51 protein-coding genes and 1 pseudogene (2 of these 52 only partly in view) are annotated in these 56,397 nt (G+C 72.6%); 28 read left to right on the top strand and 24 right to left on the bottom strand.

The window, feature by feature from the left end; genetic code table 11:
* Positions 1-1,110, bottom strand: the start of a protein-coding gene (locus tag ACFYPG_RS28025) for an adenylate/guanylate cyclase domain-containing protein (RefSeq protein ID WP_387354418.1). It extends 2,382 nt beyond the left edge of the window; 1,110 of the gene's 3,492 nt are visible here — the first part of the coding sequence; the start codon lies at positions 1,108-1,110; its stop codon lies beyond the left edge, outside the window.
* Here ACFYPG_RS28025 and ACFYPG_RS28020 point away from each other — a divergent pair.
* Positions 1,109-1,504: a hypothetical protein gene (locus ACFYPG_RS28020; RefSeq protein WP_355007714.1), complete on the top strand. Its 396-nt coding sequence runs from the start codon at positions 1,109-1,111 to the stop codon at positions 1,502-1,504. The genes ACFYPG_RS28025 and ACFYPG_RS28020 overlap by 2 nt on opposite strands.
* Positions 1,505-1,560: 56 nt before the next feature.
* Here ACFYPG_RS28020 and ACFYPG_RS28015 read toward each other — a convergent pair whose 3' ends face one another.
* Positions 1,561-2,781 (bottom strand): MFS transporter, encoded by a 1,221-nt coding sequence (locus tag ACFYPG_RS28015; protein WP_387354368.1) that lies wholly within the window; start codon positions 2,779-2,781, stop codon positions 1,561-1,563.
* Positions 2,782-2,992: 211 nt separating this feature from the next.
* Here ACFYPG_RS28015 and ACFYPG_RS28010 point away from each other — a divergent pair, with 211 nt between their 5' ends.
* Complete coding sequence (locus ACFYPG_RS28010; RefSeq protein ID WP_387354367.1) at positions 2,993-3,160, top strand: hypothetical protein; 168 nt, start codon at positions 2,993-2,995, stop codon at positions 3,158-3,160.
* 136 nt (positions 3,161-3,296) lie between these two features.
* On the opposite strand, the gene ACFYPG_RS28005 is transcribed toward ACFYPG_RS28010, so the two are convergent.
* Positions 3,297-3,989: a Crp/Fnr family transcriptional regulator gene (locus tag ACFYPG_RS28005; RefSeq protein WP_091407574.1), complete on the bottom strand. Its 693-nt coding sequence runs from the start codon at positions 3,987-3,989 to the stop codon at positions 3,297-3,299.
* 268 nt (positions 3,990-4,257) lie between these two features.
* Between ACFYPG_RS28005 and ACFYPG_RS28000 the strand changes: the two genes are divergently transcribed.
* The 5 genes from ACFYPG_RS28000 to ACFYPG_RS27980 all read left to right on the top strand — a co-directional run bounded on the left by ACFYPG_RS28000 (position 4,258) and on the right by ACFYPG_RS27980 (position 7,816).
* Positions 4,258-4,755: a polyadenylate-specific 3'-exoribonuclease AS gene (locus ACFYPG_RS28000; RefSeq protein WP_091407578.1), complete on the top strand. Its 498-nt coding sequence runs from the start codon at positions 4,258-4,260 to the stop codon at positions 4,753-4,755.
* Between the two features lie 78 nt (positions 4,756-4,833).
* Complete coding sequence (locus ACFYPG_RS27995; protein ID WP_387354366.1) at positions 4,834-5,337, top strand: pyridoxamine 5'-phosphate oxidase family protein; 504 nt, start codon at positions 4,834-4,836, stop codon at positions 5,335-5,337.
* 162 nt (positions 5,338-5,499) lie between these two features.
* Positions 5,500-6,528 (top strand): 6-phosphofructokinase, encoded by a 1,029-nt coding sequence (locus ACFYPG_RS27990; RefSeq protein ID WP_091408060.1) that lies wholly within the window; start codon positions 5,500-5,502, stop codon positions 6,526-6,528.
* A gap of 72 nt (positions 6,529-6,600) precedes the next feature.
* On the top strand, positions 6,601-7,419 hold the full coding sequence (gene proC, locus ACFYPG_RS27985) for a pyrroline-5-carboxylate reductase (RefSeq protein ID WP_387354365.1): 819 nt from the start codon (positions 6,601-6,603) through the stop codon (positions 7,417-7,419).
* A gap of 46 nt (positions 7,420-7,465) precedes the next feature.
* Positions 7,466-7,816 carry a DUF2203 domain-containing protein gene (locus ACFYPG_RS27980; RefSeq protein WP_238680104.1) on the top strand — a complete coding sequence of 117 codons (351 nt, stop codon included), beginning with the start codon at positions 7,466-7,468 and terminating at the stop codon, positions 7,814-7,816.
* 1 nt (position 7,817) lies between these two features.
* On the opposite strand, the gene ACFYPG_RS27975 is transcribed toward ACFYPG_RS27980, so the two are convergent.
* The 3 genes from ACFYPG_RS27975 to ACFYPG_RS27965 form a co-directional block, all read right to left on the bottom strand.
* Positions 7,818-8,495: a class F sortase gene (locus ACFYPG_RS27975; RefSeq protein ID WP_387354364.1), complete on the bottom strand. Its 678-nt coding sequence runs from the start codon at positions 8,493-8,495 to the stop codon at positions 7,818-7,820.
* The gene (locus tag ACFYPG_RS27970; protein ID WP_387354363.1) at positions 8,492-9,361 is read right to left on the bottom strand and encodes a DUF4397 domain-containing protein; all 870 of its coding nucleotides are present in this window, start codon (positions 9,359-9,361) and stop codon (positions 8,492-8,494) included. Before ACFYPG_RS27970 ends, ACFYPG_RS27975 begins: the two co-directional genes overlap by 4 nt.
* A 268-nt stretch (positions 9,362-9,629) precedes the next feature.
* On the bottom strand, positions 9,630-10,301 hold the full coding sequence (locus ACFYPG_RS27965) for a class I SAM-dependent methyltransferase (protein ID WP_387354362.1): 672 nt from the start codon (positions 10,299-10,301) through the stop codon (positions 9,630-9,632).
* Positions 10,302-10,454: 153 nt separating this feature from the next.
* Between ACFYPG_RS27965 and ACFYPG_RS27960 the strand changes: the two genes are divergently transcribed.
* Entirely contained in the window at positions 10,455-12,056 is a 1,602-nt protein-coding gene (locus ACFYPG_RS27960; RefSeq protein ID WP_387354361.1) for a glycosyltransferase 87 family protein, read from the top strand.
* Positions 12,057-12,088: 32 nt separating this feature from the next.
* Here the strand turns inward: ACFYPG_RS27960 and ACFYPG_RS27955 are convergent, their stop codons facing one another.
* Complete coding sequence (locus tag ACFYPG_RS27955) at positions 12,089-12,763, bottom strand: NADPH-dependent F420 reductase (RefSeq protein WP_357199724.1); 675 nt, start codon at positions 12,761-12,763, stop codon at positions 12,089-12,091.
* Between the two features lie 228 nt (positions 12,764-12,991).
* Positions 12,992-13,483, bottom strand: coding sequence for a glutathione peroxidase (locus tag ACFYPG_RS27950; RefSeq protein ID WP_387354360.1), 492 nt, complete (start codon positions 13,481-13,483; stop codon positions 12,992-12,994).
* 167 nt (positions 13,484-13,650) lie between these two features.
* On the opposite strand from ACFYPG_RS27950, the gene ACFYPG_RS27945 reads away from it, so the two are divergent.
* The 4 genes from ACFYPG_RS27945 to ACFYPG_RS27930 all read left to right on the top strand — a co-directional run bounded on the left by ACFYPG_RS27945 (position 13,651) and on the right by ACFYPG_RS27930 (position 18,595).
* Positions 13,651-15,276: a glycosyl hydrolase family 18 protein gene (locus tag ACFYPG_RS27945; RefSeq protein ID WP_355007700.1), complete on the top strand. Its 1,626-nt coding sequence runs from the start codon at positions 13,651-13,653 to the stop codon at positions 15,274-15,276.
* Positions 15,277-15,459: 183 nt separating this feature from the next.
* Entirely contained in the window at positions 15,460-15,972 is a 513-nt protein-coding gene (locus ACFYPG_RS27940; RefSeq protein WP_387354359.1) for a nuclear transport factor 2 family protein, read from the top strand.
* A gap of 87 nt (positions 15,973-16,059) precedes the next feature.
* Positions 16,060-17,466 (top strand): class II 3-deoxy-7-phosphoheptulonate synthase, encoded by a 1,407-nt coding sequence (locus ACFYPG_RS27935; RefSeq protein WP_091407607.1) that lies wholly within the window; start codon positions 16,060-16,062, stop codon positions 17,464-17,466.
* A gap of 88 nt (positions 17,467-17,554) precedes the next feature.
* Positions 17,555-18,595, top strand: a complete 1,041-nt coding sequence (locus ACFYPG_RS27930; protein WP_387354358.1) for a threonine aldolase family protein — start codon at positions 17,555-17,557, stop codon at positions 18,593-18,595.
* Positions 18,596-18,769: 174 nt separating this feature from the next.
* Here ACFYPG_RS27930 and ACFYPG_RS27925 read toward each other — a convergent pair whose 3' ends face one another.
* Positions 18,770-19,639, bottom strand: coding sequence for a deoxyribonuclease IV (locus ACFYPG_RS27925; protein WP_387354357.1), 870 nt, complete (start codon positions 19,637-19,639; stop codon positions 18,770-18,772).
* Positions 19,639-21,627: a Stk1 family PASTA domain-containing Ser/Thr kinase gene (gene pknB / locus ACFYPG_RS27920; RefSeq protein WP_387354356.1), complete on the bottom strand. Its 1,989-nt coding sequence runs from the start codon at positions 21,625-21,627 to the stop codon at positions 19,639-19,641. The genes ACFYPG_RS27925 and pknB overlap by 1 nt, the downstream gene beginning before the upstream one ends.
* Positions 21,628-21,815: 188 nt before the next feature.
* On the opposite strand from pknB, the gene ACFYPG_RS27915 reads away from it, so the two are divergent.
* Positions 21,816-22,205, top strand: a complete 390-nt coding sequence (locus ACFYPG_RS27915) for an Rv2175c family DNA-binding protein (RefSeq protein WP_387354355.1) — start codon at positions 21,816-21,818, stop codon at positions 22,203-22,205.
* A gap of 171 nt (positions 22,206-22,376) precedes the next feature.
* Here ACFYPG_RS27915 and ACFYPG_RS27910 read toward each other — a convergent pair whose 3' ends face one another.
* Both ACFYPG_RS27910 and ACFYPG_RS27905 read right to left on the bottom strand, forming a co-directional pair.
* Positions 22,377-23,459, bottom strand: coding sequence for a polyprenyl synthetase family protein (locus ACFYPG_RS27910; RefSeq protein WP_387354354.1), 1,083 nt, complete (start codon positions 23,457-23,459; stop codon positions 22,377-22,379).
* A gap of 9 nt (positions 23,460-23,468) precedes the next feature.
* On the bottom strand, positions 23,469-23,858 hold the full coding sequence (locus ACFYPG_RS27905) for a helix-turn-helix domain-containing protein (RefSeq protein WP_387354353.1): 390 nt from the start codon (positions 23,856-23,858) through the stop codon (positions 23,469-23,471).
* A 350-nt stretch (positions 23,859-24,208) separates the two neighbouring features.
* Here ACFYPG_RS27905 and metF point away from each other — a divergent pair, with 350 nt between their 5' ends.
* Positions 24,209-25,126 (top strand): methylenetetrahydrofolate reductase [NAD(P)H], encoded by a 918-nt coding sequence (metF, locus tag ACFYPG_RS27900; RefSeq protein ID WP_091407621.1) that lies wholly within the window; start codon positions 24,209-24,211, stop codon positions 25,124-25,126.
* Between the two features lie 44 nt (positions 25,127-25,170).
* Positions 25,171-25,860 (top strand): CDP-alcohol phosphatidyltransferase family protein, encoded by a 690-nt coding sequence (locus ACFYPG_RS27895; RefSeq protein WP_112582773.1) that lies wholly within the window; start codon positions 25,171-25,173, stop codon positions 25,858-25,860.
* A 63-nt stretch (positions 25,861-25,923) separates the two neighbouring features.
* Here the strand turns inward: ACFYPG_RS27895 and ACFYPG_RS27890 are convergent, their stop codons facing one another.
* The 6 genes from ACFYPG_RS27890 to ACFYPG_RS27865 all read right to left on the bottom strand — a co-directional run bounded on the left by ACFYPG_RS27890 (position 25,924) and on the right by ACFYPG_RS27865 (position 31,304).
* Positions 25,924-27,411: a phytoene desaturase family protein gene (locus ACFYPG_RS27890; RefSeq protein WP_387354352.1), complete on the bottom strand. Its 1,488-nt coding sequence runs from the start codon at positions 27,409-27,411 to the stop codon at positions 25,924-25,926.
* A gap of 12 nt (positions 27,412-27,423) precedes the next feature.
* Positions 27,424-28,551: a glycosyltransferase gene (locus ACFYPG_RS27885; RefSeq protein WP_387354351.1), complete on the bottom strand. Its 1,128-nt coding sequence runs from the start codon at positions 28,549-28,551 to the stop codon at positions 27,424-27,426.
* Positions 28,548-29,426, bottom strand: coding sequence for a carotenoid biosynthesis protein (locus ACFYPG_RS27880; protein ID WP_387354350.1), 879 nt, complete (start codon positions 29,424-29,426; stop codon positions 28,548-28,550). Before ACFYPG_RS27880 ends, ACFYPG_RS27885 begins: the two co-directional genes overlap by 4 nt.
* On the bottom strand, positions 29,423-29,974 hold the full coding sequence (locus ACFYPG_RS27875) for a GNAT family N-acetyltransferase (protein WP_355007690.1): 552 nt from the start codon (positions 29,972-29,974) through the stop codon (positions 29,423-29,425). Before ACFYPG_RS27875 ends, ACFYPG_RS27880 begins: the two co-directional genes overlap by 4 nt.
* Positions 29,971-30,690: a monooxygenase gene (locus tag ACFYPG_RS27870; RefSeq protein WP_355007803.1), complete on the bottom strand. Its 720-nt coding sequence runs from the start codon at positions 30,688-30,690 to the stop codon at positions 29,971-29,973. Before ACFYPG_RS27870 ends, ACFYPG_RS27875 begins: the two co-directional genes overlap by 4 nt.
* A gap of 125 nt (positions 30,691-30,815) precedes the next feature.
* Positions 30,816-31,304, bottom strand: a complete 489-nt coding sequence (locus ACFYPG_RS27865) for a YbaK/EbsC family protein (RefSeq protein WP_355007689.1) — start codon at positions 31,302-31,304, stop codon at positions 30,816-30,818.
* Between the two features lie 446 nt (positions 31,305-31,750).
* On the opposite strand from ACFYPG_RS27865, the gene ACFYPG_RS27860 reads away from it, so the two are divergent.
* The 9 genes from ACFYPG_RS27860 (at position 31,751) to ACFYPG_RS27820 (ending at position 42,302) form a co-directional block, all read left to right on the top strand.
* Positions 31,751-32,200: an SAV_6107 family HEPN domain-containing protein gene (locus ACFYPG_RS27860; RefSeq protein ID WP_007463070.1), complete on the top strand. Its 450-nt coding sequence runs from the start codon at positions 31,751-31,753 to the stop codon at positions 32,198-32,200.
* A 102-nt stretch (positions 32,201-32,302) separates the two neighbouring features.
* Positions 32,303-33,028 carry a hypothetical protein gene (locus ACFYPG_RS27855; RefSeq protein ID WP_355007688.1) on the top strand — a complete coding sequence of 242 codons (726 nt, stop codon included), beginning with the start codon at positions 32,303-32,305 and terminating at the stop codon, positions 33,026-33,028.
* Positions 33,025-34,587 carry a DNA polymerase Y family protein gene (locus tag ACFYPG_RS27850; RefSeq protein WP_387354349.1) on the top strand — a complete coding sequence of 521 codons (1,563 nt, stop codon included), beginning with the start codon at positions 33,025-33,027 and terminating at the stop codon, positions 34,585-34,587. The genes ACFYPG_RS27855 and ACFYPG_RS27850 overlap by 4 nt, the downstream gene beginning before the upstream one ends.
* A 225-nt stretch (positions 34,588-34,812) precedes the next feature.
* Positions 34,813-38,181, top strand: coding sequence for an error-prone DNA polymerase (locus tag ACFYPG_RS27845; RefSeq protein WP_387354417.1), 3,369 nt, complete (start codon positions 34,813-34,815; stop codon positions 38,179-38,181).
* A gap of 93 nt (positions 38,182-38,274) precedes the next feature.
* Positions 38,275-38,451 (top strand): hypothetical protein, encoded by a 177-nt coding sequence (locus ACFYPG_RS27840; protein WP_167492956.1) that lies wholly within the window; start codon positions 38,275-38,277, stop codon positions 38,449-38,451.
* A gap of 75 nt (positions 38,452-38,526) precedes the next feature.
* Entirely contained in the window at positions 38,527-39,294 is a 768-nt protein-coding gene (locus tag ACFYPG_RS27835) for a methyltransferase domain-containing protein (RefSeq protein ID WP_124853937.1), read from the top strand.
* Positions 39,291-40,463: a nucleotide pyrophosphatase/phosphodiesterase family protein gene (locus ACFYPG_RS27830; RefSeq protein ID WP_355007686.1), complete on the top strand. Its 1,173-nt coding sequence runs from the start codon at positions 39,291-39,293 to the stop codon at positions 40,461-40,463. The genes ACFYPG_RS27835 and ACFYPG_RS27830 overlap by 4 nt, the downstream gene beginning before the upstream one ends.
* 64 nt (positions 40,464-40,527) lie before the next feature.
* Positions 40,528-41,787, top strand: a complete 1,260-nt coding sequence (locus ACFYPG_RS27825) for a DNA polymerase IV (RefSeq protein ID WP_355007685.1) — start codon at positions 40,528-40,530, stop codon at positions 41,785-41,787.
* Between the two features lie 116 nt (positions 41,788-41,903).
* Positions 41,904-42,302 (top strand): DUF3040 domain-containing protein, encoded by a 399-nt coding sequence (locus ACFYPG_RS27820; protein WP_387354348.1) that lies wholly within the window; start codon positions 41,904-41,906, stop codon positions 42,300-42,302.
* A gap of 706 nt (positions 42,303-43,008) precedes the next feature.
* Here ACFYPG_RS27820 and ACFYPG_RS27815 read toward each other — a convergent pair.
* The 3 genes from ACFYPG_RS27815 to ACFYPG_RS27805 are packed head-to-tail and all read right to left on the bottom strand — an operon-like array spanning position 43,009 to position 47,852.
* Positions 43,009-45,480 (bottom strand): DUF3488 and DUF4129 domain-containing transglutaminase family protein, encoded by a 2,472-nt coding sequence (locus tag ACFYPG_RS27815; RefSeq protein WP_387354347.1) that lies wholly within the window; start codon positions 45,478-45,480, stop codon positions 43,009-43,011.
* Positions 45,481-45,496: 16 nt separating this feature from the next.
* Positions 45,497-46,795 carry a DUF58 domain-containing protein gene (locus tag ACFYPG_RS27810; RefSeq protein ID WP_387354346.1) on the bottom strand — a complete coding sequence of 433 codons (1,299 nt, stop codon included), beginning with the start codon at positions 46,793-46,795 and terminating at the stop codon, positions 45,497-45,499.
* 1 nt (position 46,796) lies between these two features.
* Entirely contained in the window at positions 46,797-47,852 is a 1,056-nt protein-coding gene (locus tag ACFYPG_RS27805; RefSeq protein WP_355007681.1) for a MoxR family ATPase, read from the bottom strand.
* 402 nt (positions 47,853-48,254) lie between these two features.
* On the opposite strand from ACFYPG_RS27805, the gene leuS reads away from it, so the two are divergent.
* Positions 48,255-51,095 carry a leucine--tRNA ligase gene (gene leuS / locus ACFYPG_RS27800; protein WP_387354345.1) on the top strand — a complete coding sequence of 947 codons (2,841 nt, stop codon included), beginning with the start codon at positions 48,255-48,257 and terminating at the stop codon, positions 51,093-51,095.
* 124 nt (positions 51,096-51,219) lie between these two features.
* Here the strand turns inward: leuS and ACFYPG_RS27795 are convergent, their stop codons facing one another.
* From ACFYPG_RS27795 to ACFYPG_RS27785, 3 genes are read right to left on the bottom strand one after another with little or no spacing between them, the layout of a single operon-like run.
* On the bottom strand, positions 51,220-51,906 hold the full coding sequence (locus ACFYPG_RS27795) for a TVP38/TMEM64 family protein (RefSeq protein ID WP_387354344.1): 687 nt from the start codon (positions 51,904-51,906) through the stop codon (positions 51,220-51,222).
* Positions 51,903-52,622, bottom strand: coding sequence for a glutamine amidotransferase (locus ACFYPG_RS27790; protein ID WP_355007678.1), 720 nt, complete (start codon positions 52,620-52,622; stop codon positions 51,903-51,905). The genes ACFYPG_RS27795 and ACFYPG_RS27790 overlap by 4 nt, the downstream gene beginning before the upstream one ends.
* On the bottom strand, positions 52,612-53,859 hold the full coding sequence (locus tag ACFYPG_RS27785) for a MurT ligase domain-containing protein (protein WP_355007801.1): 1,248 nt from the start codon (positions 53,857-53,859) through the stop codon (positions 52,612-52,614). The genes ACFYPG_RS27790 and ACFYPG_RS27785 overlap by 11 nt, the downstream gene beginning before the upstream one ends.
* 355 nt (positions 53,860-54,214) lie before the next feature.
* Here ACFYPG_RS27785 and mraZ point away from each other — a divergent pair, with 355 nt between their 5' ends.
* From mraZ to ACFYPG_RS27770, 3 genes and pseudogenes are all read left to right on the top strand, one after another.
* A complete protein-coding gene (gene mraZ, locus ACFYPG_RS27780; RefSeq protein ID WP_030488958.1) occupies positions 54,215-54,646 on the top strand; it encodes a division/cell wall cluster transcriptional repressor MraZ in 432 nt (143 codons plus the stop codon).
* A gap of 206 nt (positions 54,647-54,852) precedes the next feature.
* Positions 54,853-55,963: pseudogene (rsmH, locus tag ACFYPG_RS27775) on the top strand (16S rRNA (cytosine(1402)-N(4))-methyltransferase RsmH).
* Positions 55,953-56,397, top strand: the 5' portion of a protein-coding gene (locus ACFYPG_RS27770) for a hypothetical protein (protein ID WP_355007677.1). Its footprint extends 161 nt past the window's final position; the window shows 445 of its 606 coding nt (coding positions 1-445); it begins with the start codon at positions 55,953-55,955; its stop codon lies beyond the right edge, outside the window. Before rsmH ends, ACFYPG_RS27770 begins: the two are co-directional and overlap by 11 nt.

Below are 56,397 nucleotides of genomic sequence, written 5' to 3'. Positions count from 1 at the left end.
CGCCTCTGCCAGCCGGGTCGCGTGCGGGTCGGCGAGCTGTCCCAGCCGGGACCGTAGCCGTTCGCGCAGCGCGGTCGGGCCGTCGACCTCCGGCACGCCCACCCAGGTCTTCACGATGTCGGACAGGGCGGCCCAGGTGACGTTCTCGCCGAACGGCGGGCACTGCCCGACGAGCCAGGTGATCGGCGGGCCGGGCAGGCTGCCGGCGTGTCGGGCCAGCTCGCGCAACAGCCGACTCTTGCCCACCCCGGCCGGGCCGAACACGGTCACCAACTGGGACGTCCGTTCGGTCACCATCCGGTGCAGCGCGTTGACCAGCAGGCCTCGCTCGTGCTCCCGGTCCACCATCGGGGTCAGCTCGGCGCCGCGCGGGTCCCGGTGTGGTCGCACCTGGACGGCCAGCCAGATCCGGCTCACCGCGGACCGGCCGCGCAGGGTGACCGGTGGTTGGTCCGCGTACTCCATCTCGTGTCGGGTGGCCGACCAGGTGCTCTCGTCGACCACGACACCGCCCGGCGGGGCGAACCCCTGCAGGCGGGAGGCCGTGTTGACCACGTCTCCGGTCACGAAGGCCTGCCCGCCGTCGCGGGTGGCGGAGAGGTCGACCAGGGCCTCGCCGGTCGCGATGCCGACCCGGAAGCTCAGCGGGGGCTGCGGACCGGCGGGCTGGCGGGCCAGGTTCCGTTGCAGCTCCAGGCCGGCGCGGACGCACCGCAACGCGTCGTTGTCGGTGGCCACCGGCGCGCCGAACAGCGCCATCGCCGCGTCGCCGATGTACTTCTCGACCACCCCGCCGTACTGGTGCACGATCCGGCGCACCGTGGCGAAGTAGGTCTGCTGCAGACTGCGGGCCTGCTCCGGGTCGGCCCGCTCCGCGTAGCTGGTGAAGTCCACGATGTCGACGAAGAGCACGCTGACCTGACGCCGGTCCTCCTGCACCGCTACGGCGTGGTCGCGCAGCGGTTGACCACAGCTGGTGCAGAAGTTGACCTCGGTGCTGTTGGCGTGCCCGCAGTGCGCACAGTTGACCCCCAGCGGTTGGCCGCACCCGCCGCAGAAGCGGTCGTCCGGCCCGGCCGCGCGTGCGCAGTGTCCACACTTGAGGTCGATGTTCAGCTCCGTGGGCGAAAGAGGTCAGTATCGCGGCCGGTCGGCCAGTCGGGTACCCGACGTGCGGGCGGGCAACGGCATCGATCGGTCGGGGTTAGTGTTCCGTACCAGGAAGTTTCATGTCAGGGAGAGTCCCGTGCAGGTACGACTGTCCGCCTCGTGGACCGATCCGGGTGGCACGCTTTGGGCGCCGGGCGACACGGTCGACGTCGATGCGGTCACTCTCGCCGAACTGGAGGAGCAGGGCATGGTGGAAGAGCCTGAGGGTCAGTCGGGCGGGTCGGGGGAGACCACGACCACCTCGTCGAGCACGTCCACGGCTGGTAAGCCGACCGATCCGAAGAAGATCGGGCCGGGGCCGGGTGCGCCGCCGGCCGACAGCACGGAGAACTGATCGCCCGGGTGCGGTCGGCGGGCCTTGAGTCCACCGGCCGCACCCGTCGGGCGGTCTCACCCGTTGGCCGCTGCGAACCTGCCCGGCGTCGGCAGGCGTAGCCCGAGGGCCCGGGTGAGCAGGGGAGCGATCAGCGCCAGGGTGGCCAGCACACCCAACCCCGAGATGACCAGCACCCATCGTGGCCCGACCATCGCCAACAGCGGTGCGCCGACGGCGTAGGCCAGTGCCTCCGCCGCGTACGGGAACATGTAGACGGTGCCGAACACCACGCCGAGCCGCTCGGCCGGCACGTTCTGCTGGATGAGGGTGTCGGCGGCGACGTTGTGCCAGCCCGCGCCGACGCCGGCCACCGCCTGACCGGCAATGGCGAGCGCGATCACCGGGCTGATGCCGGTGACAAGCGTTCCGGCGCCGAGCGCGAGCAGCGCACCGTAGAGGACCAGGTCCATCCGGATGCGTACGCCGGTTCCCGCCAGGCACATCGGACCGAGCACCATGCCGACGCCGTAGGCGGTGCCCAGCAGACCGATCGTGACCTCGGTGGCGCCCAGTTCGGCGCGTCCGAGAGGGACGATGGCGAGGTTGTCCAATGCGGCGAACATCACCATCACCAGGAACCCGACCGAGACCGCACGGACGACGCTGTGCCCTCGGACCACCCGCAGCCCTTCGCGCAGCACCGTCTGCAGTGGCTCGGGCCGGCGGGTCGCGGCGGTCGTCGAGAGCGCCCTGACTCCGCCGATCAGCAACGCGGAGAGAACGAATGTCGCCGCGTCCACGAGCAGCGTCGCGGTCAGCCCGAGGGTCGCCAGCAGGAGGCCGCCGACGGCTGGCCCGGCAGCGAGCCCGATGTTGACGCCCGTCGCGAGTTGCGCGTTCGCCGCCGGTAGCTGCTCGCGTTCGACCAGACGGGGGAGCAGGCTGCGTCCGGCGGGAGTGAACGCGGTAGCGGCCGTGGTAGCCGCGGTGATCAGCGCCAACAGGACGGGCAGGGGTGGCGCGAGCAGCGCGACGGCGACGTACGTCAACGCCTGGGCGGTGTCGCAACCGATCATCAGCCGGCGTTGGTCGAAGCGGTCGGCCAGGGCGCCGAGCAACGGTCCGAGCAGCCGGGGCACCGTCGAGGCCAGCAGCAGCAGGGCGACCGCGCCGCCGCCGTGCCGGTCGTAGACGGCGATCAGCAGCGCCGTCCGGGCGAGTTGGTCACCGGTGTACGACACCAGGCGTGCCGACCAGTACCGACGAAATGCGACATTGCCGCGGAGTAATGACATGACCGGTGGCTCCTCACTGCTGCGGGTATGTCGGCACGGGCCCTGGAACAGGGGCGGGCGCGGCAACCTTGTCAGCGCGGTGTGGGGGCCAACAACCGCTCTTCAGCCAGTGATTGATGTCGATTTGTCCTATTTTGTCCCACCGCTCCACGCCGTAGCGTCCTCGGCAAGACAAGCGCAACAAGCACCACACACCGACCAGGAGGACGAGATGGCGACCACGACGACGACGACCACCACCGCGAGCGGCTGGGCCGGACCGGGCTTCTGGGCCGGACCGGGCTTCTGGGCGGGCCCCGGCTACCAGCCGGTCGCGACCCGCTGGGTCGGGCCGACCCGCTGGGTCGGCCCGACCCGCTGGGTCGGCCCGACCCGCTGAACCCCACCCGCTGAACCGCGAGCACGGTGACGCCGGCTGCCACTGGCAGCCGGCGCAGCCGTGCGTACGGGTAGGAGAGTGGGTGGCGACGGATAGGGCCTGTCCAGATCGGATGCCCGAGCGACGTGCCGGTCGGTCAGCGGTCGGCCATGCCGGCGCGGCGGCGCAGCGCGGCCACGTCGGTCACCACGATCCGGCGGCCCTCGGTGCGCAGCCAGCCACGGCTGGCGAACGAGCCGATCGCCTGGTTGACGCTCTGCCGGGAACCACCGGCCATCTCGGCCAGTTGGCTCTGGTTGAGCTCGATCGTGATCATCGGTGCCTGGCTCTCGCCCGCCAGCCGCACCAGCGTCTTCGCCACCCGACCGGGCAGGTCGAGGAAGACATGGTCGGCGTTCTGCTCGGTGAGCCGGCGGATCAGCCCGCCCAGTGAGCGCATCACCGCGTCCAGGATGCGGGGGTTGGAGTGCACCAACTCCATGAACGCGCCCCGCGAGAGCGCGAGCGCCGCGCAGTCCTCGATGGCCTCCGCCGAGGCAGACCGGGTGGACGCGTCGAGCAGGGAGACCTCACCGAGCACGTCCGGTGGACGGATAACCGACAGCACGGCCCGCTCGCCGGTGGGTGCGGTGCGAAAGACCGCCACCGCGCCGCGGCGCAGCACGATCAGGGACTCGCCGGGATCGTTTTCCACGAAGAGCAGTTGGCCCTTGCGGTAGGTGCGCGGGACGGCGGCCGCGATGACGCGCTGCCGCACCTCGGGCTCCAGCCCAGCGAACATCTCGACACCCGTGAGCGCGTCACCCGGCTCCGGCAGGCGAACCTCCACGGCCCAACCCCTCCCCCGGTCATGGACCACAATTCGCTCACCGGGCGAACCTGATGGGCCCCGACAAGGTGAACTGACACCGATTCGGCGTCCGGTAGCGGTACACATCAGATCATGACGGTCTGGTCGCTTGCTGTACACCCCTCGAAGCACTTCCGTGACCGTCACGGCCTGCGACGTGCCGTACGCGAGGTGTCGCGGCGGTGGGCTCACCGTCGGACGGGCCCCGCCGGACGCGGCCGGGCGGCGGTGGGCGAGGATGCCCGGAATGGTCTACCGCTACTTCTACGACTGCGAGTTCATCGAGGACGGCACGACCGTCGACCTCGTCTCGATCGGTGTCGTCGACGAGTACGGCCGCGAGTTCTACGCGGTCTCCACCGAGTTCGACGACTCCCGCGCCGTGCCCTGGGTTCGACGCAACGTGCTCGACAAGCTGCCCTCCCCGGCGGACCGGGCCTGGCGCTCGCGTGAGCGCATCCGCGACGACCTGTACGACTTCCTGATGGAGCCGATCCGGGACCGGCCGGGGGAGCAGTTGGAGCTGTGGGCCTGGTTCGCCGCGTACGACCACGTGGTGCTCGCCCAGCTCTGGGGCGCGATGCCGGCGCTGCCCCGGGAGATCCCCCGCTACACCAAGGAGCTGCGGCAGCTCTGGGACGACCGGGGTCGGCCACCCCTGCCGGACGCGGACGCGGCCCGGCACGACGCTCTGGTCGATGCCCGGCACAATCTGGCCCGCTGGCGGGCGATGACCGCCCGTTGAGTGGTGGCCGCGCCGCCGGAGGTTTGACCGGTTCTGTCCCGGGCAACGGTTCGACCAGCCGAGCCGAGGGAGATTGCCATGAGCCACCAGCCGAGCAGCGCCGCGGAGGCACGCGCCCGTGTCACCGGCCTGGCCCGGGCCGCGCGGATCTGCATGCTCACCACGACTGCTCTGGACGGGCGGCAGGTGAGTCGTCCGATGGGGCTCCAGGAGGTCGAGTTCGACGGCGAGCTGTGGTTCTTCGCCTACGCCGACTCGGCCAAGGTCCGCCAGCTCCGGGTGAACCCGGAGGTCAACGTGGCCTTTTCCGACCAGAAGCACAACGCGTGGGTGTCGATCTCCGGCACCGCCACCGAGGGGTTCGACCGGGCCCGGGCCGAGCGGCTGTGGAACCCGCTGCTCAAGGCGTGGTTCCCCGACGGGCTGGACACCCCCGGTCTGACGCTGATCAAGGTGCACGCCAGCTCCGCCGAGTACTGGGACTCGCCGAACAGCACCGTGGTGAACCTGCTCGACTACGCCAGGGCCGCGGTCACCGGCCGGCCGCCGCAGGCCGGCGAGAACCATGAGGTGACCTACTGACCGGGGGCGGGTGCCCGGGGCGCGCTGTCGTCGTACCGGCGGGCCGACTACAGTTCGCAGTGACGGCCCGCCCCGGGCCGGCAACGGCGCCGATGGTCTGACCTGACACATATCCTGGGGCATATCGGGCTTTACCTGATGCTCCAGGAGGATGAGCGGATCATGCGTATCGGCGTGCTCACCGGCGGCGGCGACTGCCCCGGTCTCAACGCGGTCATCCGGGCGGTGGTCCGCAAGGGCGTCGCCACTTACGGTCACGAGTTCGTGGGCTTCCGGGACGGCTGGAAGGGCCCGCTCGAGGGTCTGTCCCGCCCCTTGGACATCGCCGACGTTCGCGGCATTCTGCCTCGCGGCGGCACCATCCTCGGCTCGTCCCGAACCAACCCGTTCAAGATCGAGAACGGCGTCGAGCGGATCAAGGACAACCTTGCCGCCCAGGGCGTGGACGCGCTGATCGCGATCGGCGGCGAGGACACCCTCGGCGTGGCCACCAAGCTCTACGAGCTGGGCGTGCACGTCGTCGGCGTGCCGAAGACGATCGACAACGACCTCGGCGCCACCGACTACACCTTCGGCTTCGACACCGCGGTCAACATCGCGATGGAGGCCATCGACCGGCTGCACACCACTGCGGAGAGCCACCACCGCACCCTGGTCGTCGAGGTGATGGGCCGGCACGCCGGCTGGATCGCCCTGCACGCCGGCCTGGCCGGTGGCGCCAACGTGATCCTGCTGCCCGAGCGTCAGTTCGACGTCGACCAGGTGGCCGGCTACGTCGAGAAGCGCTTCCAGCACCAGTACGCCCCCATCGTCGTGGTCGCCGAGGGCGCCCAGCCGCTCGACGGCCAGATGGTGCTCGCCAACCAGGAGCTCGACTCGTTCGGCCACGTCCGCCTCGGCGGCATCGGCCAGTGGCTCGCCGAGCAGCTGGAGGCCAAGACCGGCAAGGAGGCCCGCACCGTGGTGCTGGGCCACATCCAGCGCGGTGGCACCCCGACGGCCTTCGACCGGGTGCTCGCCACCCGCCTGGGCCTGCAGGCCATCGACGCCGTCAACGACGGCGACTGGGGCAAGATGGTCGCGATGCAGAGCACCGACATCGTCCGGGTGCCCCTCGCCGAGGCCACCCGCGAGCTGAAGACCGTGCCGCTGGAGCGGTACGCCGAGGCCGAGGTCTTCTTCGGCAGCTGATCGATCGTCGGCGGCGCGGCGGGCCTGCGGGTCCGCCGCGCCGCGACCCAATGCGAGGGGGTACGGGCCGACATGTCAGCCGGAGTGCACACGGTCGCGGTGATCGGCGCGGGCAAGATCGGTGAGCTGATGCTCTCCGGGCTGCTGCGCTCGGGATGGCCTGTGGACCGGCTGCTGGCCACCGCCCGCCGACCCGCTCGCGCGGAGGAGTTGACCGCCCGGTACGGCGTACGGGTGGTCGACAACCTGACCGCGGTGGACGAGGCCGCTGTGCTCGCGGTCTCGGTCAAGCCGCAGGACGCCGCCGCGCTCCTCGACGAGATCGGCCCCAAGGTGCCGGCCGACAAGCTCGTCATCTCGCTCTGCGCCGGTCTGCCCACCAGCTTCTTCAGCCGCCGGTTGCCCGAGGGCACCCCGGTGGTGCGGGTGATGACCAACACCCCGGCGCTGGTGGACGAGGCGATGACCGCGATCTCGGCCGGCGAGCACGCCACCGGGTCGCACCTCACGCTGGCCGAGGAGATGTTCAAGCCGCTCGGCCAGACGATCCGGGTGCCCGAATCGCAGCAGGACGCTGTCACCGCGCTCTCCGGTTCCGGCCCGGCCTACTTCTACCTGCTGGTCGAAGCCATGATCGACGCGGGGATCCTGCTCGGGCTGCCCCGTCAGGTGGCGCACGAGTTGATCGTGCAGACCGCGATCGGGTCGGCGGTGATGCTGCGCGACTCCGGTGAGCACCCGGTCAAGCTGCGCGAGGCGGTCACCTCGCCGGCCGGCACCACCATCTCCGCGATTCGCGAGCTGGAGAAGCACGGCGTACGCGCGGCGCTGCTCGCCGCGCTGGAGGCCGCCCGGGACCGCGCCCGCGAGTTGGCCGCACAGGCCGACTGAGCGATCGGGACGCCTCGCGAGGCCGTGCGTGCCGCATACTGGCCCGGTGTTCACACTTGCCCAGGCCCGGCACCTGGTGGCCACCCTGCAACCGCGCGTCGACGAGTTGATCCGGGTCCGGGCCGACCTGGCCGAGTTGCGCGCCGACCTGGCCGACCACGGCATGAGCGCGCTCGGCGGGCTGGCCGAGGTCAAGGCACTGGAAGCTCGGTTGCACGCCGTCGTCGACGAGCTGCACCAGCACGACATCCAGGTCAAGGGCATCGCCCCGGTGCTGCTCGACTTCCCCGGCGAGCGGGCCGGCCGCGCCGTGCTCTGGTGCTGGCTGGAGGGCGACTCCGACGTGCGCTGGTACCACCGGGCAGAGTGCGGCTTCGCCGGCCGCCGCCCCCTCTGACTCAGCCAGCGGCGGACGTCGGCAGGACCGGGTCGGGGGCATCGGTCACCGCGAACACCACAACGTTGTCGACGTAGTGGCCCCGCCGCCGGTCGAAGTCGCCCCCGCAGGTGACCAGGCGTAGCTCCGCCCCGGGCGTCGGGCCGTAGATCACCGCTGTCGGAAACTGGTCCTTGCGGGTACGCAGCGACCCGGTCACCCGGAACGGCAACCGCTGCCCGCCGCGCCACACCTCCACCAGGTCGCCGGGTCGTAGCTCGCCGAGCCGGGCGAAGACCGCCGGGCCGCGTCGGGAGTCCAGGTGCCCGGCGAGGACGGCCGGACCGGTGTCGCCCGGGGCCGGGCCGCCGCCGTACCAGCCAGCGGTGTGGAAGTCGGTCGGCGGAATCAGCACGCCGGCGCGGTCCAGACCGAGCACTGTGAGCGGTGAGTCGACGTCGATGCGCGGTACGCGTACCCGCGTGGGTGGACCGTGTGGCGTGGGCGCGGCGGCCACCGACGGGCAGTCGTCGCCGCAGCCGGGGTGCCAGCTCGCCGCCGGTGGTGGCGGGCCGGTGGTGGCCAGCCCGACCCCGGTGCCGGCGGCCAGGCAGACCGCCGCGCCGGCCGCGACCAGCGCGGCCAGCGGTGTTCGGCGCTCACGGTGCCGCCGGATCGACGGGTCCGGCTCGGCGCTCACCAGGTGGTGCGCCGCCGCCGACGCCAGAGCAGCAGGGCCACCGCGCCGGCCGCCGCGGCCAGACCGCCGGCCACCAGGGGGTACGCGTCGAGCCCGGCGCCGGCGGTGCCACCGGCGCCGGTGTCCACCCCGCCGGCCGGGACGACGGTGCCGCCCTCGGCGTCGCGGCGCAGCTCGGCGGTGAGCCCGCCCTGTTTCGCGTCGAGCACCAGCAGCGAGTAGACAGCGCCACCGGTGAGCCGCACCTCGGCGTCGGTGCTCGGCCCGCCGGCGCCCGTCAGCTTCAGCCGCCAACTGCCCGGCTCGACCTGCTGGTAGTCGGTCGTGGTGGCGAACTGCACCCCGTCGGCGATCATCGGACCGTTGGCGGCGGCCACGTCGAGCACCGGGGTCCGCACCGAGGCCTGTACGACCCGCACCTTCGCGCGGCCGTCGGTGGGGGCGCTGAGATCGTCGTTGAGCACCCGCAGGCCGAGGTCGGCGTGCCGCCCGACACCGGCCACGGTGAAGGCGTCCCCGCTGGTCACCGCGACCTCGGTGGTGAGCACCGGGGGGTCGCTGGCCGGCGCGCCGGCCTCGCGCATGGCCACCGCGTACCGGCCCGGCGCGAGTTCGAGGTAGTCGGAGACCACGCCGTAACCGACCCCGGGGAAGACCTGCGGCTTCGCCGCGCCCGGCGCGGCAAGGTAGACGTCCACCGCCGGGGTGTCCGGGGACAGGTGCGCGAGCCGGACGTATCCGACGGTGTCCGCGCCGGTCGCGGCGTGCGCCGGAACCGGAATGGCGGCAGTGGCGAGGGCGGTGCCGAGCAGGAGCGCGCCGGAGCCGGCCAGCAGCCGGCGGGGCACGGTACGGAGCGTGTGCATGTCGCCTCCGGGGGCACGTTCGGTGAGCGGGCGGCAACCCAGAGAACAGGGTCCCGTGAACAGGACTGTGACGCAAGTTGCCACAGCGATGTTTTTGTCGCTCGCCCCTGCCGTAACCCCTGCCCTCGCTTCCGCGCCGCCGCCTTCGCGCTTTGCGCCCTCAAGATCCGCGCAACTTCGGGGATGTTGCTGTGTCTGGTCGTCTTGAGGCAGCAACATCCCCGAAGTTGCGCAGGTTCAGGCTCTCGTTGCTGCGGCGGGTGCTCGTCTACCGCTCTCGAACGGCGAGGAGGCCGAACAGGTCGGGGACTCCGCCCGGTCCCGCTTCGACGACCCGGACCAGCCGAAGGCCGGCGTCCACTGTCGCGTTCACCAGGTCGGCGAGGGGGACGTGCCAGGCTCCCACCCGTACCCGCACGCCCGTGACGTTCCAACTGTCGAAGCTGTGCGACCGGTCGGCGTACCGGGCGTCGACGACGACACGCGGATGTTGACTCCAGTCGGCGAACGCGCCCACGAAACACGGGTGCACACCCACGTGGACGAACCGTCCGCCAGGGCGCAGCACCCGGGCGACCTCGCGCAGCACGGCCGGGTAGTCGGGCAGGTCGGTGCTGGCCAGCACGCACATCGCGGCCGGCAGCGACGCGTCGGCGACCGGCAGGGCGCCCGCGTCACCGATGACCACCGGCAGCCGCCCTCGCGCGTACCGCAACTGCCCGCCGGAAAGGTCCACCCCCACTGGCGTCCAACCCAGACCCGCCGGCACCGGAGCGTGCGCGCCGGTGCCGCAGCAGATGTCGAGGCAGGGACCTTCGCCCGCGCCGAGCAGGTCCGCCACCGTCGCGTGCACCCGGCGCAGATAGTCGCCGCCGCCGGAGATGAAGCCCTCGTACCAGTCCGCGTGGGCGTCGTACGCCGGTGTGCTCGTCGTCCCCATTCGCCGAGGCTACGAGTCGGCGCCCACCCGGGAAACCCGTTCTTCCGGAGGCAGAAGTGGGGCGTTTGCGGCTGCTCACGTGTGGCTGTCCGAAGCCCCGCGCCGGCCGTTTCCGGGCCCACCGGGACCACGGCGGTCGCCTATTCTCGGGCGATGCGGGATCGCCGGGTGGTGCTGGCGTGGGCGGCCTTCGTCGTCGTCGCGCTGGTGTCCTGTGTGTTCGTTCTGCGCCGTCCGGACCGCCTCTCCGACCTGCACATCTACTACGGTGCGCTGTCCGACCTGCAGGCTGGTGAGCCGCTGTACGGGTATGTGGCGGAGAACGGCGGTCCGTTCACCTATCCGCCGTTCGCCGCTCTCGTGCTGTGGCCGATCACCGCCCTCAGTGAGGGCGTACTCCAGGGGATCTGGCTGGTGGCGACGTGCGCGGCGGTCGTCGCCATCGCCGGGTCGGTGGGTGTCGCGCTGACCACCCGACGTTCCCGGCGCCCGCTCGTCGTGGCGCTGGCGGCCACGGTGCTGATGCTCTCCGCGCCGGTGCAGAGCAACCTACGCTTCGGGCAGGTCAGCATCTTCATCGTGTTGATGGCCCTGCTCGACGGGCTGCGCGTCGTCCCACCCCGACTGCGCGGAACGCTGGTCGGGGTGGCGGCGGCTGTCAAGCTCACCCCGCTGCTGTTCGTGGTCTACTTCCTGGCCGTCGGGCGCTACCGTGACGCCGGCCGGTCGGTGGCCGCGTTCGGGGCCTGCGCGGGGGTCGCCGCGATCGTGCTGCCCCGGGAGAGCTGGTCCTACTGGACCGAGACCGTGCGACAGACCTCCCGCATCGGCAATCTGTCCTCGTTGGGCAATCAGTCCCTGCACGGAATGTTGCTGCGCGTCGGCGTCGACGAGACGGCGCTGCCTCTGCTCTGGGCCGCCATGGTGGCACTGATCTGCGTGGTGGCGCTGCTGCGGGCCCGGCAGTTGACGCGGCAGGGCTGCCCCGGGCACGCCGCGGTGCTCGTCGGCTGCGCCACAGTGGCCGCGTCCCCGGTGTCCTGGACCCACCACCAGGTGTGGCCGGTGCTCGCCGCGATGCTGCTGATCGGCGCGTCCGGCGTCACCCAGCGGGTCGCCGGCGCGGCGCTGCTCGTCGCCGTGGTCGTCTCGTTGGGCGCGGTGCTCAGCCCGATCTCGACGCGGCCGGGGGTGCAGTTCCTCTTCGAGAACGCCCGTGCCCTCGGGGTGTGCGTCCTGTGCCTCGTCGGCTTCGGCGGTGTCGCCGTCGCCGCCCAGCGCACGAGCAGACGACCGGCCGCCGGCAGGGCCTGGCTGCGGGTGGGCGTCACGGCAACCGTGGCGGTCGCGTTCTTCGCCGTGCAGCCGCTGCCGGCCGGGGCCGACCCCACCTTCAAGGCGTACAACCTCGACGACGTCGTCAACCCGCGATACTTCTTCGTCTGCCGTGGTCCGGCCGAATGCGCCGCCTACGCCACCGACGTGCCGGTCACCTTCGGCACCCGCGCCGAGAAGACCAAGGTGCGGGTCAACGGCGTGGTCTCCCCGCAGGTGACCCGCCTGGAGTACTACTCAGCACCGGGTGGAGCGCCCCGGGCCATTCCGCTGCTCGCCGCGTACCCGGGGCCGCGTACCTTCTCGTTCCGTTCGGCGACGATGGCTCACGGTCGCCTCGTCGCGTACGCCGCGGATGGGCGGCCGATCGCCAGCTACGACGACGAGCTCGCCGCCGCCCTCCGCGCGACGCCCAGGTAGGCGGTCGTGGGCGGGGCGGCGGCTGGCAGTGCTCAGCGGGTGGCGGCGGCCACGGCGGCGCGTACCTTCGCGGCGTCGCCCGGGGCCGGGTGATCCCAGTCGGTCGGGCTCGCGGAGTAGAGCGTGCCGTACGCCGGGGTGTCCGGCTGGTAGCGCCACCCCTCGGCCAGCGGGCCGACGTCCACCGCGTCGTAGCCGATCTGGTCCAGGAAGGCGGTCACTTCGGCCTTCGCGGCGGCGTCGTCACCGGCGATCGCGAGGGCGCTGCGGTCGGCCGCGCCGGTCGGCCGGGAGAGCGCGGCCAGGCCCTTGAAGTAGATGTTGTTGAAGACCTTGACCACTCGGGAGTCTGGCAGGTGCCGCTGGAGCAACTCGCTGCTGGTGGTCTCGCCGGAGTCCAGCTCCGGGAAGGTGCCATCGCGCTGCGGGTAGTAGTTGTTGGTGTCGATGACGACCTTGCCGGCCAGCGGTTCGACGGGCACCGCCCGGTACGCCTTCAGCGGGACGCTGACGACCACCAGGTCGCCCACCTGCGCGGCGTCCTGCGCGGTGCCGGCGCTGGCGTGCTCGCCCAGGGTCTCCACCAGGTCGGTGAGGGTCTCCGGGCCCCGCGAGTTGCTCAGCACCACGTCGTAGCCGGCGTCGACGGCCAGCCGTGCCACGGTGCCGCCGATGTTGCCACTGCCGATCAGTCCCACAGTTGTCATGCTTGTTCCCAACTCCGTCCACCCACGACGCATTCCCGACCAGACTGGTGGGTTATTCTGGCCACCCGCTGTCGGTAGCTGCGCAGACTGCTCGCGATCGTCGCAGGCCCGGCGGATGCCTGGTCGCGCTGCGGGCCTGCCCGCCCAACGTACCGCTCACGCCGACCGCGAACCGGCTCTCCGAGGACCTGCCACTCTCCGGTGCGGCCCGGAGTCTGGAGGCCCGGCTCAGGGGGTGGGGAGGGCCTTCTCGATGGCTGCGCGCAGGTCGTCGGAGTCGGGCGCGACAGTGGGGGCGAAGCGGGCGGCGACCGAGCCGTCCGGGGCCACCAGGAACTTCTCGAAGTTCCAGCGCACGTCGCCGGTGTGCCCGTCGGCGTCCGGGGTGTTCACGAGCGCGGCGTAGAGCGGGTGCCGGTCCGGGCCGTTGACGTCGACCTTCTCGGTCAGCGGGAAGGTGACCCCGTAGTTGACCTGGCAGAAGTCGCTGATCTCGGCGGCGCTGCCCGGCTCCTGCCCGGCGAACTGGTTGCACGGCACGCCGAGTACCACGAGGCCCCGGTCGGCGTAGGAGTCGGCGAGCGTCTGGAGGCCGGCGTACTGCGGGGTGAGGCCGCAGCGGGAGGCCACGTTGACGACCAGCATCGCCTTGCCGCGGTGGCGGGCCAGGTCGGCGGGGCCGCCGTTGAGGGCGTCGATCGGGATGTCGAAGACGGTCATGGGCCGAGGTTACGCGTCGGCCGCGCGTCGACCCGGGGTGGGCGCAGCGTACGCACTCCGTGCACCAGGAGAAATCGAAACATGCGCATCTTGACGAACTGATGACGGCGTGAGTACCGTCTCACCATCTCTTTTGGAAAGTTTCCTAACAGTTCGGGAGACGCCGCATGAAAAGATCGCTCCGCCGGGCCCTCTGGGCCGGTGCCGTGGTCGCCGTGACCGTCGCAGCGGTGCCGGTGACCACCGCGTTCGGCGCCGGCACGGTCACCACCTCCTTCACCAAGGCGCAGGACTGGGGGACCGGTCACGAGACGAGGGTGACAGTCACCAACGGCTCCAGCGCCACTGTCACCACCTGGCGCATCGAGTTCGACCTGCCGTCGGGCACCACCATCAGCAGCGCGTGGGACGCCGACGTCACCAGCAGCGGCAACCACTACGTCGCGGTCAAGAAGAGCTGGGCCGGCGGCATCGCGCCCGGCGCCTCGTTCAGCTGGGGTTACAACGGCACCGGCGCCTTCAAGGCACCGCTGAACTGCACCATCAACGGTGCCGCGTGCGGCGGCGGAACGCCCCCGCCGACCACCACGCCCCCGACCACCACCCCACCGACGACGACGCCGCCCACCACCCCTCCGCCCACCACGCCACCGCCGACCACTCCGCCGCCGAACACCGGCGGCAAGAAGGTCGTCGGCTACTTCGCCGAGTGGGGCGTCTACGGGCGCAACTACCACGTCAAGAACATCCAGACCAGCGGCTCCGCCGCCAAGCTGACCCACATCCTGTACGCCTTCGGCAACACCACCGGTGGTCGCTGCTCCATCGGCGACAGCTACGCCGACTACGAGAAGGCGTACACCGCGGCGGACAGCGTGGACGGCGTCGCCGACACGTGGGACCAGCCGCTGCGCGGCAGCTTCAACCAGCTGCGCAAGCTCAAGCAGCTCAACCCGCACCTCAAGGTGATCTGGTCGTTCGGTGGCTGGACCTGGTCCGGCGGCTTCACCCAGGCCGCGCAGAACCCGGCCGCGTTCGCCGAGAGCTGCTACAACCTGGTCGAGGACCCGCGCTGGGCGGACGTCTTCGACGGCATCGACGTCGACTGGGAGTACCCCAACGCCTGCGGTCTGACCTGTGACACCAGCGGCCCGAACGCGTTCAAGAACGTGATCGGCGCGCTGCGGTCGAAGTTCGGGTCCAGCGCCCTTGTCACCGCCGCCATCACCGCGGACGGTAGCAACGGCGGCAAGATCGACGCCACCGACTACGCCGGCGCCATCGGCAACCTCAACTGGCTGATGCCGATGACCTACGACTACTTCGGCGCCTTCGCGGCCCAGGGTCCGACAGCACCGCACTCGCCGCTCACCTCGTACACCGGCATCCCGCAGCAGGGCTTCAACTCCGACGCGGCGATCCAGAAGCTCAAGAGCAAGGGCGTCCCGGCCAACAAGCTGCTGCTCGGCATCGGCTTCTACGGTCGGGGCTGGACCGGTGTCACCCAGGCCGCTCCGGGTGGCAGCGCCACCGGCGCGGCACCGGGCACCTACGAGGCCGGCATCGAGGACTACAAGGTCCTGAAGAACACCTGCCCGGCCACCGGCACGATCGCCGGCACCGCGTACGCCAAGTGCGGCAGCAACTGGTGGAGCTACGACACCCCGTCGACCATCAACGGCAAGATGACGTACGCGAACAACCAGGGCCTCGGTGGCGCGTTCTTCTGGGAGCTCTCCGGTGACACGAGCAACGGCGAACTCATCGGCGCCATCAAGGGCGGTCTCGGCTGAGCCGAGGGCCGACGCACCACCCACACGGCGGGAAGGGACCCGCACCGTCCCTTCCCGCCCGTGACACAGCGGCCCGGCCGACGCCCAGCGCGTCGACCGGGCCGCCGCCCTTGGGCTCGTACAGCCGGATGTGGCAGACTCGCGGCTCGGCACGTCTCGATCTCACCGCCGACGGAGGTGATCATGCGACCGACACACAGCGGGCTGGCGGCGACCGCCGCCGGGCTGATGCTGCTGCCGGTTGCCCTGGTCGGCTGCGGGATCGGCGACAAGGACGAGGAGAAGTCGGCCCCCAAGCCGGCCCGGGCCCCCGCCGAGGAGGCCGCCACCCGCTCCCGTGAGCGCGTGCAGGCGTACCTCGACGCGATGACGGCCAAGGACGTCGCCGCCGGCCGCAGCCAGCTCTGCGCTCTGCTGCACGACGGCTTCGACCGTGGCGCCACCGGCCCCAACGGTGACTTCGCCGACCACTTCCAGGTGCCGGAGGCGGCCATCACGGACATCCGGTCCGGTCCGCTCGGGCAGGAGGTCCGCGTCTCGGTCTCGGTCGCGGTCGGCAAGCGCACAGTCGTCCGGCCGTTGGTCTTCACCGTCACCCGCGACGGCAGCGACTGGTGCATCGCCGGGGAGGCGCCGGACGCAACTAAGGTCGCCAGCCCGACGCCGACCGGTGTGGTCCCCTCGCCCGCGTCCTGACCAGCGCCCGGCAGATTGATCTCCCATCTGCCGGAACCGTCCCCCTCGCCGCCCGGCCACCCCGACCGTCGCCGTACGCTTTCTGTCATGCGCCATGAGTGGCATCAGCTGAGCCATCCCGCGGTGGGCAGCCCGGGCCTGCAGACCAGCCGACCGACGATCGATTCCGCCGAGGACGCCGCGCTCGGTCTGGACCGATGGCGGGAACTGCCCCGCGAGCAGGTCCCGCCGTGGTCCGACCCGGCCGCCGTGGCCGCGGTCTGCAAGGTCCTCGACACAGTGCCGTCGGTCGTCGCGCCCTACGAGGTGGACCAGCTCCGGCAGAAGCTCGCCCTGGTCTGCGAGGGCAAGGCGTTCCTGCTGCAGGGTGGTGACTGCGCCGAGACGTTCGTGGACAACACCGAGAGCCACCTGCTGGCCAACGCCCGCACCCTGCTCCAGATGGCGATCGTGCTCACCTACGGCGCGTCGCTGCCGGTGGTCAAGGTCGCCCGGGTCGCCGGGCAGTACACGAAGCCCCGCTCGCTGCCGACCGACGCCCGCGGCCTGCCCGCGTACCGCGGCGACATGATCAACTCGCTGGAGGCCGACCCGGCCGCCCGGGTCGCCGACCCGCAGCGCATGATCCGCGCGTACGCGAACTCGGCGGCGGCGATGAACATGCTCCGGGCGTACCTCGCCGGCGGGCTCGCCGACCTGCACGCCGTGCACGACTGGAACAAGGGCTTCGTGAAGAACTCCCCGGCGGGGGAGCGTTACGAGGCGATCGCCCGGGAGATCGACCGGGCGCTGGCCTTCATCCGGGCCTGCGGCATGACCGACGACGAGGCGCTGCGCACCGTCACGCTCTACTGCTCCCACGAGGCCCTGGCCCTGGAGTACGACCGGGCGCTCACCCGGGTCTCCGACCGTCGGGCGTACGGGCTCTCCGGGCACTTCCTGTGGATCGGCGAGCGCACCCGGCAGATCAGCGGGGCGCACATCGACTTCATCTCCCGGATCGCCAACCCGATCGGGGTCAAGCTCGGCCCGACCACCTCCCCGGACGAGGCGATCGAGTTGTGCGAGAAGCTCAACCCGGACAACATCCCCGGTCGGCTCACCCTGATCAGTCGGATGGGCAACCACCGGGTACGCGACGCGCTGCCGCCGATCGTCGCCAAGGTCACCGCCGCCGGGGCCAAGGTGGTCTGGCAGTGCGACCCGATGCACGGCAACACGCACGAGTCGTCCAACGGCTACAAGACCCGGCACTTCGACCGCATCGTCGACGAGGTGCTCGGCTACTTCGAGGTGCACCGTGGGCTGGACACCCACCCCGGCGGCCTGCACGTCGAGTTGACCGGCGAGGACGTCACCGAGTGCCTCGGCGGCGCCCAGGGGATCGAGGATCTCGACCTGCCCGACCGGTACGAGACCGCCTGCGACCCGCGACTGAACACCCAGCAGTCGTTGGAGTTGGCCTTCCTCGTAGCGGAAATGCTGCGTGGCTGAGCTTGCGAGCCCGCAGTCGGCAGTCGGAGGATGACCATGGCTGACGCGAGAAGTGAGCTTGCGAGCCGGCAGTCGGCAGTTGAAAGGGATGACAGTGCCTGATCTGTTCGTGGACCTGCGGTCCGACACGGTGACCCGACCCACCGCCGGGATGCGGGAGGCGATGGCCGCCGCTGAGGTCGGTGACGACGTCTACGGCGAGGACCCGAGCGTCAACGCGCTGGAGGCCGAGGTCGCCGCGTTGTTCGGTCACGAGGCGGCGCTGTTCGCCCCGAGTGGCTCGATGGCGAACCAGATCGCCCTGCAACTGCTGGTCTCGCCCGGCGACGAGTTGCTCTGTGACGCCGACGCGCACGTGGTCACGTACGAGATCGGCGCCGCGGCCGCGTACGGCGGGATCTCCTCGCGGACCTGGCCCTCGGTGGGCGCGGACATCGACCCGGAGGTGGTGGCCGGGATGATCCGGCCGGACGGTTACTTCGCCGTCCCCACCCGCGCGATCGCCGTCGAGCAGACCCACAATCGCGGCGGCGGCGGGGTGATTCCGCTGGCGACCCTGCGGGATCTGCGCGGGGTGGCTGACGAGGCGGGCGTCGCGCTGCACTGTGACGGCGCCCGGATCTGGCACGCGCACGTCGCCGACCGGGTGCCACTGATCGAGTACGGCCGGCTCTTCGACACGCTGTCGGTGTGCCTGTCCAAGGGCCTCGGCGCGCCGGTCGGTTCGCTGCTGGTGGGCAGCGCGGACAAGATCGAACGTGGCCGGCTGATCCGTAAGCGGATGGGCGGTGGCATGCGCCAGGCCGGCATCCTCGCCGCCGCCGGTCGCTACGCGCTCGCGCAGCACATCGACCGGTTGGCCGACGACCACGCGAAGGCGGCCCGGCTCGCCGAGGCTGTCGCGCCGTTCGGTGTGCTGGCCACCACTGTCCGTACCAACCTGGTCGCGCTGGACCTCACCAAGCACACCCTGGACGCCCGGGCCCTGGCCGCCGCGGCGCGGGCCGAGGGCGTACTGATCTCCGTGCTCGGCCCTCGTACCGCCCGCCTGGTCACCCACCTGGGCCTCAGCGACGCGGACATCGACCGCGCCCTGGCAGCCCTACCCCGCATCCTCGCCGCAGCCTAAAACCCCACCCCACCCACCCCGGCCCTGCGGGCCTCTCACCCGGCCCCTCCCACCCCGGTGATCATGAAGTTGTTGCCACTCGGGTCGGCGTGTCATGGCAATAACCTCATGATCACCGGGCGGGTGGGGCGCCGGGGGAGGGGGAGGGAGGCGCTGGGGGCGGAGCGGGGTGGGTCAGGGGTGGGACAGGCGGGTGAGGGTGGCGATGTCGGCGGCGTGGCCCACGTGCTTCTCGCTCGGGGTTTCCACGACGATCGGGACGCCAGCGGTCGCCGGGTGCGCCATCAGCTCGGCGAAGGCGGGCTCGCCGATGCTGCCCTTGCCGATGTTCTCGTGCCGATCCCGGGTGGAGCCGCACAGATCCTTCGAGTCGTTGGCGTGAATCAGCCGCAGCCGGTCCGCGCCGACAGTGGCCACCAGGGTGTCCAGGGTCGCCGTCATGCCGCCCTCGGCCGCCAGGTCGTGGCCGGCCGCCCAGGCGTGGCAGGTGTCGAAGCAGACCCCGAGCATGGGGTGCCCGTCCACCGCGTCCAGGTAGGGCCCGAGCTGCTCCACCCGGGAGGCCAGTGAGCGGCCACCGCCGGCGCTCGGCTCGACCAGCAACATCGGCCCGCCGGCGTCGGCAGCCCAGTCGAGCAGCGGCAGCAGCACCTCGCGGACCTGTCCCATCGCCGCCTCGGCGTGCCCCTCGTCCACCGAACTGCCCGCGTGGAACACCACCCCGCGCGCGCCGATCGCCACGCCCCGACGAAGCGCGTGCGCCAGCGTCTGGCCCGACTTCTCGACAGTGGCCGGGGTGGGCGAGCCGAGGTTGACCAGCAGAGCGGCGTGGATGAACGCGGGAATGCCCCGCTCGGCGCAACCGTCGCGGAACAGCGCGTCCTGCACCGGGTCGCCGCCCGGCAGTGCCCAGCCTCGCGAGTTGGAGACGTAGACCTGCACCACCTGCGCGCCGGTCGCGTCGGCGTACGGCAGGGCAGCCTTCGCCAGCCCACCCGAGGTCGGAGTGTGCGTGCCTACCGGCCGCGCGGAGATCGTCGGCATCAGAAGCACGTCAGGGTGACCGGGGTGCCGGGCGCCACCTGCGAATTCTCGCCCGGGATCTGGATCCGGACCACGGCGTTCGGGTTGATCGCCATCGTCACCGGGAAGCCCTGGCCCTCCAACGCCTGCTTGGCCTGCTGGCACGGCAGGTCGATCACCCGCGGCATGGCGACCAGCGGTGGCCCCTTGCTGACGTCCAGCTTGACCTCGGTGCCCTTCTCCACACCGGCGCCATCGGCCGGGCTCTGGCCGAGGATCTCGTCCCTCGGCTTGTCGGATTCCTTGTAGGTCTCCTTCAGCACCAGGTTGAGCTGGGCCAGGGTCGTCCGGGCGTCGGTCAGGCTCTTGCCGACCAGGTTCGGCACCGTCACCGGCGCCCTGCCCCGGCTCAGAATGAGGGTGACCTTCGCACCGGGTTTGACCTCGGTGCCGACCTTGGGGGAGCTGTCCACCACGACCCCGGCCGGCAGGCTGTCGTCGTAGCGGGGGGTGCCCTTGGCCACCACCAGCTTCACGTTGACCAGGTCCGCCTCGGCGAGCTCGAACTCCTTGCCGATCACGTCCGGTACGGGGAAACGCTCCGGACCGAGGGAGAGGGTCAGGGTGATCGTGCCACCCTTGAGGATCTCGGCGGCGGAGGCCGGGTTCTGCTCCAGCACGCTGTCCTTCGGGGCCTTCTCGTCGAAGCGCGGCTCAGCGTACGTGACGAGAAGCCCGGCGCGGTCGGCCCGCGCCTGCGCGTCGGCCTTGCTCAGGCTCACCAGCTGCGGAGCGTCCGTGTAGCGGCCGACGCCGAACCACCAACCCCCGAGCGCGGCCACCAGGCCCAGCGTCACGACCACGGCCGCGACGGCCAGCCGGCCACGGGGGCTGCTCAGCAGCGTGCTGCGCAGCGCGGCGAGCCGGGCGCCCAGGCCCTCCGTCGGCTCCGGGGCGGCCCGACGCCGCCCCGGCCCCTGGCTGCTGGCGCCCTCGGGCAGACGTGCCCACGACGGGCGGTTGGGCGGCTGGAGCGTCGCGACCATCATGGTTGGCTGGGAGAGCGACGGTGCGTCACTGACCGGGCTGAGTACCGCGGTGTGGCTGTTGGCGTCGCCCAGACGATCCCGGGCCACCTGCACCTCGGTCAACAGCGCGCCGGCGTCAGCGGGCCGTGCTCCCGGGTCGCGGCGGGTGGCCCGCTGCACCAGGTCGTCGAGGACCGACGGCAGGCCCGGCACCAACGTCGAGGGCGCCGGCACGTCCCGGTCGACGTGCTGCCAGGCGACGTCCACCGGTCGGTCCCCGTCGTACGGCACCCGACCGGTGAGCATCTCGAAGAGCACGATGCCGGCCGAGTAGACGTCGGTGCGCGGATCGGCGCGGCCCTCGGTGACCAGCTCCGGGGCGACGTACGCCACGGTGGCCATCAGCTGGTTGCCCTGCTCCTCGTCGGCGCTCGCCTCGACCGCCCGGGCCAGCCCGAAGTCGGCCACCTTCACGACGCTGTCGACCAGGTTGGCGACGCCACCGGTAGGCGCCTCCGCGACCAGCACGTTCTCCGGCTTGACGTCGCGGTGCACGAGACCGGCCCGGTGCGCGGCGGCGATCGCGGCGAGCATCTGCTCGGCGATGGCCAGCGCCTCGTCCGGGTTGAGCCGGCGTCGTTCGGCCAGCACGTCACGCAGCGTGCGGCCACGGACGTACTCCATCACCAGGTAGGGGAGGCCGGCGTGCGTGCCCTGGTCGTAGACCGCCACCACGTTCGGGTGGGTCAGCCGGGCGATGGTCTTCGCCTCGTCGGTGAACCGGGCCACGAAGTTGGCGATCCGAGCCCGTGCCTCGCTCGCCTGGGTCGGGTGAATGATCTTGACAGCGACGGTGCGCTCTAGGCGTTCGTCGGTGGCGGTGTACACGGTCGCCATGCCACCACGGGCCACGCGACCGCGAATGCGGTAGCGCCCGTCGATCAGCGAGCCCAGCAACGTGTCGGCGACCTGAGTGTCCATCGGCAGGCAGTCTATGTGTCCAGAGGGTGAAGGATGAACAGGATGCTACAGCCGTACGCCGAACCGGTCCGTCCCGCCGCGTTCTCGGCCCCTTGTTCGCTGTTCAGCGGCGATCAGGAAAGAGGACGCGGAGGGGCCGCCCGGGGTGCCGGTGGCTCGTCGCGGCGGCGGCGTGGCAGGGTGGTCGGGTGACCGAACCCGTACCCGACCAGGCCGTGCCCGGCCTGGAGCTCGCCGGCCCCACCGACCCGGCCGACTGGTTGACCCTGCCCGACGTCGCCGAACGCCTCGACGTGTCGATCAGCAAGGTGCACCAGATGATCCGTGACCGGGAGCTGTTGGCGGTCCGCCGCGACGGCGTCCGCCGGATCCCAGCGGACCTGGTTGCCAACCAGACCGTGCTCAAGCACCTGCCCGGCGTGCTCAACCTGCTCGCCGACAACGGCTACGACGACGAGGCCGTCCTGCGCTGGCTCTACGAGCCGGACGACACCCTCCCCGGCGCCACCCCGGCCGCCGCCCTCTCCGGCGACCAGGCCCGCGAGGTGAAACGCCGAGCCCAAGCCCAAGGCTTCTAACCCCCACCCCCACCCCCACCGCGCTTCCGCGCCTCGCGCCTTCCGGCGTTGATCATGGGGTTGGCGGCGCGACACGCCGAGGCGAAGGTCGCCAACCTCATGATCAACCCGGCTGGGCGGGGGGCGGGGCAGCCCGGCGGGGCAGCCCGGCGGGGCGGGGGGCTGGTGGGGTTAGTCGGCTCGGCGGGTTGCGGCTATGGCCAGGTCGACCAGGGCTTGGCGGGCCTCGGTGTCGAGGTCGACGGCGCTCAGGGCGGCCAGGGCGGCGTCGGTGAGTGTGGCGATCCGCTGTTCGGTACGGGCCAGCGCTCCGCTCCCCGAGATCACCTCGCGGAGCCGGGCCACCCCGTGCTCGTCCAGCTCCGGGTCGCCGAGGTGGCCGAGCAGCAGCTCGCGGCCCGCGTCGTCGGTGGCCTCCACCGCCGCCGCCACCAGGTAGGTGCGCTTGCCCTCGCGCAGATCGTCCCCGGCCGGCTTGCCGGTCAACGCCGGGTCGCCGAAGACCCCCAGCACGTCGTCGCGGAGCTGGAACGCCTCGCCCAGCGGCAGCCCGTACGCCGAGTAGGCCGTCCGCACGTCCTCCGGCGCGTCGGCCAGCGCGGCGCCGAGCAGCATCGGACGCTCGACCGTGTACTTCGCGGACTTGTACCGGGCGACCTTGCTGGCCCGCTCCACCGAGGTGTCCCCGGTGACCTGCGTCAGCACGTCGAGGTACTGCCCGACGGTGACCTCGGTGCGCATCTCGTCGAAGACGGGCCGGGCCCGGGCCAACGACCACAGGTCCAGGCCGGCGGAGTGCAGCAGTTCGTCGGACCAGACCAGACACAGGTCACCGAGCAGGATGGCCGCGGCGTCGCCGAAACCGTCCGGGTTACCGCCCCAGCCGGCCTCCCGGTGCCGGGTGGCGAACCGTCGGTGTACCGCGGGCTCGCCGCGTCGGGTGTCGGAACGGTCCATCAGGTCGTCGTGGATCAGGGCGCTGGCCTGGACGAACTCCAGCGCGGCCAGGGCGGTCAGCACCTGGTCGCCGTCCAGCCCGCCGGCCCCCCGGAACCCCCAGTAGGCGAATGCGGGACGCAGTCGCTTGCCGCCGCCGAGCACGAACGCTTCGATCGCCTCGGCCACCGGACTCAGCGCGTCGTCCACGGCGGCGAGCCGGACCCGTTGGCCGGCCAGGAACTCGGCGAGAGCCTTGTCGACCCGCTGCCGCAGGCCGGCGCGGTCGACGGGGGACACGGGAGCAGCGTGGGTCACGCCCCGACGCTAGCCGGTCGTCCGTGCTCGTGCTCCACCGCCACGCGTAGTCCCGCCGGTGCGGCCGGGACCCGTCCGCCCGGCCGGACGCGCGCCGACCGCTGCGGTGCGGCCCGGTCCGGTGGCCCGCGTCGAGCCGGCCCGACGGGTGGCCGCGGCGGCCTCCGCGAGCACCACCAGCGGCACGTCCAGGACGGCGGCGAGCCAGCCGAGCCAGAACCCGCCCGGCACGCGCCGCTGTCGTTCCCACCGGGAAACCTCGTGCCGACTCAACGTCGGCACCCCGGCGGCGGCACACAACTCGGCGGCGGCTCGCTGCTGGCTCCAGCCACGGGCCAGTCGGCACCGGGCCAGCAGCGGCCCGAGCTGCGCGGGACGCGGCGATGCGAGCGGGATCATGGGTCCTCCTGGCGGGCGTCGGTGCGGTGACGACCCACCCGTCTGACCGGACGGACCGGCGTCACCGCTCGGTTGCTGACCCCCGCGCGAGACCTGGCCACCCCCGCCGCCCCTCCCGCACCGTCCCTTTCTACCTCGGAGGTACGACGCCTTTCCGCCGCCAGGTCGGGGCGCGCGGTGCGACACCATCCGCCGGCTCACGGCGGACTCGGCGACACCGCTCACCGGCTCCCGGCAGACCAGACGACGCCGCTCCCCGGGCCGGACGACGCCGCCCGCCGGGCCGGGTGGCACCGCCGCTGGGTGGGAAGGGCCTGGGTCCTGGTGCCATCGACCGCTAGAGTCGGGTCGTGGCGCTCGGTCTTCCCTCGACACTCCCCAATCCGCAGCCGGCGATCGGGGAGCTCATCCGTGAGCGCCAACCGACCTTCTCGTTCGAGTTCTTCCCGCCCAAGACCGAGGCGGGGGAGCAGCTGCTCTGGCAGGCCATCCGCGAGCTGGAGTCCCTGCGCCCGTCGTTCGTGTCGATCACGTACGGCGCCGGCGGCTCGACCCGGGACACCACAGTGGCGGTGACCGAGCGGATCGCCACCGAAACGACACTGCTGCCGATGGCCCACCTGACCGCGGTCAACCACTCCGTCGCCGAGCTGCGGCACGTGGTCGGCCGGCTCGCCGGGGTGGGGGTGCGCAACGTGCTGGCCGTTCGTGGTGACCCCCCGGGCAACCCGGGCGGTGAGTGGATCCGCCACCCCGAGGGCGTGGACTACGCCGAGGACCTGGTCCGGCTGGTGCGCGACGCCGGCGACTTCAGCGTCGGCGTGGCGGCCTTCCCGTACAAGCACCCCCGCTCGCCCGACGTGGCCAGCGACACCGCCCAGTTCGTCCGCAAGTGTCGGGCCGGCGCGGAGTTCGCGGTCACCCAGATGTTCTTCGACGCCGACGACTACCTGCGGCTACGTGACCGGGTGGCCGCTGCTGGCTGTGACACCCCGATCCTGGCCGGTGTGATGCCGGTGACCCAGTTCAGCACCATCGAGCGGTCCGTGCAGCTGTCCGGTGCGCCGTTCCCGCCGGCGTTGGCGGCCCGCTTCGAACGCGTCGCCGACGACCCGGACGCCGTCCGTCGGCTCGGCATCGAGCAGGCCAGCGAGATGTGCCGCCGACTGCTGGACGAGGGCGTGCCGGGAATCCACTTCATCACCCTCAACCGGTCCACCGCGACCCGCGAGGTCTGGCAGAACCTGAAGGCCGGCGCCCGCGTGTGAACGCTGCGCTTGCGACACCTGTTGCCCGGCACGACGGTTGATCCGTGGTGGGCACACAGCTGAACTGGGATCAGTACGCCACGGCGTGGGCGCGGTTGCACGGCGGGTTCGACCCTCGGGTCGCCGCGCCGGTGGTGCGCGCCTGGCTGCGATTCGCGTACCACGTCGGATACGTGCTGGGTCGACTGCGGGTCAGCCCCACCGCGGTCACCGTGGCCGGGGTGCTGCTCTGCTTCTGCGTACCGTTGCTGGTGGGCCGGCCGGGGGACGGGCCGTTCCTCGGCGCGCTGTTCGTGCTGCTCGCCGCCGTGGCGGACAGCGTGGACGGTGCGGTGGCGGTCGCCACCGGCCGCACCACCCGGCTCGGCTACGTCTACGACTCGGTCGCCGACCGGCTCGGTGAGGTGGCGTGGCTGCTGGCCTTCTGGCTGGTGGGCGCGCCAGGTGGGCTGGTGGTCGCGGGCGGCGCGCTGTCCTGGTTGCACGAGTACGTCCGGGCGCGGGCGGTCGCCGCCGGCATGCGGGAGATCGGCGCGGTGACGGTGGGCGAACGCCCCACCCGGGTCTCGGTGGCGCTGGCCGGCTTACTGGTCGCCGGGCTGGCCGGGCTGATCGAGCCGGACCTGGCCGCTGGCACCATCACCATGGCGACCGCGGTCTGGGTGCTGCTGGCCGGTTTCGGCCTGGGGCAACTGCTCTCCAGCATCCGTCGCGCCCTGCTCGACGCCGACTGAGCGGCCGGGCCAGCCCGGCTCGACGCCGACTGAGCAGCCGGCCAGCCCGGCTTGACGCCGGGCCTACCAGGCGGGGCCGATCTCGTCGGCGACGATCTGCGCGGAGAGGGTCACCATCGGCAACCCACCGCCCGGGTGGGTGGAGCCACCCACCAGCCACAGCCCGTCAACCGGGCCCCGGTTCGCCGGGCGCAGCAGCCCACCGGCGGTGCCGTAGATCGAGCCACCCGGTGCGCCGGTCGCCACGTCCAGGTCGGCCGGGGTGCGGATCTCGCGGAACAGCAGCCGGTCGCGGACGTCCACGCCGCGCCGCGCCAGCACGTCCAGGATCCGGTCGGCGTACGCGTCGGCCAGCCCCGGGCGTCGCCAGTCGACAGCGCCCGCCGCGGTGCCCTGTCGGGCGGCGTTGACCAGCACGAACCACGCCTCGTGTCCGGCTGGGCGGACCATCGGGTCGTCGGCCACTGTGACGAACACCGCCGGGTCGGCCGCCGGTCGGGCCCGTACACCGCGCCCGGGGTCACCGAAGACCGCGTCGAACTCGGCGTCGTAGTCGTCCGGGAAGAAGACGTTGTGGTGGGCCAGCCCGGTGCTGCCGGAGACGCCGAGCAGCAGTACGAAGCCGGCGAGGCTGCGGTCGGTCAGCGTGGCCAGCCGACGCGGGTGCGGCAGCAGGTCACGGTAGACGGTGAGCGCGTCCACGTTGGCCACCACCACGTCGGCGGGTACCGGGGTGGTGACGCCGGCGAGGCGTACCCCGTGCACCCGGCCGCCGGTGGCGTCGATCCGGGTGACGGTGGCGTCGGTCTGCACGACCACGCCGAGGTCCAGGCAGCGGGTCAGCAGCGCGTCGGCGAGCGTGCCCAGACCACCGCGCAGGTACCAGCCGCCGAAGGCCAGCTCGGCGTAGGGGACCGCGACCAGCGCCGCCGGTGCCCGACGTGGGTCGGCGCCGGTGTAGGTGGCGTACCGGTCCAGCATCATCCGCAGCCGCGGATCGGACAGGTGCTGGCGGCCGAGGCCGCGCAGACTGCGGCCCGGGGCGATGGCGGCCAGGTCGCCGACGCGCCAGGCCAGCGACGCGAGGTCGCGGGGAGAGTCGACGGTACGGCGCAGGATGTCCCGTGAGGAGGCGTTCCACACCCGCTCCGCCCGGCGCCACAGCCGCTGCCAGTCGGCCGCCGCCCGGTCACCGAACGCGGCCCCGATCCGGGCGGTGAACTCCTCCGGGTCGGCGCACGAGTCCAGGGTCGGACCACCATCGGGAAAGACGTGCCGGACGATCGGGTCCAGCGGAACCAGGTCCAGGTATTCGTCGAGCTTCGCCCCGGTCGCCTCGAACAGGTCGTGGAAGACCTCGGGCAGGGTGAGCAGGCTCGGCCCGGTGTCGAAGTGGAACGACCCGGCCGGGGTGTCGTGCGTGTACCGGCCGAGCTTGCCGCCGACCGTGTCGGCCCGCTCGAAGACGGTCACCTGGTGCCCGGTGGCGGCCAGCCGGGCAGCGGTGGCGAGGCCACCCACCCCGGCGCCCACGACCACGATCCGCGCCATGCCGCGTCCTCCCTAGCTGACCGGGCGGCCCCGCCAGGTCAGGCGGCGTCGCTTCCGCAGATGGTACGACCGCAGGGTCAGCCAACCGAGGACCACGACCGACACGGGGTGTGCGAGCGCGTCGGGCCACCACCGGCCACCTGTCGCGCGGGCGGTGAGCACCCGTCCGGCCACCCCGAGCACGTACGCGGCCAGGCCCACGGCTGCCACCATCGGTGCGCCGGCCGCCGCACCCGTCAGCGCGATCAGCGGTGGGGCGGTGTAGAGCAGCAGCAGCGCCGCCACCACGGCTGCCGCCGCGCCCGGGTGCCCGAACGACGCCCAGAGCGACTTCGAGTACCCGTCGCGCAGTTGCGGCCAGTCGTCGTACATCCGGCAGGTGGCCAGCCGGGAGCCGTCGGCCAGGGCGATCCGCCCACCGGCCCGCTTGACCGCCCGGGCCAGCTCGACGTCCTCCAGGATCTTGTCGGCGACCGCGGCGTGCCCGCCGGCGGCGTTGTAACCGCGCCGGTCCACCACCAGGAACTGCCCGCCCGCCGCGGCCAGCGACGGCCGCGACGAGCGCTCCATCGCGCGCAGCGGCAGGAAGGTCAGCCAGAGCCACTGCAGCAGCGGCTGCACCAACCGGTCGCCGGCCGTCGCCACCACGATCCGGGGGTACGGCGACAGCAGCGTCGCCCGGGCGGCGCGCAACTCGGTGACGGCAGCGGCCACGGCGTGCGGGGCGAGCACCACGTCGGCGTCGACGAAGACCAGCGCGGTGGCGTCCGGGTCGGCCCGGGTGGCCAGCTGCCAGCAGGCGTGCGGCTTGCCCAGCCAGCCTGGTGGTGGGGCGACCCCGGTGAGCAGCGTGACCCGGGGGTCGTCGCCGACCACCGCGCGGACCACGTCGGCGGTGCCGTCGGTGGACCCGTCGTCGAGGACCACGACGCGCAGTCCGGGTACGCCGCGCTGGGCCAGCAGGGCACGCAGGCAGGGCGTGACCCGGGTGGCCTCGTCGCGCAGCGGCAGTAGCACGGTGACCGGCTCGTCGACGTCGTCGGGCCGGTCGGTGGGTCGGCGCAGCCACCGGGCGGCGTTGAGCCAGGTGTGCCCGGTCAACGCGGCGACGGCGATGAGCAGGGCGAGCAGGACGGTCATCGGGTCGCGTCGACGCCGGGGCGGTGCGGCTGGTGGGCCTCCCGACCGGGGTCACCGCCCCGGCGGGCACTCAGGAGGGTCACCGCCAGGGGTACGGCGGTCACCGCCATGCCGGCGGCGCCCCAGAGCGCCGAGGCGGGCAGGTCGAGGAAGACGGCGTGGGCCAGGATGCTGGAGAAGTACGTCCACAGGTAGAGCGCGAGCATCGGGTGGTCCCGCCGATCGGTGTGTTCGGCGGCCGGCCCGGCCAGCGGGCGCAGCGCGCTCATCATCAGCACCGCGAAGAGGAGCCAGCCCAGGTAGTTGCTGACCGGGATGCCGGCCAGGCCGGGCAGGGCCGGGGTGGCGTCGCGCCAGACCCAGTAGCCCTCGGCCACCATCTGCGGGTCGAGGAAGAGGTCCCAGGCGGCCAGCCCCACGGTGGCCAGCGCGATCCGCCCCACCCATCGACCCACCGTCGGCCCGCTGCCGCCGGCTGTCGGCCCGCTGCCGCCGGCCGTCACGGTCCTGCCGCCGGTCAGTCGGACCGCTGCCAGCCAGGCCGGCCAGGCCATCCAGGTCCAGGCCAGCGGAATGATCAGCGGCACGCCGGCCAGCTTGGGACCCAGCTCTCCGGAGTAGTCGTAGCTGCCGAACGGCACGCCGGTGGCCACCCCGATCGCCTCGATCGCGAACCCGCCGCCGGTGGCCACCGCGACCAGCGCCGCCGCCACCCGTGGGCCCCGGCTGAGCAGCGCGTGGCCGACCGAGAGCAGCCAACCGAGGACGACGGTAGCCACTGTGAGCCCGGCCCGGGTGGCGCCGGTGGTGAGCGGGTAGCAGATCTGGGCGAGGACCAGAACGGCGAGCAGCGTCCAGGAGATCCGTCGGGTCATGACGCCGGTGGCTCGAGCGGCAGATCCCGACCGAGTACGCCGAACGGTCGCTCGTCGCCGGGGAAGTGGAAGTCGCGCAGCACGTCGACGAAGCCGAACCGTCGGTACAACCGCCAGGCCCGCGAGGTCTGCTCGTCGGCCTCCGGGGTGGACAGCAGCACGGTGTCGCCCTCCGCCATGCCGAGCAGCGCGCGCAGCTGACCGGTGCCCAGACCGTGCCCCTGCGCCGGTGGCCGGACGTGCAGCTCGACCACCTCGAAGCAGTGGGTGAGCCAGCGCGTGCGGGTCGGGGCGTTCAGCGCGCGGTGCACCTGGTCGTGCCACCACTGACCGGAGGCGCCCAGGTAGCCGTAGCCGAAGCCGGCGAGGTGACCCTCACTGGTCAGGCTGGCGACCGCCCGGAAACCCGGTCGGCGGACGTGGGTGGCGATGTAACCGCGCCGGGCCTCCAGCAGGTCGGTGCGGTATCCCATCGCCTCGCCGTAGACGGCCACCACGTCGTCCAGCCGCCGGACGAGATCGTCCGGCGTCCAGCGCACCAACCTCATGCCCGTCCACCCTTCACCGTTTCCGGGCCGCCGTCGACGACCCATCCGAGCACCGACCGGTCGCCGACCACGTCGCGCACCTCGAACCGGGCGAACAGTTCCTCGGCGTACCAGCCCGCGGTGGGGGTTCGCATGATCGCCGCCCGGTGCTCCGGGTGACGGTACGCGAACGCCACCAGGTCCGTCGGGTCGCGCCACACGCTCACCGTGCCCTGCCAACCCAACGGGGCCTCTCCGACCCCGAACCGGGCCAGCAGCCCGGGCGCGTCTCGCAGAGCGGCGGCCACCGGCGGGATCGCCCGCCAGAAGGTGGCCGCCCGCCGGGCCCGCAGCCGGGCCCGGGTCAGTGCCAGCACCGGGCCGGTGACCCGCCCGCCCGACGGGTCGCCGAACGGCCGCTGGCCGGACCACTCGCCCCGGCTGGTCAACGGGCGTAGGTCGATTCGTGCCTGGGCGTGGGCGATGCGCGCCCAGGCCCGCCCGACCGGAGAGTCGTCGAAGCCGGCCGCCGCGGCGGGGGAGTCCCAGACGGTCAGCGCCGCCCACCGGGTCAGATCGGCGTCCCGGGGCCCGAAGTCGGTGCCGGTTCCGGTGCCCAGCAGCTTGCCGAAACGAACGCCGGGGAGGGCCCGCAACCGGCGGGGGTCCACCGCCATCCGGGTCAGCGCCCGGGGCAGCGCGCCAGGGGAGGTCCGCCACACGTGCAGCGTGACCAGCTCCGGAACCGCGCTGACGTCGCCGCTGTGCCTGCTGGTTCGCTCGCTCCGCTCGTTTGCGCCACCGCTTCGCGGCGGTGCGAACGTGTCGCTGCTGTGCCTGCTGGTTCGCTCGCTCCGCTCGCTCACGCCACCTCGGCGGGGGTGCCGGCGGTGACCCGCAACAGTTCGGGGTAGGTGGTCGGGAAGACCGCCTGGGGTACGCCACCCGCGGCCCAGATCTCCGGGTACGCCGCCAGCGCCGTGTCCACCAGGGTGCGCAGCGGGTGCGGGTGCCCGAGTGGGGCGACCCCGCCGATCGGCTGCCCGGTGTGGGCCCGGACGAACTCCGGGGTGGCCCGACGCAGTCGGGTGACGCCGATCGATGCCGCCAGGCCGGCGGTGTCGACCCGGTGTGCGCCGGAGGTGAGGACGAGCAACGGCGTGTCGTCCGCGTCGAAGATCAGTGAGTTGGCGATCTGGCCGACCTCGACGTCGAGCGCCTCGGCGGCCGCCGCGGCGGTGTGCACCGCGTCGGGCAGCAGACGGACCACGCTGGGCTCACCGGCGCCGTCGAGGGTGCCGGCGGCGGTGAGCGCGTCCTGCACCGCCCGTACGTTCGGGTGTGGCTGCATCCCGCCATTCTTCCCGGTGCATTGGTGGCCGGTTCAGTCGGCCGGCACGCTCGGCGCGTCACACGTTGCATTTTCGTCGGAGGGGAGGTGTACTGTCAGCAGCAGTTAGAACGAGTGTTCGATTGCCTCGAACGCCCGTTCCAACCAGCCGGAGCGCGGCGTTTCGCGGCGCCACCTCCGGGCGGTGCGGCTCCGCGGGCCGCACCTGGGTTTCCGGGCAGTCGCGAGCCTGGTCCCAATTAGGCAGGAGCGTCGCTCGCCGCCCACGACCCCCGGGCGGCGGGCGACGCACCCGCCGGTCCGCCGGCCGGGTGTGGTGTGGGGAAGCATCCACACCCGGCCGGCCACATCCGGTGCGTCTTCCTCCGCACCACCCCGACCTCGGCGTCTCGTCGGTGGCATCAGCCGCCGCAGTGACGTCTCGGCCACGTGGAGGAGAGACATCCATGCCGACCAACCCGGCTCAGGCACCGACGGTGCCGGCGCACGTGCTGCCGCACCGCACCCCCGCCCAACTCCTCACGTTGGCCCGCCGTGGGCTGGTCGAGGCCGGCCAGACCCGACCTGACGGTCTGCGCTACGCGGCTGCCCACCTGGCCGCCCTGCGCGCGGCGGCAGCTCTGCTCGCCGCCCGGGCCCGCCCCGCGCCGAGTCGACGCAACCGGATCACCAGTGTCTGGGTCCTCCTCTGCGCCGTCGCTCCGGAGCTCGACGAGTGGTCCCGGTTCTTCGCCGCGGGGGCCAGCAAGCGCGCCGCCGCCGAGGCCGGCATCCCCCGGGTGGTCAGCGCCCGGGAGGCCGACGATCTGCTCCGCGCTGCCGAACAGTTCGTCACGGTGGTGGAAACCGCGCTCGGCGTGGCCCACCAACCGGCCCTGGACGGCCTCGCCGCCTGATCCCGCCGTGCCACCGGCCGCCCCGCGAGGGGAGCCGGGCGGCCGGTGGCACGGCGTGCCGGTCCTGATCTGATCCACAGCAACGACGGGGGAGTTGGTCCAATGGCGGGCCGCATGGTGGCTGGTTCCGCCGCGCTGGCCGATCTGGTGCGCCCGGCGAGCGCGCCCGACCCGGTCGGTGGCCACCGGGTGCTGCCGGTGGTGCCCGAGCTGACCGGTCTGTTGCCCAACCGGGGCCTGCGCCGGGGCAGCACCATCGCGGTCGCCGCCGGCCAGCCCCGCCGCAGCGGTGGCACCTCGCTGATGCTGGCCCTGCTCGCCGAGGCGTCCCGGGCCGGCTCGTGGTGCGCCGTGGTCGGGGTGCCGACGTTCGGCGCGGGCGCGGCGGCTGAGCTGGGCATCGCCCTGGACCGGCTGGCCCTGGTGCCGAACCCCGGCCCCGAGTGGGCCACCGTGGTCGCCGCGCTGATCGACGGGGTGGACGTCGTGGTCACCACCGTGCCGGCCTCGGTCTCCGCCTCGGTCGCCACCCGGTTGGCCGCCCGGGCCCGGCAGCGCGGCAGCGTGCTCGTCCCGTACGGCCGGTGGGACGGCGCGGACGTGACGCTGCAGGTGGTCCGGGGAGTCTGGGAGGGTCTCGGGCTGGGCCGGGGGCGGTTGCGCCGCCGGGAGATCACCGTCTCGGCGCGCGGGCGCGGGGCGGCTGCCCGGCCCAAGGAGATCAAGGTCTGGCTCCCGGGTGACGAGTTGACCCGGGTGATCCCTCGTACGCTGCCGTCGCCCGTGGGCCGATCGGCCGCGCCACTCGCGCTGGTCGGTCAGGGGTGACCGGCGCGCCGGCGCGCACGCTGCTGCTGTGGTGCCCGGACTGGCCGGTGCTCGCCGCCGAGATCGTCGACGGGGTGCCGGCGACCGGCCCGGTCGCCGTGCTGCACGCCAACCGGGTGGTCGCCTGCTCCGAGCGGGCCCGTGCCGAAGGGGTGCGTCGAGGGCTGCGCAAGCGGGAGGCACAGGGGCGCTGTCCGCAGCTCACCGTCGTGGAGTACGACCCGGGCCGGGACGCCCGGGCGTTCGAACCGGTGGTCGCCGCGGTGGAGGAGTTGGTCGCCGGCGTCGAGGTGGTCCGTCCGGGCGCCTGCGCGGTGGCCGCCCGGGGGCCGGGCCGTTACCTCGGCGGCGAGGAGGCGGCCGCTGAGCGGATCATCGAGCATGTGGCGCAGTCGTGCCTGGTGGAGAGCCAGGTCGGCATCGCCGACGGGGTGTTCGCGGCCGGGTTGGCCGCTCGCGCCGGCCGGGTGGTGGCACCGGGTGGGACACCGGAGTTCCTGGCCGGGTTGCCGGTCGAGGCGCTCGGGCGGTCGGCGCTCGCCGACCTGCTGCGCCGGCTGGGAGTACGCACCCTCGGCGACTTCGCCGCCCTGCCGTCCGGAGACGTGCTGGCCCGGTTCGGGTTCGACGGTGCGCTGGCTCACCGGCTGGCAGCCGGGCGGGACCACCGCCCACTCGCCGTCCGGCAGCCGCCGGCCGACCTGACGGTGACCGCGGAGCACGACGACCCGATCGACCGGGTCGACGCGGCGGCGTTCGTGGCTCGGGCGCTGGCCGAGCAGCTGCACGAACGGCTGGCCGGGCACGGTCTGGCCTGCACCCGGCTCGGCATCGAGGCGGTCACCGAGCACGGGCAGGAGCTGCACCGGGTGTGGCGGCACGATGGCCTGCTCACCGCCGCGGCCATCGCCGATCGGGTGCGTTGGCAGCTCGACGGGTGGCTCTCCGGCAGCAACGGCCGCGCCGGTGCCCGACCGGCCCGGCCGACGGCCGGCATCATCCGGCTGCGACTGATCCCGGACGGGGTGATCGTCCAGGCCGGTCTGCAGGCCGGCCTCTGGGGGGAGACCGGCGAGGAGCGGGAACGCGCGCACCGGGCGTTGAGCCGGGTGCAGGGCATCCTCGGCCCGGAGGCGGTGGTCACCGCGGTCCTCGGTGGTGGGCGCTCCCCGGCCGACCAGGTGCGACTGGTGCCGTGGGGCGACGAACGCCTCTCGGCCCGGCCCGAAGCTCCGCCGTGGCCGGGCCGGCTGCCGCCGCCCGCGCCCGCCGTGGTGCTGCCCAGTCCGCTCGCCGCGACCGTGCACGACGCCGCTGGCGAGCCGGTGGTGATCAGCGCGCGGTTGGCGGTGAGCGCCGCGCCCGCCCGACTGGTGGTCGGCACCGGTCAGCCAGCGGAGATCGTGGGTTGGGCCGGGCCGTGGCCGGTGGACGAGCGCTGGTGGGCGCCGGCCGAGGCCCGCCGCCGGGCCCGGTTCCAGGTCAGCCTGGCCGACGGTGCTGCCCTGCTGCTGGCCGTGGAGTCGGGGCAGTGGTTGGTGGAGGCGATCTATGACTAAGTCAGGTCGATCCCTGCCCGGCGTCGGCTGGCTCCGCGCTGGCCGGGGAGCAGATGTCCTGATGAGCGTGATGACTCACAGACATCAAGATGCCTGTGAGTCATCACGCTCATCGCACCTCTCGCCGCCGTCGGGGCGACCGCCGTCGTGTTCGTCGTCGACCCGGTCGCCCAGCATCCCTCGGCCGAGCAGTACCGGGCCGAGCAGCGCGGCCGGAGCGGCCGGATGAGCTTCCACAACCCGAAGATGCCCTGGTCGGAGCTGGAGCGGGTGCTCTCCGGGCGGCCCGGCGACAAGCGGGGGAGCCGGGGCGAGCGGCACCTGCACGTGGTGGACCCGCTCGCCGTGGACGCCGATGGCGGCGACTCCCCGGCCTGGAGCCGCCGCCGCGAGCAGTACCAGCCACCGGAGCTGACCCGCCCCGACGGCGTGGTGCCCTACGCGGAGCTGCACGCGCACACCAACTTCAGCTTCCTCGACGGCGCCAGCCACCCGGAGGAGCTGGCCGAGGAGGCGGCCCGGCTGGGGCTCACCGCGCTCGCCGTCACCGACCACGACGGCTTCTACGGGGTGGTCCGCTTCGCCGAGGCGGCTCGTACGCTGGGCCTGCCGACCATCTTCGGCGCGGAGCTGTCCCTCGGCCTGCCCGGCCCGCAGAACGGCGAGCCCGACCCGCACGGCGCGCACCTGCTGGTGCTCGCGCACGGCCACGAGGGGTACGCCCGGCTGGCCACCACCATCGCCCGCGCCCAGCTGCGCGGCGGGGAGAAGGGCCGCCCGGATTACGGGGACCTGGAGGAGGTCGCCGCCGAGCTGCGTGACCATGTGCTGGTGCTGACCGGCTGCCGCAAGGGGCACGTGCCGGGGGCGCTGCTCACCGAGGGGGTGGACGCGGCGGCCCGCGAGTTGGACCGGCTGACCGCGCTCTTCGGCGCGGAGACGGTGGCCGTGGAGCTGACCGACCACGGTCATCCCGTCGACGCCGACCGTAACGACGCGCTCGCCGAGCTGGCCGCCGCGGCCGGTTTACCGACGGTGGCCAGCAACAACGTGCACTACGCCAGCCCCGGCCGGCGTCGGCTGGCCACCACCGTCGCCGCGGTCCGGGCCCGACGCAGCCTGGACGAGATCGATGGCTGGTTGCCCGCGGCGGCCACCGCCCACCTGCGCAGCGGCGCGGAGATGGCGGCCCGGTTCGCCGCGTACCCGGGTGCGGTGGCGCGGGCCGCCGAGTTCGGCGCCGAGTTGGCCTTCGACCTCCAGCTCGTCGCGCCGCAGCTGCCGGCGTACCCGGTGCCGCCGGGGCACACCGAGATGAGTTGGCTGCGGAAGCTGACAGCTGACGGGGCGCACGAGCGCTACGGGCCGCCGCAGGCGCACCCGACGGCGTACGCGCAACTCGAGCACGAACTGAACATGATCGAGGAGCTGGGGTTCCCCGGCTATTTCCTGGTGGTCTACGACATCGTCACGTTCTGCCGTGACCAGGACATCTACTGCCAGGGTCGGGGTTCGGCGGCCAACTCGGCGGTCTGCTACGCGTTGCGGATCACCAATGTGGACGCGGTCCGGCACCAACTGCTCTTCGAGCGGTTCCTCGCCCCGGAACGGGACGGCCCACCCGACATCGACGTGGACATCGAGTCCGACCGCCGGGAGGAGGTGATCCAGCACGTCTACACCCGTTACGGCCGGGAGCACGCCGCCCAGGTCGCCAACGTCATCTCCTACCGGCCCCGGTCGGCCGTGCGGGACGTGGCCAAGGCGTTCGGCTACTCCCCGGGGCAGCAGGACGCCTGGAGCAAGCAGATCGACAGGTGGGGTTCGGTCGCCACTGTCGATGTCGAGAACATCCCCGAGCAGGTGGTGGAGTACGCCAACGAGTTGCAGACGTTCCCGCGGCACCTGGGGATCCACTCCGGCGGCATGGTGATCTGCGACCGGCCGGTGATCGAGGTCTGCCCGGTGGAGTGGGGGCGGATGCCCGGGCGCAGCGTCCTGCAATGGGACAAGGACGACTGCGCCGCGGTGGGCCTGGTCAAGTTCGACCTGCTCGGCCTGGGCATGCTCTCCGCCCTGCACTACGGCTACGACATGATCGGCGAGAGCCTCGACCTGGGCGACATGACCCTGGACGACCCGGAGGTCTACGACATGCTCTGCCGGGCCGACTCGGTCGGGGTGTTCCAGGTGGAGAGCCGGGCCCAGATGGCCACCCTGCCCCGACTCAAGCCCCGCGAGTTCTACGACCTGGTGGTCGAGGTGGCGCTGATCCGTCCCGGCCCTATCCAGGGCGGTTCGGTGCACCCGTTCATCCGCCGCAAGAACGGCCAGGAACCGGTGACCTTCGCGCACCCGCTGATGCGCAACGCCCTGGAGAAGACCCTGGGTGTGCCGTTGTTCCAGGAGCAGCTGATGCAGCTCGCCATCGACCTGGCCGGCTTCGACGCGGCCGAGGCCGACCAGTTGCGCCGGGCGATGGGCGCCAAACGGTCGGTCGAGCGGATGACCCGGATCGCCGACCGGCTCTATGCCGGGATGGCTGAGCGGGGCATCACCGGTGAGCTGGCCGACGATGTCTACCGCAAACTCACCGCGTTCGCCAGCTACGGCTTCCCGGAGAGCCACGCGATGAGCTTCGCCTACCTGGTCTACGCCAGCTCCTGGCTCAAGCGTTACCACCCCGCGCCGTTCCTGGCCGCGCTGCTCAACGCCCAGCCGATGGGTTTCTACTCGCCGCAGACCCTGGTCGACGACGCCCGCCGGCACGGGGTGGAGGTCCGTCGTCCGGACATCAACGCCAGCGGGGCACTCGCGGTGCTGGAGTCCATCCCGGAGACCCGGTGGGGCAGCGGGCCGGGGGAGCCGCCGCACTCCTGGGGGCTGGGCGGCCCCGCCGTCCGGCTCGGCCTGTCCAGTGTGCGCACCCTCGGTGCCGACGTGGCCGAGCGAATCGAGGCCGAACGGGTCGCCGACGGGCCGTACCGGGACATGCCGGATGTGGCCCGGCGGCTCGGTCTCACCGCCGCGCAGTTGGAGGCGTTGGCCACCGCGGACGCCTTCGCCTGTTTCGGGCTGACCCGGCGGCAGGCGCTGTGGGCCGCCGGTGCGGCGGCCCAGGACCGACCGGGCCGGTTGCCCGGCACGGTGACCGGCGCGGCGGCGCCCACGCTGCCCGGGATGGAGGCGGTGGACCGGCTGGTCGCCGACGTGTGGGCCACCGGGTTGTCGCCGGAGAGCCACCCCGCCCGTTTCATCAGGGGTCAGCTCGACGTGCTCGGCGCGGTGCCGATCGCCCGGCTCGGCCGGGTGGAGCCGGGGCAACGGATCCGGGTCGGCGGCATCGTCACCCACCGGCAACGTCCGGCGACCGCGGGCGGGGTCACCTTCCTCAACCTGGAGGACGAGACGGGGATGCTCAACGTCACCTGTTCGCCGGGGCTGTGGCAGCGCTACCGGCGGGTGGCGCGGACCAGCGCCGCGCTGGTGGTCCGGGGGCGGTTGCAGCAGCACGAGGGGGTGACCAACCTGGTCGCCGACCGACTGGACGCCATCGAGCCACCGGTGCGTCCGGCCTCCCGTGACTTCCGCTGATTCAGTGATCCACATTACGGTTTCCCGGGCCGTCGAGCGGGAGACTCGTCCCGAGCGGGCAGAGCGGCCCGTGATCCGTGAGGGGGAACGACAGTGACGGGAAATCACGCGTACACCGGTGGAATCGCCAACGCCCGGCGGACCCGACTGGGCACCGGCTGGGTGCCGTCGCACCTCGCCGACCCCCGCGAGTACGAGGTGACGAACGGTCCGGTGGCCAACGAGCGCCGGTCCCGGGCGGAGGACGAGGCCGAGGGCACCGAGGCCTGACCGGCCGCCGCGCCACGCACCGATCGGGCGTGTGGTGGGCGCCCCCGCCACACGCCCACACCACCACCGGGCCGAGTGACTAGGCTCGGCCGGGTGGAGCAGACCCGAGGCCGGTTCGCCGAGCCGCCGCTGACACCCCGCACCGCCGTGATCTGGTCGGTGCTCCGTGCCGAGCTGGACCGGCGCGGCGACGCCGAGCTCACAGTGCTGGACGTGGGCGGCGGCACCGGTGGTTTCGCCGTTCCGCTGGCCCGCGCCGGGCACCGGGTCACCGTCGTCGACGCCAGCCCCGACGCGCTCGCCGCGCTCACCCGCCGCGCCGCCGAGGCCGGGGTGGCCGACCGGATCGCCGCCGTGCAGGGCGACGGTGACGCCCTCGCCGGGCTGGTCGAGCCGGCCGGCGTCGACCTGGTGCTCTGCCACGCCGTCCTGGAGGTGGTCGACGACCCGACGCCGGTGGTGACCGCGCTGGCCACCGCGCTGCGCCCGGGTGGCGCGGCCAGTGTGCTGGTGGCCGGCCGGGCCGCCGCCGTGCTGGGCCGCGCGATGAACGGGCACCTGGACGTCGCGACCACACTGGCCGCCGATCCGGCCGGCACCGCGGGCCCGCGCGACACGCTGCGCCGACGCTACGACGCCCCCGGCGCCGCCGCGCTGCTCGGCGCCGCCGGGCTGGTGGTCGAGGAGATCCACGGGGTACGCGTCCTGGCCGACCTGCTGCCGGCCGCCGTCGCCGACGGGCAGTCGGCGGCCGTGGTCGAGCTGGAGCGTGCGCTGGCCGCCCAACCGCCGTACCGGGACCTGGCCGCCCAACTGCACCTGTTCGCCCGCCGGCCGGCATGATCGCCGAGGCCGGTGGCCAGCCGGCGCCGCTGGAGATCCTCGGGCCGGGCCACGGCGGCGGCCGCCTCGCCGACGTGCTGCCCAGCGCGCTGGCCGTGCTCGGGGTGCCCGGCTCGACCGACCCGCTCGGGCTCCGGCCCGCGCTGGCCGGGGTACGCCGGATCGCGGTGCTGCTCGTCGACGGGCTCGGCTGGTACCAACTGCCGACCGCGGCGCCGTACGCGCCGACTGTCGCCGGGCTCGCCGCGACGGTGGCCCGGCCGCTCATCGCCGGTTTCCCGTCCACCACCCCGACCAGCCTGGTGTCGCTGGGCACCGGTGTCGCGCCGGGCGCGCACGGCGTGCTCGGCTTCACCGTGCGGGTGCCCGGCACCGATCGGGTGCTGACCCACACCGACTGGGCCGCCGATCCGTCGCCGCTGTGCTGGCAGCCGGTGCCCACCCAGTTGGAGCGGGCCCGCGCCGCCGGGGTCACGACGAGCGTGGTGAGCCGGCCGGAGTTCGGCGGCAGCGGGTTGACAGTGGCCGCCAACCGGGGTGGCGACTTCCGGGGCGCCGCCGGCGGGGACGCGGTGGCCACCGCCATGCTGGCCGCGCTGGCCGCCGGGGCCGGGCCCACACTGGTCTCCGGCTACCACGCCGACCTGGACCGGCACGGCCACGTCAGCGGCGTCGACTCGGCACCCTGGCGGGTCGCCGCGACCGAGGTGGACGCCCTGGTCGCCCGACTGGTCGACGGGCTGCCGCCGGACGCGGCGCTGCTGGTGACCGCCGACCACGGGCAGCTCGACATCCCTGCCGCGCACCGCTTCGACCTGGACACCGATCCGCGACTGCGCGCTGGCGTGCGGCTGGTGGCCGGCGAGGCTCGGGTCCGCTACCTGCACGTCGAGCCGGGCGCGGTGGACGACGTGCGGGCCGCCTGGTCGGAGGTGCTGGGCGCCACGGCCCGGGTACGCACCCGCGACGAGATGGTGGCCACCGGCTGGTTCGGGCCGGTGGCCGAGGAGCACCTGGGTCGGATCGGCGACGTGGTGGTGATCTGCAACGACACGTACGCGGTCATGGCCAGTCGCACCGAGCGGCCGATGGCGTCGAAGTTGGTGGCCTACCACGGGTCGGACACCGCCGCGGAGCTGACAGTGCCGCTGCTGGTCGTCCGGGGCTGACCCCGGGCGGCGGTTCGGCCCGCTGGCCGATGGTGGTGTCGTACCTCCGGGTTAACCTGCCGGGATGGGCCGCAGCCAGTCGTTGCCCCGGGGCGACGATCCGCGCTTCGGGCCGGACGCCGACGACTCCGCCAGCCCGATCCTGCACGTCGACATGGACGCCTTCTTCGCCGCCGTCGAGGTGCGCCGCCGCCCAGAGCTGCGCGGCCGGCCGGTGGTCGTCGGCGGTGTCGGCCCGCGCGGGGTGGTCAGCTCGGCCAGCTACGAGGCCCGCCGGTACGGCGTCCGCAGCGCGATGCCGACCAGTCAGGCCCGGGCCCGCTGCCCCCACGCGGTCTACCTGCCACCGGATTTTTCCGCCTACACGGCCGCCTCCCGGGCCGTCATGCAGATCTTCCGGGACGTCACGCCCCTGGTCGAGCCGCTCTCCCTCGACGAGGCGTTCCTCGACGTGACAGGTGCCCGTCGGCTCTTCGGCTCCCCGGCCACCATCGCTCGGCTGATCCGCCGCCGGGTCTCCGACGAGCAGGCGCTGACCTGCTCGGTCGGGGTGGCGCCGACCAAGTTCGTGGCCAAGCTGGGTTCCACCCGGGCCAAGCCGGACGGCATGCTGGTCGTGCCCCCGGGGCAGGTGCTCGATTTTCTGCACCCGCTGCCGGTGGACGCCCTGTGGGGGGTGGGGGAGCGCGCCGCCGAGGCGCTCCGCCGGCTCGGCCTGACCACGGTCGGCGACCTCGCCGAGGCGCCGGTGGGCATGCTCCGCCGAGCCGTCGGCGCCGCCTCGGCGTCGCACCTGCACGAGTTGGCCTGGGGGCGCGACCCGCGCGGGGTCAGCCCCGAGCACGTCGACAAGTCGATCGGCGCCGAGGTGACCTTCGACGTCGACGTGGCCGACCCGTTGGAGATCCGCCGCGCGTTGCTGGCGCTCAGCGCGAAGGTCGGTGTCCGTTTGCGCGGTTCCGGGCAGGTCGGGCGCACCGTCTCACTCAAGGTCCGGCTGGCCGACTTCCGCACCGTCAGCCGGTCTCGCACCCTCGACGTCCCCACCGACACCGCCCGCGAGATGTTCGACACGGTCTGGGCGCTCTACACCGCATTGGACCCGGGCGAGCGAATCCGACTCGTCGGTGTCCGGGTGGAAGGGCTCGCCCCGGCGCAGGGCGCCCCCCGGCAACTCACCCTCGGCGCGCCCGAGCGCGGCTGGCGCGAAGCGGAAGCTGCCGCGGACGCCGCCGCTGCCCGTTTCGGGCGGTCCGTCATAGGTCCGGCCAGTCTGATGGGCGACCGTGATCCCCGTCGAAACGAAAATCCACCCCGCCCATAGGTCGTCCCGCTTTCCGACGCGCGACCCCCCTCGTAGACTTGCGGGTAAGCAGCCGGTTGGCTGCCACGGTCTGACGGCCCGACTGGGCCCGACCAACGTGACCGGGGAGGAGTGCCGTGCCGCTCTCGGAGCACGAGCAGCGGCTGTTCGAGCAGATCGAGCGGTCGCTTGCCGAGGACCCCAAATTCGCCTCGGCCGTGCGCGCCAGCGATCCGCGCTTCCATGCGCGGCGTCGCCTGCTCGTCGCCGCCGGCGTCATCATCGCTGGCTTGGCTCTACTGGTCTATGGCGCGGTGATCAAGACTCCACCACTGGCGGTGGCGGGCTTCGTCGTCATGCTGGCGTCGGCCGCGTTCGCGGTGCAGTCGCACCGGCGGGGGCAGTCACCCGACCTGCACGTGGTGGGCGGCACGACGAGTCGTCGTCGTCCCCGCGGTGGCCGATCCGGTCGCCGGTCGTCGATCCTGGACCGCATGGAGGACAGGTGGCGGCAGCGCCCGGAGGGGCACCGCTGAGCCGGTCCCGCCGCTGAGGCGGACCGTACGCCGCGACGAGCGGTCGCCGGGCACAGCCCCCGGCGACCTCCGTCGTATCCGCACGCCCTCTACCGCTGCCAGTCTCGCCGGCCTGCGGCTGGGCCAGCCTCGCCGGCCCCCCGGCTTGCGCCGCGCCGTCCGGGCCGCGCCGCCGTGCTGGCCGCGCCGCGCGCCGGCAGCCATCGCATGATCAGGTGATGAAAAGTAGGTCGCCGGGACGTTCCGTGCCTACTTCTCATCACCTGATCTTGCTTCTCAACATCGTTGCGTTGGCGCTGTGGCCGGCAGGTCAACCCGTGCTGGAGAGGGGGCTCCTGGTCGATCACCGTAGGTGGAGCGAGGAGATCACGCCGATCTTGCGGTTTCGGTTGTCGACATGGGTGGGATGCGGCTTGTGTCGGGACAGGAAGTGCAAGATCGCGGAGCAGGCGGGGCGCGCGGCGCGGCGGGGGCGATCATGGAGTTGTGGTGCCCGGCTTGGCGGTTTGCGGGCGTTTTGTTGCCCACCACAAGTGCATGATCGGCGAGGTGGCGCCGGTGACGAGCAGTCGCTCCGCCTAACGCAATGGCGTTATCTTGTTTCTCTTTACCTGATCTTGAAGACGGTGAGCCGGGCGCAGGGATGCCGGGCCGGGGCTGGGACGGCGGCGGGTGGGCCGCCGTCCCCTGCCAGGGAACCGGTCGGTCAGCGAGCTGCCCGGCCGGCCAGCAGCCGTCGAGGGTTCCACCGCAGCAGTCGGTACCGGGCCTGCCCGGTGAGCGCCACCATCCGGCTGGAACTGTCGGCCATCGTGGTGCGCCAGCGCAGCAGCACCGAGGGCGGCAGCACGGCGGCGCGCAGGCGGGTCCGTCGGTCCGCCCGGGTCGCGAGCGCCGCACGGACCGCGCGCAGCGCCGGCAGCAACGGCTCACCGGTCAGTGGGTCCCGCGCGTAGCGGGCCCGCTCCTCCGCCCGGCCGAGCAGCCGCGCCGACCCGATCGCGTCGTCATCGTCGAGGGAGTCCCGGACCAGCCGGTCCGCGGTCGCCCTGGGCGTCTCGGTCGGATCGACCGGGACCCGGAAGTCCACAAGCGTGTCGAGCAGCTCCGCCCAGGCGGCGTGCGCGTCCGCGCGGGCCCGGTTGGCGTCCGCGCTGACCACCACCGGACGTGCCCCCGGCTCGCTGTCGCCGTCGACCCTGGCGGAGGCCATCGCCCCGCTCGCCGCGCGGCCACTGCGTCGGCGGCGCAGGGCCATCCGGCGCAGCGCGGGCACCGCGAGCAGCACCAGCAGGGCCACCAGCCCCGCTGCCCACCAGGGCCAGACCGGTGGCTGCTCGTTCGGCGTCGTCCCGCCGAGAGAGAGCCCGTCGTCGGTGTCCCGGTCGGAGTTGTCCGGGCCGGTCGGCTCCGTCGAGGTGCCCGGGTCCGTCGGGGCGCTCGTGGCGCCGGAGCTCGGGCTGGTCGCCTCCGGCGCGTCAGTGTCCGGTGCCCAGGCCGACCGGGTGGAGCCGGGCACCCCGTACGCCGGGGTGGCGTCGAACGGCACCCAACCAGCCCCGTCGAAGTAGACCTCGGTCCAGGCGTGCAGGTTGAGGTTCGTCAGCGTGAAGGTGTCACCGTCGCGCTTGCTGCCGTTGGTGAACCCGAACGCCACCCGGGCCGGAATGCCGGCCGAGCGGACCAGCCAGGCCATCGCGGCGGCGTACTGCTGGCAGTAGCCCACCTTGTTGGTCAGGAAGTTGACGATGTCCTGACCGCTGCTGCCGCTCTCGGTGCTCAACCGGTAGCTGAAACCATTGTCCGCCGAGAAGTGCTGGTAGATCGACAGCACCCGGTCGTAGTCCGTGCGCTTGCCCTGGATCAGCCCCTTGACCAGCTCCTCCACCTCGGGCACCGGCCCGGGGGTGGCGGTCATCTGTCGGCGTACGGGGTGCTCGGTCGGCAGTGATCGCGCGGCCCGCAACGCCTCGGGCGTGAAGGTCGAGCGGACGTAGTCGAAGGAGTACTTCCGACCGCGGGAGTTCTCCCGGTTGGAGAAGACGACCTGCTGGTTGGCGTCGTAGAGCCAGTTGTCGCTGAGGTCGTCGGCGCGGGTCGGTTCGGCGTACACCGGCATCAGCGCCATGCTCAGGCTCTTGGTGACCTCGACGGTCGCCTGGTAGGTGGTCTGCTTCACGCCGGGACCGGCCCGGTCGGCCGGGTTCGGCAGATCCCGGTTGACCGACCGGCCGCTGGGGTTGCGCGCCTGGAAACCAGCGGGTCGTAGCTCGTCGGCGACCGCGTAGCGCAGGTAGAACGGGTTCTGCTCGGACGTCTTGACCTTCACCAGGTCGGCTACCTGGGACTGGTTGAGCTGGCCGGCGAGCGAGGCGAACAGGTCGATCCGACCCGACGTGCCGCCCGAGCCGGACCCGTTGCCGGTGCCGTTGCCCGGCCCTCGGCTGAGGGAGTCGAGCAGCCCGCCGGTCATGCCGGGCACCGCCAGCGGCAGCACCACCGCCAGGGCCACCCCGACCGCCGCGAGCCGGCGGCCGGCGGATGCCAGCGGAGAGGCCTCCCACACGTCGACGTCGCGGCCATCGCCGGTGAACCGCCGCCCGAAGCGGCGCACCCGGTCGACGTTGTCGGTGACCAGCAGCCAGAGGTAACCGGCGGCGCCCACCACGAACGGCACGGCGGGGACGCTGTCCACGTAGACGGCGACCGGCACCGAGTAGATGGCGAGCATCGGCAGCCCCGCCAGCGCGGGCCGGCGCAGCCCCACGGCCAGCACGTCCACCAGCACGGCGACCCCGCCGACGCCGAGCACGGCGATGAACAGCAACGGGTCGGTGTCCGGGACCTCGACCCCGTACGAGCGCATGTCCTGCATGGAGCCGGCGAGCAGGTCGCCGAAGTACGCCAACGTGCCCGGCGTGGGCAGGATCGCGAACAGCTCCTGGCCGCTGGGGAACAACCAGGTCAGGGCGAGCATCAGCCCGGCCAGCATGCCCAGCACCTGAGCCCACAGAGGTGCCCGGGCGAGGCGGGTCAGCGCGGCCACCCCGGCCACCACGGCGACCGCGATGATGGACTCGATCAACCACGTCCAGCCCTGGAAGATGGCCGACAGCGGCGCGGCGGCCAGCAGCGTGGCAGCGGCCGCCACCATGCCGATGTTCCGACTGCTGATCATGAGGGGAGCCTTCCGTTCATCGCACACCGCCGGCGACCGTCTCGGCCAGCGCGGCCCGCAGGGCGAACCCCTGGGCGCCCCGACCGACCTGCGGCCACAGCGCCGGCAGCCGGCCGCCGTGGTCGACGCCGACCACCCGCCAGCCACTCTGCAACATGGCGAGGACGGCGGCGGCGTGGGCGTGCTCCGCCTCGTTCCGCGCCTTCTCCGGCAGGCTGAGCCAGGTGGAGCTGTTCAGGAGGAAGCCGACACAGGTGGCGCCGTTGCCCCGCAGCCCGGCCAGCACCTCCGCCTCGGCGACGCTCACCGTGCCGAACAGGCCGATGATCAGGCCGCCGTCGGCGCGTTGGCGGACCCGCTGCACGAGGCCGGTGACCTCGGCACGCTGGTCCAGTCGGACCTCCGCGAGGTGATCGAGCAGCGTGCCGTCCCCGCCGGCCTCCGAGGCGTCCACATCGGCCCCCGAGCCGGTGACCAGGCGCAACTTGTAACCGGCCTGCCGCAGGTGGACGGCGATGCTCGCGGCGGCCGAGACCGACCACTCGAAACTGGCGGTCGGCCCCTCGCCCCGGTGGCCGTACGCCCGGGTGTCCAGGACGACGGTGGCCCGGCTCTCCCACGGTTGCTCCTCGCGGCGCACCATGAGCTCACCGGTGCGGGCGGTGGACTTCCAGTGCACCCGGCGCAGGTCGTCGCCGCGCCGGTACTCCCGGGTCGCCGCGTCGTCCTCGCCGTGCACCGCCACCGAGCGGGCCCGGCTGTCGCCGCTGCCCGCGTACTCCCCGGGGAGCCGGACCGCCGGCAGCGGGGTGACCTGCGGGATGACCGTCAGGTGGTCGGTGCTGGGGAAGGAGCGGGTGAGTTCACAGAGGCCGAACGGGTCGGTCATCCGGACGACCAGCGGGCCCACGTCGTAGCGGCCCCGCACGTCGGCCCGCACCGTGTACGCCACCGAGCTGGCCTGGTGTGCGCCGAGCCGCTCCAACACCACCCGGGGCCGGCTGCCCAGCGCGTAGGGCAGCCGGTCCTCCAGGAGCAGGGTGCCGGTCGGCAGCCGGGAGAGGTTCTGTAGGCGCAGCACCACCCGGGAGTTGGCGCCGACCGGAACCCGGTGCGGGTCCAGCGAACGGTTGCAGGCCAGCTTGTAGCGGCTCCGCCCGACGTAGGCGGCGGCCAGCAACGGCAGGATGGCCAACAGCACTGCCACCCGGAGCAGGTCCTTCTCGCCGAGGATGCCCGCTGAGATCGCCGCCGCGACCGCAGCGGCAAGGAAGGACCGCCCGCGGGTGGTCAGCCCGCGTAGCCCGGCACGCACGTCATGGCCTCCGCGGCTCGTAGGGTGCGCGACCGTTGCCGGTGGCGGGGGGCCGGGTGTCGTACGGATTGCGCTGCCTGTCGTGTGGCAGCGGCAGGCGGTGCACCAGCTCGGAGACGATCGCGTCGGTGGTGCGCCGGGCGAGCTGCGCGTCGGCGGTCGGGATGATCCGGTGGGCCAGCACCGGCACCGCCAGGGCCTGCAGATCGTCGGGGAGAACGTAGTCGCGGCCCTCCAGGGCGGCGACCGCCCGGGCGGTGCGCAACAGTTGCAGGGTCGCCCGGGGGGACGCGCCGAGCCGGAGGTCGGGGGCCTCGCGGGTGGCGGTGACCAGGTCGATCGCGTACTGCTTGACCGCGTCCGCCACGTGCACCTGCCGGACGGTGGCGATCAGCTGCCGGACGATGGCCGCGTCGGAGACCGCGCGCAGCTCGTGCAGCGGGTCGGTGCCGCCGTGCCCGTCGAGCATGGCCAGCTCGGCGTTGGAGTCCGGGTAACCCATCGCGATGCGGGCGGTGAACCGGTCGCGCTGCGCCTCCGGCAGCGGATAGGTCCCCTCCATCTCGATCGGGTTCTGGGTGGCGATCACCATGAACGGGGTCTGGAGCTGGTACGTCACCCCGTCGACGGTGACCTGCCGCTCCTCCATGCACTCCAGCAACGCCGACTGGGTCTTCGGCGAGGCCCGGTTGATCTCGTCGCCGACCACCAGGTTGGCGAACACGGCACCGGGGCGGAACTCGAAGTCGTGCGTCTCCTGGTTGTAGACGCTGACCCCGGTGACGTCGCTGGGCAGGAGGTCGGGGGTGAACTGGATCCGTCGCACCGTGCAGTCGATGGACCGCGCGAGGGCCTTGGCAAGCTTGGTCTTGCCGACACCCGGGACGTCTTCGATCAGGAGGTGACCCTCGGCGAGCAGGACGGCAAGGGCGAGCCGCACTGTGGCGGTCTTACCCTCGATGACCTGCTCGATGTTGGCCACGATGGCCTCGCTGGCGGCTCGGAACTCGTCGTGCGGCAACAGGCCGCCCACCTCGTCCCAGGTCTGTTGTGTCACGGGCCTCCTCCTCGTCGCCGTCACGGCAGCTCTCTAGAGAGCACCTGGACCCGCCGTTGGGTTCGCGACGTCGAGCCTCGTTTGCCGCAGGAATCTCACTAGTCTCTCAGGCTAACCATGTTTGTCGTTATCGCCGACCCCCGCAGGTAGTCCGTTGGTTACGCACCGATATTCGCCAGGTCGGGGGAACGGGTTCGACACCGCCCGGGGGCCGGCAGGGCACACCGTGGAAGAGGTACACTGCGGGCATGGCCGGAGTCTTCCTGCTTCTTACCGGGCCGTGCTGATGCGCTGAACCCAGCGACAGCACGGCGGCCCCTCCTGCGCGAGGGGCTTTTTTGTGCCCTCCGCCGGCCCGGCCCGGTGGTGCCGAGACGAAGCGAAGCGAAGCGAGGAGAGACGATGAGTGAGGCAGCCGCACCGGCGGGCGACATCCCCCCGTTCCGGTACACCGCGGCCCTGGCCGACGAGATCGAGATTCGTTGGCAGGACACCTGGGCGCGCGAGGGCACCTTCCACGCACCGAACCCGACCGGCCCGCTGGCCGACCCGACCCACCCACGCGCCGGCGCGGAGAAGCTGTACGTGCTGGACATGTTCCCGTACCCCTCCGGAGCGGGCCTGCACGTCGGCCACCCGCTGGGCTACATCGGCACCGACTGTTACGCCCGCTACCAGCGGATGGCCGGCCGCAACGTGCTGCACGCGATGGGCTTCGACGCGTTCGGCCTGCCCGCCGAGCAGTACGCGGTGCAGACCGGCACCCACCCCCGGACCACCACCGTCGCGAACATCGAGCGGTACAAGACGCAGCTGCGCCGGCTGGGGCTGGCGCACGACGAGCGCCGCTCGGTGGCCACCATCGACACCGACTTCTACCGCTGGACCCAGTGGATCTTCCTGCAGATCTTCAACTCCTGGTACGACCGCGACGCTGGCCGGGCCCGTCCGATCGCCGAGCTGATCGCCGAGTTCGAGGGCGGTAACCGGCCCACCCCGGACGGCCGCGCCTGGGCCGAGCTGAGCGTCGCCGAGCGCCGCCAGGTCGTCGACGACCACCGCCTGGCGTACGTCTCGCAGGCCCCGGTGAACTGGTGCCCCGGGCTGGGCACCGTGCTGGCCAACGAGGAGGTCACCGCGGACGGCCGCTCCGACCGGGGCAACTTCCCGGTCTTCAAGCGCAACCTGAAGCAGTGGATGATGCGGATCACCGCGTACGGTGACCGGCTGCTGGACGACCTGGACAGCCTGGACTGGCCCGAGCCGATCAAGATGATGCAGCGCAACTGGATCGGTCGCTCCACCGGGGCGCACATCGACTTCGCCACCGCGGGTGAGTCGATCCGGGTGTTCACCACCCGGCCGGACACCATCTTCGGGGCCACCTACATGGTGCTGGCACCGGAGCACGAGCTGGTCGACGCGCTGGCGCCGACCACCTGGCCGGACGGGACGAAGGACGCCTGGACCGGCGGACACGCCAGCCCTTCCGAGGCCGTCGAGGCGTACCGCAAGGCCGCCGGCGCCAAGACCGACGTCGAGCGGCAGTCCGACTCCAAGGAGAAGACCGGCGTCTTCATCGGCGCGTACGCCACCAACCCGGTCACCGGTGGGCAGATCCCGATCTTCATCGCGGACTACGTGCTGGCCGGCTACGGCACCGGCGCGATCATGGCGGTGCCGGCGCAGGACGAGCGGGACTGGGCGTTCGCCGAGGTCTTCGAGCTGCCCATCGTGCGTACCGTGCAGCCGGCGGAGGGCTTCGACGGCAAGGCGTACACCGGGGACGGTCCGGCCATCAACAGCGCCGCGCCCGAGCGCGGCCTGGACCTGAACGGGCTGGGGGTCACCGACGCCAAGGCGGCGATCATCGCCTGGCTGGAGGCGAACGGGCACGGCACCGGCGCGGTCACCTACCGGCTGCGTGACTGGCTGTTCTCCCGGCAACGCTACTGGGGCGAGCCGTTCCCGATCGTCTACGACGAGACCGGCGCGGCCATCGCCCTGCCGGAGGAGATGCTGCCGGTCGAGCTGCCGGAGGTTGACGACTTCTCCCCGAAGACGTTCGACGCCGACGACGCCGGAAGCAACCCGGAGACCCCGCTGTCGCGGCGGCGCGACTGGGTCGAGGTCGAACTGGACCTGGGTGACGGGCCGAAGCGCTACACCCGGGAAACCAACGTGATGCCGCAGTGGGCCGGCTCCTGCTGGTACGAGCTGCGCTACCTGGACCCGACAAACAGCGACCGGTTCGTGGACGCCGAGAACGAGCGCTACTGGATGGGCCCGCGCGCCGACGGCGACTGCGGCGGCACCGACCTGTACGTGGGTGGCGCCGAGCACGCCGTGCTGCACCTGCTGTACGCGCGGTTCTGGCACAAGGTGCTGTTCGACCTGGGGCACGTGTCGTCGTTCGAGCCGTTCCGCAAGCTGTTCAACCAGGGCATGATCCAGGCGTACGCGTACACCGACTCGCGCGGCAGCTACGTGCAGGCCGAGGACGTGGTCGAGCGCGACGGCGCGTACTACCTGGAAGACCTGGTGGTCAACCGTGAGTACGGCAAGATGGGCAAGTCGCTGAAGAACGTGGTGACCCCCGACGACATGTGCGCCGCGTACGGCGCTGACACCTTCCGGGTGTACGAGATGTCGATGGGCCCGCTGGAGGTGTCCCGCCCCTGGGAGACCCGGGCGGTGGTCGGGTCGTACCGGTTCCTGCAGCGGGTGTGGCGGGCCGTCGTCGACGAGCAGACCGGCGCGCTGCGGATCACCGAGGACCCGGCCGACGAGGCGACCCGCCGGCTGCTGCACACGGTGATCGACGGGGTCCGTGGTGACATGGACGGCATCCGGTTCAACACAGCGATCGCCAAGCTGATCCAGCTGACCAACGGGCTGACCGGCCTGGCGGCCACGCCCCGCGAGGTGGCCGAGCCGCTGGTGCTGATGGTGGCGCCGTTCGCCCCGCACCTGGCCGAGGAGCTGTGGCGCAAGCTGGGCCACGACACCTCGCTGACGTACGCGGACTTCCCGACCGCCGACCCGGCGCTGCTGGTGGCCGACACGGTGACCTACCCGGTGCAGGTCAACGGCAAGGTCCGCGGCCGCGTCGAGGTCCCCGCCGACGCCTCCGAGGAGAGCGTCCGCGCGGCGGCCCTGGACGCGGTGGCGACGACCCTGAACGGCAAGGAGCCGCGCAAGGTCATCGTGGTCAAGGGCCGGATGGTCTCGGTCGTCGCCTGACCCCACCGCAACGCCCCGCCCGCCTCCGCGATCTTGCAGTTCCGGTTGGGTTCATGCCCTTTGTGTCCAGTAATGCCGGGACAGAAAGTGCAAGATCGCGGAGGTTGAGCGCGGGATGGGGCGGTCAGACCAATGTGGTGCGACGGCGGCGGCGTTCGGCGCGCCACCACTGGTGGACGAGGACCAGGCTGGCGATCAGGCCGAGGCTGGCCGGGGCGGCCGCGTACCAGTTGACGTGGCCGGGGGAGCTGACCGCCGCGCCGATCGCCGCGTACCCGAAGGCGGTCGGCGCGGACGCGATCACGCTGCCGGCCAGGAACGGCAGCACTCGGGCGCCGGTCGTGCCGTAGCCGTAGCTGACCAGGCCGAAGCCGGCGATCGGCAGCAGCCGGACGGTGACCACGCCGAACACGCTCTGCCGGGCGAACCACCCGTCGAGGCGGGCCAGTCGACCACGGACGCGTTCGGCCACGAACTCCCGACCGAGCAACCGGCCGACGGTGAATCCGATCGCCGCCGCCACCAGCGCGGCGCCCAGGGCATACGCGGCGCCTTCCAGCGGACCGAAGATCGCACCTGCGGCGAGCGTGATGAAGGTCCGGGGGACCAGCGCGACAAGCAGCAGCGCACCACCGAGGATCGCCGCCACCGGGGCGAGGTCGCCCAGCCGGTCGGCGACCAGCGGCAACTGCGCCGGATCCGGCCGGGGCACCAGCAGCAGCAGTAACCCGCACCCGCCGATCAGCAGCACGAGCAGGGCGAACCGGGCGGCCGACGGCTGCCGGAGCAGCCGCCGGACGGCACGGATCATGCCCGAGCGGCGGCCACCGCGGAGCGGCGCTCGTTGCGGAGCCGGTCCGACCAGGTGTCGTCCAACGGCGGGAGCTGGTGTGCCCCGGTGGCCCAGCGCAGCAGCAGGTCGGCCAGGGCCGGGTTGCGAGCCAACGCCGGCCCGTGCGAGTAGGTGCCCAGCAGCTTGCCGCGCCACGCGCCCTCGGTGGCGCTGTCGTTGCCCACTCCGGCGGTGACCCGGGCCAGCGGGGAGACCTCCGGACCGAGGTGGGTGCGGCCGCCGTGGTTCTCGAAACCGGTCAGCGGGGGCAGGCCCAGCCGGGGGTCGATCTCACCGGCCAGCTCGCCCACGGCCCGGCTCTCGCCCCGGTCGGAGTGCAGGTCGAGCAGCTCCAGCCCGCGGCACTGCACACCCTTGGCGAAGAACGAGGTGCCGAGCAGCTGGTAGCCGGCGCAGACGCCGAACACCACCGAGCCCTGCGCGACGGCGCGGTGCAGACCGCCGTCGGCCAGCAGCCGCTGGGCGCCGAGCGCCTGCGGGCCGTCCTCGCCGCCGCCGACCAGGTAGATGTCGGCGGTCGCGGGCAGCCGTTCGTCGGAGCGGACCTCCAGCACCTCGACCGGCATCCCACGCTGACGGGCCCGCCGGGCGAGGATCAGGGCGTTGCCCCGGTCTCCGTAGGTGGAGAGCAGGTCGGGGTAGATCCAGACGATGCGCAGACTCTCAGATGACACGGTCCAACTCCGCTCGGATGTCCTGGAACGCGGTGTAGTTCGCGATGACCTCCAGCCGCCCGGGCGGGACCGACCGGAGTGCGTCGTCGAACGTGCGGACGTGCTGGAACGGCACGTCGTTGACGTCCAGTCGAACCGCCAGGTCGTATGCCCGGTCGCCGGTGATCAACACCTGCCGGCCCCGGAGCGGGGCGAAGTCGACGTCGTAGAGCCAGGAGGTGTCCAGACCGTCGGGATCGCGCGCGTTGATGGAGAGCAGGGTCGGCGCGTTGTCGGCCATGTCGAACGCCTCCAGCCAGCTGGCCGGGTTCTTGGCCAGCAGCAGCCGGATATTGCGCCCGTCCTTGTCGACCTGCGCGTAACGGCCGGCGACCGAGGTGACGATGCCGAGGCGGGACACCGCGTCGACCGGGCGGACGCCGAACTCGGCGGCCACCGCCAGCGCTGTCGCCGCGTTGCCGAGGTTGACCTTGCCGGGCAGTTGGAGGGAGACCTTGTGCCAGGCGCCGGTGGGATCGAGCACGCCCTCGTCCTCGACGACCCAGTGCGGCTCCGGTCGGCGTAGCGGGCAGCCGGTGCACCACCACTGCTCGCCGGAGCGCTGGATGGTGGAGCCGCACTCCGGGCAGACCCAGGAGTCGTCGTGCCACCGCTGGCCGGCACTGAACCACGTCACGTGCGGCGGGTTGATGCCCCGGGCGGGGTCACCCGGTGGGGTGGCGGCCCACACGACCAGCGGGTCGTCGGCGTTGGCCACCACCCGTACGTTGGTGTGCCGGACCAGCGCCGCACGCCAGAGCTGCGCCATCATGGCGACCTCCTTGGCGCGGTCGAGCTGGTCGCGGGAGAGGTTCAGCAGCGCGACCACGTGCGGCTCGGTCGCCTCCAGCACCTGCGCCAGGTAGTGCTCGTCGACCTCCAGCACCGCGTATGGGGTGCTGCCGGCCTTGGCCAGCGCCGAGGTGTGCCCGCTGGGCATGTTGGCGCCGAACGAGTTGGTGGCGACCCGGCCGAGCACGCCGACCGCGGCGGAGGTCAACCGGGTGGTGGTGGTCTTGCCGTTGGTGCCGGAGACGAGCGCGATCGCGCGCCCGGCCGACAGGTGGGCGAGCAGGTCCGGGTCGATCTTGAGGCCGATCCACCCGCCGATCACTGAACCGTCGCCACGGCCGGCCGCCCGGGAGAGCGCCGCGGCGGTCCGTGACACGGAGCTGGCCACCTTGGCCCGTAGGGGCATTTTCGCGTCCGTCACGCGAGCGAGGTTACCGGACCGCCGGCCTCGCCAGATCGCCGCCGACGGTGAACCGTTCGGCCGTGGTGACCGTGCGGGCGGCCGGGTCGGCGTCCCCCGGACGGAGTCGATCAATGTCGGAAAGCGGACCACGCCGAGGGGCGGCTGAAGCCCTCCACTCCGCTCCACCCCCTGTGACGTGCGGTTTTGCCCCCGGGTCAGGCGCGCCACGCGGGCGAATTTGGTTGCGGGTGGAGGGAAGTGGAGTAGAGTGGGGACCAATGGTGAGGCCGGGAGGGCTCACCGGCCCGGGGGGTCAGCGGCGCCGCGAACGCCGCTCAAGGGCGAGGGGGTTGGGCCGATGTTTCTCGGCACCCACACTCCGCGCCTGGACGAAAAGGGCCGGTTGATCCTTCCGGCCAAGTTCCGGGATGAGCTGGCGGGGGGTGTCGTGGTCACCAAAGGGCAGGAGCGCTGCCTCTACGTCTTCCCGACCCCTGAGTTCCAGCGGATCGCGGAGCAGTTGCGCGCACAACCGATGACCCACAAGGCGGCCCGGGCCTACAGCCGGGTCTTCTTCGCCAGCGCGCACGACGAGGTTCCGGACAAGCAGGGCCGGGTGACCATTCCGGCTCACCTGCGGGCCTATGCCGCGCTGGACCGCGAGTTGGTGGTGATCGGCGCGAGCACGCGGGTGGAGATCTGGGACAAGGTCGCCTGGGAGACCTACCTCGCCGAGAGCGAAGACGACTTCGCCGACATCGAGGAGGGGGTGCTGCCCGGCGGTCTGTAGGGCGGTAACGGCGCCCGACGTACTGCGAGATCTCCAGCCGCTTTCGAGTTCCTGGCATCACTTCCCCGGTGCCAGGCGCACGATCCAGTCATTGGGCGACGGTCCGGTGTCAGGCGGGAGCGGATGGGGATCTGGCGGTACGACGGCAGCGCCGTCCGACGACAGGCGCACGAGAAGAACGGACGTTTCAACCAGTGGGGGTCATCATGGGGGAGTTGCGCGGCACGCACGTGCCGGTGCTGCTCGAGCGGTGTCTCGAGCTGCTGGCCCCCGCGCTGGGTCGAGGCGGCCGGACGGTCCACGTCGACGCGACGCTCGGTCTGGCCGGGCATGCGGAGGCGGTGCTCGAGGCGCATCCGGAGACGGTCCTGATCGGGCTCGACCGGGACACCGAGGCGCTCGCTCACGCGCGGGTCCGGCTGGCCCGGTTCGCCGACCGGGTGCACCTGGAGCACGCCGTCTACGACGAGTTGCCGGACGTACTGGACCGGCTGGGCTATCCGGCCATCGACGGGATCCTGTTCGACCTGGGTGTCTCGTCGTTGCAGTTGGACGCGCCCGACCGAGGGTTCGCCTACGCCCAGGACGCGCCGTTGGACATGCGGATGGACCAGACCCGGGGGGTTACCGCCGAAGAGGTGGTCAACACGTACGCGCATCCGGACCTGGCCCGGGTGCTGCGGGTCTACGGCGAGGAGAAGTTCGCCGGCCGGATCGCCTCGGCGATCATCCGGCAGCGGGAGCGGGCCCGGATCACCTCGTCCGCGCTGCTGGCGGAGCTGGTTCGGGATTCCATTCCGGCACCAGCCCGACGAACGGGTGGGCACCCGGCAAAGAGAACGTTTCAGGCTTTACGGATCGAGGTAAACAGAGAGTTGGCAGCGCTGGAGACAGCGTTGCCATCTGCACTCGACGCACTGACCGTGGGCGGTCGCATGGTGGTCCTGTCCTACCACTCGCTGGAGGACAGGCTCACCAAGGCGGCCCTCACGGACCGGGTCCGCAGTAAGGGCCCGATTGACCTCCCGGTCGAGCTCCCCGGGTCCGGTCCGACGTTCCGGCTGCTCAGCCGGGGCGCCGAACTGCCGGGGGAGGCGGAGGTCGCCGTGAACCCGCGGGCCGCCTCGGTGCGGCTGCGGGCCGCGGAGCGACTCGATCCGAACGCGACAGAGCAGGGGCGGACCGACCGCGAACGGTCTCGCCGACGGGTGAAGGGAATGCACCAACCGGGCACGGGGTCCGCCTGATCCGTGGGGGGTCAGGGGCACCGGGACGGCTAGAGGGACGGACGTTGAGGGGGAGGGACATGAGCATTGACAAGCGCGACCGCCGGGACGTCACCGGCGGCGGGCAGCGCGCACCGCGGTCGGGGGGCCGGACCGCGGCGGAGCGGGCTCCGCGCCTCGGTAACGGTACGTCACGCATCGATCGAACGAATCGGCAGGGGGAGACTCGCGCCCGGGGGGCGCGCGAGTTCCCGACTCAGGGCACCGCAGCACTGCGACCGGTCGAGAAGGCCGCCAGCGCCACCAGTGCCCGGCCGCCGCGGCTGCGGGTGGCGCCGCCGCCGCCGATCTCGGTGCCGCGTGCGCCGTTCGCGGCGCTGATCGTGGTGCTGGTGGTCGGCGGGGTGCTGGGCATCCTGGCGGTCAACACCAAGATCAATGAGAACGCGTTCCGGCTGGAGCGGTTGCAGCAGCAGCAGGCTCGACTGGACCTGGAGAAGCAGCAACTGGACAAGCAGATCGCCG

Origin of the sequence: Micromonospora sp. NPDC005553, assembly GCF_042871765.1 — a bacterium.
Lineage (GTDB): Bacteria > Actinomycetota > Actinomycetes > Mycobacteriales > Micromonosporaceae > Micromonospora.
Note: the sequence above shows the minus strand (reverse complement) of the source record. Positions and strands in the feature narration are given on the sequence as shown.

Coding starts and splice junctions, on each gene's coding strand:
- ACFYPG_RS27965 (WP_387354362.1), bottom strand. CDS start 10,301: ATGGGGACGACGAGCACACCGGCGTACGACGCCCACGCGGACTGGTAC.
- ACFYPG_RS27830 (WP_355007686.1), top strand. CDS start 39,291: ATGATCGCCGAGGCCGGTGGCCAGCCGGCGCCGCTGGAGATCCTCGGG.
- ACFYPG_RS28020 (WP_355007714.1), top strand. CDS start 1,109: ATGTTCAGCTCCGTGGGCGAAAGAGGTCAGTATCGCGGCCGGTCGGCC.
- ACFYPG_RS27845 (WP_387354417.1), top strand. CDS start 34,813: ATGAGCTTCCACAACCCGAAGATGCCCTGGTCGGAGCTGGAGCGGGTG.
- ACFYPG_RS27890 (WP_387354352.1), bottom strand. CDS start 27,411: ATGGCGCGGATCGTGGTCGTGGGCGCCGGGGTGGGTGGCCTCGCCACC.
- ACFYPG_RS27990 (WP_091408060.1), top strand. CDS start 5,500: ATGCGTATCGGCGTGCTCACCGGCGGCGGCGACTGCCCCGGTCTCAAC.
- ACFYPG_RS27905 (WP_387354353.1), bottom strand. CDS start 23,858: ATGATCCCGCTCGCATCGCCGCGTCCCGCGCAGCTCGGGCCGCTGCTG.
- ACFYPG_RS27815 (WP_387354347.1), bottom strand. CDS start 45,480: ATGATCAGCAGTCGGAACATCGGCATGGTGGCGGCCGCTGCCACGCTG.
- ACFYPG_RS27950 (WP_387354360.1), bottom strand. CDS start 13,483: ATGACCGTCTTCGACATCCCGATCGACGCCCTCAACGGCGGCCCCGCC.
- ACFYPG_RS27945 (WP_355007700.1), top strand. CDS start 13,651: ATGAAAAGATCGCTCCGCCGGGCCCTCTGGGCCGGTGCCGTGGTCGCC.
- ACFYPG_RS28000 (WP_091407578.1), top strand. CDS start 4,258: ATGGTCTACCGCTACTTCTACGACTGCGAGTTCATCGAGGACGGCACG.
- ACFYPG_RS28015 (WP_387354368.1), bottom strand. CDS start 2,781: ATGTCATTACTCCGCGGCAATGTCGCATTTCGTCGGTACTGGTCGGCA.
- ACFYPG_RS27925 (WP_387354357.1), bottom strand. CDS start 19,639: ATGCCGACGATCTCCGCGCGGCCGGTAGGCACGCACACTCCGACCTCG.
- ACFYPG_RS28010 (WP_387354367.1), top strand. CDS start 2,993: ATGGCGACCACGACGACGACGACCACCACCGCGAGCGGCTGGGCCGGA.
- ACFYPG_RS27880 (WP_387354350.1), bottom strand. CDS start 29,426: ATGACCCGACGGATCTCCTGGACGCTGCTCGCCGTTCTGGTCCTCGCC.
- ACFYPG_RS27970 (WP_387354363.1), bottom strand. CDS start 9,361: ATGCACACGCTCCGTACCGTGCCCCGCCGGCTGCTGGCCGGCTCCGGC.
- ACFYPG_RS27935 (WP_091407607.1), top strand. CDS start 16,060: ATGCGCCATGAGTGGCATCAGCTGAGCCATCCCGCGGTGGGCAGCCCG.
- ACFYPG_RS27860 (WP_007463070.1), top strand. CDS start 31,751: ATGCCGACCAACCCGGCTCAGGCACCGACGGTGCCGGCGCACGTGCTG.
- ACFYPG_RS27865 (WP_355007689.1), bottom strand. CDS start 31,304: ATGCAGCCACACCCGAACGTACGGGCGGTGCAGGACGCGCTCACCGCC.
- ACFYPG_RS27825 (WP_355007685.1), top strand. CDS start 40,528: ATGGGCCGCAGCCAGTCGTTGCCCCGGGGCGACGATCCGCGCTTCGGG.
- pknB (WP_387354356.1), bottom strand. CDS start 21,627: ATGGACACTCAGGTCGCCGACACGTTGCTGGGCTCGCTGATCGACGGG.
- ACFYPG_RS27875 (WP_355007690.1), bottom strand. CDS start 29,974: ATGAGGTTGGTGCGCTGGACGCCGGACGATCTCGTCCGGCGGCTGGAC.
- ACFYPG_RS27795 (WP_387354344.1), bottom strand. CDS start 51,906: ATGATCCGTGCCGTCCGGCGGCTGCTCCGGCAGCCGTCGGCCGCCCGG.
- ACFYPG_RS27995 (WP_387354366.1), top strand. CDS start 4,834: ATGAGCCACCAGCCGAGCAGCGCCGCGGAGGCACGCGCCCGTGTCACC.
- leuS (WP_387354345.1), top strand. CDS start 48,255: ATGAGTGAGGCAGCCGCACCGGCGGGCGACATCCCCCCGTTCCGGTAC.
- proC (WP_387354365.1), top strand. CDS start 6,601: ATGTCAGCCGGAGTGCACACGGTCGCGGTGATCGGCGCGGGCAAGATC.
- ACFYPG_RS27885 (WP_387354351.1), bottom strand. CDS start 28,551: ATGACCGTCCTGCTCGCCCTGCTCATCGCCGTCGCCGCGTTGACCGGG.
- ACFYPG_RS27940 (WP_387354359.1), top strand. CDS start 15,460: ATGCGACCGACACACAGCGGGCTGGCGGCGACCGCCGCCGGGCTGATG.
- ACFYPG_RS27955 (WP_357199724.1), bottom strand. CDS start 12,763: ATGACAACTGTGGGACTGATCGGCAGTGGCAACATCGGCGGCACCGTG.
- ACFYPG_RS27855 (WP_355007688.1), top strand. CDS start 32,303: ATGGCGGGCCGCATGGTGGCTGGTTCCGCCGCGCTGGCCGATCTGGTG.
- ACFYPG_RS27785 (WP_355007801.1), bottom strand. CDS start 53,859: ATGCCCCTACGGGCCAAGGTGGCCAGCTCCGTGTCACGGACCGCCGCG.
- ACFYPG_RS27930 (WP_387354358.1), top strand. CDS start 17,555: ATGACAGTGCCTGATCTGTTCGTGGACCTGCGGTCCGACACGGTGACC.
- ACFYPG_RS27960 (WP_387354361.1), top strand. CDS start 10,455: ATGCGGGATCGCCGGGTGGTGCTGGCGTGGGCGGCCTTCGTCGTCGTC.
- mraZ (WP_030488958.1), top strand. CDS start 54,215: ATGTTTCTCGGCACCCACACTCCGCGCCTGGACGAAAAGGGCCGGTTG.